The following is a 56,821-nucleotide window of genomic DNA, read 5'->3' on the forward strand; positions in this document are numbered from 1 at the left end:
CGCGGCTTGCGCAGGGCGATAGTCGCGCTCGCACGTCGCCTGGCGGTCGTCATGCACCGCATGTGGCTGGACAACAGCGAGTTCCACTGGACGCGGGAAACCATGGCGTCAGCCGTGTGACAAAAGGCCGGGAAGAAGAGGTAGAGAGTTCCGCCCAGCGCGGAAGCACGTCCTTCGCGGGACGAAGGATGAGGTGAGTTCGCGATCATGGGCGCACCGGTCATGTCATGCTGGCCAGGACGCGAATCAGATTGTTCCGCCTTATTCTCTGAATCCCATCAAGGGAGGGCCAATGGGCCGATCCCGGAGAGAAGCACGAACCCGCGAATGATGTCAGAAGCTGGTAAGGCAGAAAATGACAAAAGCGCTTGACCCCAAGCCGCCGAATAGAGAAGCCATGATCCGAGCTCCTATCAGCTTGGGTTGTGGTCAGGCTGCTGAGGGTAGTTGCACACCAACAGCAGCCGCTTTCAAGCGAAAAATCGTATCAGCGGTACAATATTGAAAAAGCGGCTATGGATCAACAAGAATCGTATCACGGTTACGAAATGAATGCAGTTCAGTGCAAAATGGCACGTGTCGCGTTGGGCTGGGGAACTCGAGAGTTAGCCCTAAACGCAAACGTATCTCCCGATACCATCGCGCGGTTGGAAAGAGGCGAACAGCTAAAGAATTCAACCCTCGCCGAAATTCGTGCAGTCTTCGAAGCGGCCGGGATCGAATTCATTCCAGAGAACGGTGGCGGCGCTGGTGTTCGCTTGTCACAGCGTTCCGCTGGCGCATGACAATCGGCTTTTTTGAGCCGCCGCACATGTGCGGCTAGCGGCCCAAATGGGCGCTTCAGCGCCAACAGGCGAACCAACACGTACGTCCGCAATGGGCCTGATCCCGGACCTTCGCACCGAGCTCTCACATGTCCGCTCGCGTGCTGGGTACCCTAGCAGCGGACGGTCTGCTCGGCCCCATTTCTGCCCCCTCGGACCGCGTGGGTAGTGGGAGAAATACGGCCCGATTCCATTCATCCGCTCCCGGCTGTCGCAAAAGTTATATAGCGCAAACGATGACATAGGGGTTCTCAGTTTCATCCTGTCGGGCGCAGCATTGCCGCAGTTCGCTTGCCGACAACTATTCCTGCTGGAATTGACAGGGCCAATCTTCAGGCCTCGTCAAGCCAGAAGGCAACTCGGTCCGGGCGTCTCCGCAAGCCATGTTGAGCTGCCACTGGGACAGACCCACCGAATTGGAAAGGTCGACGCCCTCGATACGGGTCAGAAAGAAAAAGGCGCGGTCAAAGTCTATCGGCGCGGTGAACGTCGCTCCTCGGAAGTCCGCCCGTGCGAGATTGGCAAACGAGAAGCGGCTGCCGCTGATATCGGCGTCATGGAACTGCGCACGCCCCAATTCTGCCTTTGTGAAATCAACATTGGTCAGATTGGCGTCCTGGAAATTCGAGCGCTGCATTTCCGCGCTCGCAAACACAGCGCCCTGCGCGTCCATACGGCTGAAGTCGGTCCTGTAGGCCTCGATTCTGTCGAACCGGGCGCCTTTGGCGGTCGAGTCGGCCAGGGAAGCACGCACAAGCGTTGCCTTCTCAAGATTTGCCGAAAGGAGATTGCTGTTCCTGAGGTCGGTCGAAGTGAAATCAACACCGAACAGGTTCGCCCCGCTCAGGTCCTGTCCTTCTAGCATGAGAAGCTTCTTGTCACACTCGTGCCAATTGACGCCAGGCGTCGCGGCTGCGTGGCAATTGTGAGCAGCAGTGGCGTTCTGCCAAGCAAACACCGTGCAAACCGCTAGAACCAAGCCGGATGCGCCGTAAGCTCTGGTTCGCCTCAAAGTCATTGTTGCTGGACCTCTGCTACTCGCCGACACTCAACCTTACCACATCTGCTGACACTCGAGCCACGGTGACCACCGCCGTCACAGTTGGCGCATTTCTCATATTCAAGCTTTGATGTTAATCAACCGATCAACCCGCGCGTAGGGCGCGATTTGCGAGCGCCTCCCCATATCATCGGCGGTCCAGCAGAGATTCATTTGTCACAGGCCAGGCGCTTCATTCCGCAGGTATGCTTGACTAAGCCGAGGAGAGCGGTCGTTCAGGATGGCGCGGTCGCGTGCCAAGATTGGCCTCCGCTCTGGACGTTTGTCTCGCTAATGAGGAGCCTGCTCGGGTGCTGATCGCCTCCGCCGGCGTCCGCTGCCGACAAGCGTGAATCCGCTTGGTTCCGCACCGATCGGTACTTCCCGACGGCGAGGTTGACCCGGCACGGGGTGCTCGTCGCGTATCCTGATTCCGCTGTCGCATGAACCCCACGACTTCGCTTAGCGAGGCCGAAGTTGATCTCTGCCATCTACCAGGTCGAACCATCAACCCCGCATATCTGTGTCGTAAGCTGACGTGCCGCGAATACCCCGTTTTCGGTAGGCGGGCTTTATGGCGGGCGCCCAACCTATTCTTGTATTTTTATTGATGTAAACAATGACTTATGGCGGTGAGGGAGGATTCGAACTCCGCGCTTGGAAGAGCGTCCTTCTCGTCTTCACCGTGCAGGCCGGTTACTCTGGGCGGCAGAGTGCCCTTCCGCGCTTCGTTTCCGATATCAGCGCCGGCAACTGACCAAGGCATAGCGGGCTCGTAACGATAAGGACGGTTCTCGCTATTTGAGGACCGCAACGGGTTGGCGAGTCTAGTCTGAGCGATCAAGCCCGCGCTCTGGACGAGGTCCCATCCTCACAGAATGTTCGCCCACCGGGCCAAACGTGACGCAACGGAACGGATGGTTCACCCGTAAGGTCTTGGGGCGATTGCGAAAGGAGACCAGCATATGACCTGCGAACGAGACGTCGGCACGTTCGAAGAGCCCGTGACCGTTTTGCTGTCCTCGGGCAAAGTCAGTGTTTCGAGCACCCGCGAAGCCGCCGAAATGCTGCTTCACCGCTGGCCCATTGGAGAAACCGGGCGCCGCATCCAGGCTCGCATGGCGTGCATGAAGGTGCTCGGCGGCGGCAGCGCACCGGAGATAGCGCGCGTGGCATTTCTCAACGCCGCCAAGGAAGCGAAAATCCTGACTGCTTGACATCTCGTCAACGCGTGCCCCCACCACTGTCCATCGTGCATCACTCTTGCAGCGGCCGTTACATTTGTGCAAACATCGTGCGTCGATCATGCGGAGACGCCGAATGCTTGCGCGAGAAGGCTGGAGCCGCGGATCTGCACTCTACGTCGACCCGCGAGTTGACGCGCTCTGTGGCGAATTCCACGTAGAGATCGTCCCCAAGGGCCGCTATCCGAAAGAAGGCCAGACGCGCGCCGTCGGCTCCATCCGCCGGCTGATCGACAATCATGGCGCTGAGCATGCACGGTTGGTCCTGTGTGTCCTGGCTGAGGGCCGCGGCGAACCACGCGCTCACCGAAGAAAGCAGCCTGACGCCGTCTCTGACTTGCTGCTGGCCGGTCCGGACCTAGTGGAGCAGGGCATGGCCGCCGTGCTCGAGGTTTTCGACGCGATCCCGCTCGGCGCATACATGGCGATCGTCAATGAGCTGCGCGGCCGCGTTCATCAGGGGCATGCGCTAGCTGGGATCCTTACCGGCGCCTCCGGGAGAGCTCGCTAACGCAAGGAGACTATTCGGTCCCGGATGGCCAAGGCGGACGCCAACGAGGCTGAAAAGGGCCGGCAGGGCTTCACCAAGCGCCAGCGCAGCCGCGAGGAACTGATCGCACTCGGCAAGAGGATGCTCGCGGTCAAGGCGTCAGTGCCTCATGGCGAGTTCGGACTATGGCTGCGCGATCAACCTATCCCGTACGATTTGGCTTTGCAGGCGATGCGGCTGGCCCGCGGCTGCTGACTAGAAGCGATCGGCCGAACCAAAGAAGAGGCGCTCCCTTGTTTCGCGCCGTATCCCCATCTAGCCTGCACTATTGTCAGTTGAGGTGACGGGTATGAAACAGAATCAAAGCAACGCATTGGCCATCGGGCTTTTGATATCGAGCATATCTCTGGCAGGGTGCACTACAGTCTCAAATAGCGGTGCGGATGGTCGACGCCGCCGTCAGGCACCTATACGGATACTGTCGTTGTGACGGTCACCTTTTGAGATAGGGATGTCCTAGATTAGACTGAACCAGGCGCATAAGCGTCGGAGGCGTAGCCGTCGAAAACGAACTCGTGTTTGAGGTTCCGGTCCGCGGAACAGCAGTTATCCAGAAATGGAACTGACTTTGAACTGTTTCGCTTGCCCGGTTGACAATCGAGGGGTCCCGTTCGGCGATCACCAAGCCTTTAAACTGCACGAGCTGTAAGCCCGTCCGTAAAGCACCCTTACCTTTAGTCGTAATACACGACACGGTCCCGTCCTTCCGACTTGGCGCGGAAGAGCGCCAGATCGGCCGCCTTGATGAGGTCATTTGGCGTGTGGGTCTCATCAGGCACCATGGTTGCAACACCGACGCTGATTGTCACCCGCTCAGAACCGTGTGGAATGCTCAAGGCTCGCACGCTCTGCACGAGCCGCTCGGCCATAGCGCCCGACTGCGCCTGCAAAATATCGACCACCACCACGACGAACTCTTCGCCGCCGTAGCGCGCCGCGAGATCGGTCGAGCGGTTGCAACTGCTTTGGATTACACTGGCGACCTGCTTCAGCACCTCGTCGCCTGCCATGTGGCCATAGGTGTCGTTGTAGCGCTTGAAGTGATCGGCATCGATCATAAACAACGACAGCGGGCTCTTCGTGCGGACCGCGCGCTTCCATTCCGCCGCGAGATATTCATCGAAGTAGCGCCGGTTTCCCAGACCTGTGAGACCGTCAATCCGTGTGAGACGTTCCAGCTCGAGATTCGCACGCATTAATTGCCGCTGGCTTTCTCGCAGGGCCCTGTATGCCTCCTCTCGCTGAACGTGGTCAAGATAGGCCCGGGAGTGATAACGGACACGAGCGACCAACTCGATACGGTCCGGCAGTTTGACCAAATAGTCGTTCGCTCCGGCCTCGAATGCCTCGCCCTTGATGGCCGGATCTTCTTTACTTGACAGCACGATGACGGGGACAGAATGCGTCGAGGAATTCTTTCGGTATTGCCGTACCAAGTCCAGCCCATCAACGCCCGGCATGACAAGATCCTGCAGGATGACCGTTGGCTTCACTTCGTCGGCAACTGTAGTCGCTTTGAGCGGATCGGTGCAGAAGTGGAAATCTATGTCCGGCTGGTTTGCGAGCGCGCGCCGGACCGCTTCACAGATCATTATCTGGTCGTCCACCAGCAGAACCATTGACGAGTAATTGTCTGCCAGGGGTGAGACGAGATTGGATTTGCCCGTCATAGAATAACCTTTCAGCAAGATCGGCCGCACGCCTCGATTAGGCGCGGGGCGATTGAGTCAAGCGGTAGGATCTCGACAGCGGCACCGATGGCAGCGGCGGCTTTGGGCATCCCATAGACCGCACTCGACGCGCTGTCTTGAGCGATTGTCAAATGCCCTTTGTCGCGTAGCAGCTTGAGCCCTTGGGCACCATCTCTACCCATGCCCGTGAGCAAGACACCGATCACGACACCCGGCCACCACTGCGCGGCGCTCTCAAGGAATACATCTACGGAGGGACGGTAGACGTTGTCGTGCGGCTTCGGGGTATAGCCGAGCTTGTGGGCTGACTTGAAGACGAGATGATCAGCCGTGGCCGCAATTAGAACGGTGCCGGCCTCGGGCTCATCTCCTTCGCGTGCCGGACGGATTGGAAGTGCCGCATGCTGGCCGAGCCAGTTTGCAAAACCGGGTACGAACTGCGCATCGAGATGCTGTACGAGAACTATTGCGGCCGTGAAATTGCTCGGAAATGCGCCGAGGATCGCGGCAACAGCTGCGGGCCCGCCCGCAGACGCGCCGATGGCAATAAGGTGCTGTGCCGATGACACAGACGGGGGCAATGTCCGTGTGCCCCAATTTGAAGACGGCGCGTCACGTACGAGTTTGCTGATCGTCGTTATCTTCTTGATGAGAAGCTGTGCGGACCGTCCGGACCCCGGGCCGTCAGAGCCGATCGAGGGGATGTCGACCGCGTCAAGCGCGCCATACCCCATTGCTTCATAGACACCAGGAATGTTGGCCTCAATGCTCGCCGTGACCAGCAGAATCAGGCATGGCGTCTTCGCCATGATCCTGCGCGTAGCCTCGACGCCATCCATTTCCGGCATCACCAGGTCCATGAGGATCAGGTCCGGGAGGTCTCGTTGGCAGGCCTCTACTGCCTCACGCCCGTTAACGGCGATCCAGGCCACCTGATGTTCCGGGGTTGATACAACCAATCGCCGCAGAAGCTCGACCGCAAGAGGCATATCGTTGACGATAGCGATCCTCATTGATGGATACACACGCTGCGCCTCATTCTGTCGCCTGGCCGATCAGGTCGACGACTGCATGGAGCAGTGTCTCGTCGTGGAAACTCCCTTTAGTCAGGTAGTAGTCCGCGCCGGCGTCCAGACCTCGCCTGCGATCGTCTTCGCGATCTTTGTACGACACGATCATGATCGGGGTGTTCCCGAGCCGGCTGTCCTTCTTCATCAAGGTCACCAGTTCGATGCCGTCCATGCGCGGCATATCAACATCGGTGATAACAAGATCGAATGGTTCAGACCGTATGGCGTTCCATCCATCCATACCATCAATCGCCACCTCGACCTCATAGCCGTTATTGTCCAGCAGCTTGCGTTCGAGCTCACGTACCGTCAAAGAATCGTCGACCACCAGAACGCGCTTGCGCCGCCTAAGATCGGGGCTGGTAGTACCACGCCGCAAGGTGCGTAGGCCGCCGGATGACGCGAGCTTGTCTACTGATCGGATCAGATCGTCGACATCAACGATAAGCACGGGCGAACCATCTTCCATCAACGCCGCCGCGCTGATGTCCTTGACCTTGGCAAAGCGAGGATCTAGCGGCCGGACCACCAACTCGCGCTCGCCCAGGAAGCGGTCGACAATCAACCCGTGGGTTTCACCGTGATCACCATTAATCAGAACGACTGAAAGTTCATCGGCGTCTGCTTGCGGCTCAGCGCGGTCAAGAACCTCGTGCGCGGTGACTAGTCCGATCTGTCGATCCTCGAAGCGGAAATGCGGCCGGCCTTCGAGCAGTTCGATGCGCGTGCGCGGCAACTTTATCGTGCTGGCGATGCCTGCGAGCGGGAAGGCGTATGGCTCTCCGTCAATGTCGACGAGCAGCGTGCGGAGCACCGACAAGGTCAACGGCAGCTGTAGTTGAAATCGGGTTCCGAAGCCGAACTCTGAGGAGACGGTTGCGAGGCCTCGGACCTGCTTGGTCATCGCCTGTACGGCATCGAGCCCCACGCCGCGTCCGGAGATGTTGCTAACCGTCGCTTTCATCGAAAAGCCTGGCAGAAACAGAAATTCGAGCAATTCCGCTTCGGCAAGTCTGCCGACGGTCTCCTCTGTCGTCAGGCCGCGCGCCACGACCGTCTCGCGCAGCTTGTTCAGATCGATTCCCCTTCCGTCGTCCGCGACGATTATCTGCAGCAGGCCCGCATTGTGCCGTGCTTCGAGCCTGATGACACCTTCTTCAGATTTGCCGGCTGCTATACGTTCGTCGGTCGTTTCGAGCCCATGGTCGACAGCATTGCGGAGGAGATGGCCGAGTGGTGCCTCGAGTTGGTCCAGGATGTCGCGATCGATGCCAGTTGAGCCCCCGACGATGTCTAACCGCACGTTCTTCCCCAAGGTTCGGCCAAGGTCGCGCACCGTCCTTGAGTAGTGCCGGACGCCATCCTCGAAGGGGCGCATACGACTCGCCAGCGTTTCGTCATAGAGTCGGTTCGCAAGGTCAGTGGCTCTGCGGTCAATCGAGTCCAATTCGTCAAGGCGCTCTGCGAGGAACGTCTGGCTCAGCCGAAGTTTTTGCAGCGCCTCTGCCAGTGCTTGCACCGCCCGATCGTCCTTAGGAATCTCGGCCAGTGCGTCGCCTAGCACGTCGAAGGCAATGGCCAGATCCGACTGAATCCGTTTCAGTCGAAGTAGGCCGCCCGTAAACGGCCTGAGGCGACGAGCCTCCATCAGGGACTCACCGGCAAGCCCTAGTAAGCGGTTTAGACTATCGGCCGTTACCCGCACCATACGGTCGGAACCGACGCCGCCATAAGGTTGAAGAAGTGGTTCCGATCGAGCGAGGACGCTCGTCTCCTTCGCCGAAGAGGCCCACGGCGCCTCCTGCGGGGCAGCATTTGAGCCGGCGAGCTCCGTCTCTGATGCTGTCGATGGGGAGGATGCCTGCTCAAGCGCCAGCAGAAAACCGGCTATTTCCAGTTTGGCGCTCTCATCGGCCGAGGCAGGCTCACTCGCTATGGATCCGAGGAGATCGACGCCTTTCAAAAGTGTATCGATGTGCTCGCGACTCAGGCTGAGACGCCCCCGCTGTGCGGCGACCAGGCACTCTTCCATCGCGTGCGCAACTTCCACCGCCGGCGTCAGATCGACGATCCGGGCCGCCCCCTTCAGCGAATGGGCAGCCCGCATGCAAGCGTCGAGACTCTGGGCGGACACGGGATCGCGTTCGAGCGCTAGCAGACCGGACGTCAGGGCCTGCGACTGCGTCTCCAATTCGGCCCGAAAGAGGTCGAGCATCGAAAATTGGCTGTAGTCCGCGCCGCTCATGCGATAGCTCGATCGAGCATGGCCAGCAGCAGCGCCTCGTCCAGACAACCGACCGCGCCCCTTCGCCACGAGACCATGGCTGCCGTCATGGTCGAGGACGCCTTGCCAACGGTAGCAGGCACGGCAAGCTTGTCGCTCTGTTTGAATCGATAAATGCCGTGCATTTCGTCCACAGCAAAAGCAACGCGCTTGTCGCTGTTGCCGACGACGATAAGACGCGGAAATGCCTTGGTCCGCGTGTCCTGTACCCGCGTTTTGCGGTCGTCTACTCCGAGCAGTTTGGCCAACGAAACGCAAACCAGCAATTCGCCTCGAACATTGACGATGCCGAGAACCGCACTGTTCCTGCGGTGTGGCAGCGAATGAATGCTACGCAGCTCGGCCACTTCTTGGAAGCAGCCAACCGGAAGCGCCAGCCATTCCTCGCCGAGACGAAAGACAACGACCGTCTGAAATGCACTGCCCTCGGCATTCCCGACTGGTTCATCGGTCCTTGCCTGGGCAAAATGTCGGGCCCACTCGTCCCGATAGCCGGGCGGCAGCGGACGGTTCAGGAGGTTCCGTGCGATTTCCTTATAGGTCGGGCAGTTCCGGCAGTGGAGATGCTGCTCCAGTTCAGGGCACGATCTGTCACCACGAATGCCTATTTGCCGCCAGCAGTCGCCGATGGCGATGTCCGGCACCGATGATGCGCTACCGGGCTCAGCTGACGTCAAGTGCCGCTCCTTTTCCCAATCCGACCGAGCCGCCCGGTGAGTGCCTCGGCACCGGCGATGTCACCCTGCTTGCGAAGCAGCAGCGCAAGATGCGCGAGGGCTTCTTGATGGCGGGGTTCGAGATAGAGGGCCTTGCGATAGTTCTGGATCGCCTCGGAACGCGCATCTTCTGCATCCTGAGCTAGCCCGAGCAGATAGAAGATTTCCGGCGAGGGACCGTATTCCCCGAGATGCGTCAGCGCGAGTTCCTTTGCTTCCGCAACTCGTCCGGCATTGGCGGTGCGTTCTACAGAAGCGAGGCTTTGGGCCGCCCGCTCAGACGGGTGGACGGAGCGCTCCACTTTCGCTGCATTGCTGGAGGCCGGCCGGATCGGGCTCAGCACTTTGCTGACGTCAGAGATAGGAGCAGGGGTGGCAGGACCGAAGCGCGACTTGGAGGGGGCAACCGTCCGGGGCGCCTTAGCCGGCTCCACGTTCGTGAACGCAAATGCCATGGGTAATCGCGCTGAAGCAAAGCCGTGCAGAATCGGAAGGCCTGATTCCGCTGGACCGACGAGCAGCAGGCCATCTGGCGCGAGGAGGGTCTTCAGACAAACCAGCGCGCGATCTTGCAGGTTTCGGTTGAAATAGATCAGCAGGTTGCGGCAAAAAATAATGTCGTACGGTGCCGGCCCATACGAGGCCGCAGGATCAAACAGGTTGCCAAGCCTGAACCGGACTTGCTTCAGGACCCGCACCTCAGGCCGTAGTCCGCCTTCGGCCGCTTCGAGATAGCGCCCTCTGAATTCGAGAAAATCGCCGCGAAATGAGTTGCGCCCGTAGACCGCGCGCTCCGCGGCCGCGAGATTGCCCGTGCTCACGTCGACAGCGTCAATCTTGAAATCCTGTGCTCCGAAACCAGCATCGAACATGGCCATCGCCATCGAATAGGGCTCTTCGCCTGTCGAACATGGTAGGCTCAAGAGCATTATGGGTTGACCCGGCCGCATGCGCGCCCGTGCATGACGCGTCATTGCAGTGAAAGCTTCACGATCTCGGAAGAACCATGTCTCCGGTACGACAACCGCGTTGATCAGTTCCTGGAGCTCGGATGGGGAGCCAGCCAGCAACTGCCAATAATCTTGAAGCCCGCTGATCCGGCAGGCTGACATCCGCTCCCGGAGCGCGTGACGGATCACCGACAGACCGACAGTGCCGCTGTCCAGTCCAATCTTTTCCCTCAATAGCTGTTCGACCGCACCAAACATCATGAACTCATCGCGACCTGACGGAACAACGTTTTGCGAATGTCGTCCGATAGCAGCGCTTCGGCCCTGACCCACTGGACAAGTCCTCTATCGTCGGACGCCACGGGGCCCAAGTAGGGCGGAGTTCCCGCCTCCATCCCGGACGGCGCGAAGTCAGAAGGATCCCGCTCGAGCATATCGGTCGCTCGTTCAGCAACAAGCGCAAGCAGGTGGTTCTCACCATCCTTGGTTGGATAGCGTATCAGAACGATTCGTGTGCTCAGCACCAGCGCCGAGGGGCGGCCAAGCGCAAGCAGGCTGAGATCGATCATGGGAACGGGTAAGCCCCGGCAGTTGATTAGGCCTACTACGCCGTTCGGCGCGCCCGGCAGCGTTCTCACGCCAATGTAAGGCAGGACCTCTTCAACCTGCTCCATGTCCAGCACATACCGGTCGCCACCTATACAGAACCCGAGGAATAGCATAGTCGTCCTAGCTCGCAGGCACCTCTCGTAGCGCCCGCAGTTTGAAACGGGAAATGCTGCTGCGTAACCCGCCCGAAACCTGATTGAGTTCGTCGATCGCGAGCGTGGATTGCTGGAGGGATTCAACCGTTTGCTGAGCGGCTTCGCTCAATTGTATCAGCGTCTCACTGATCTGCGCTGCGCCCGTTGCCTGGGCCTGCATTCCTTCATTGGCGACTTCGAAGCGTGGTACCAGGCCCTGGACCTGCTGAATAATCTCGTAGAGTTGGCCGCCGACCTGCTGCACATCTTGCATGCCACGTCGGACCTCCTCGGAGAATTTGTCCATGCCCATGACGCCGGCTGCGACGGCGGATTGAATTTCCTTGACCATCTGCTCGATGTCGTATGTCGAGACGGCGGTTTGGTCGGCAAGCCGCCGGATCTCCGTTGCCACGACCGCAAAGCCTCGCCCATATTGCCCCGCCTTTTCAGCCTCGATTGCGGCGTTTAGCGAAAGAAGGTTGGTCTGGTCGGCAACCTTGGTGATCGTGGTCACCACCTGATTGATATTGCCGGCCTTATCGCTCAGGATCGCAAGTTTGGAATTAATCGCGGTGGCGGCTTCCATGACGTGCTGCATGGTTGCCTCCATGCGTGCCAGCCCTGCTTGTCCGCCGGTGGCGAGCGTGGCGGTTTGCTCGGCGACCGCAGAAACTTCGCTCATCGTTCGTACGAGCTCATTGGAGGTTGCCGAGATTTCCTTCGCGGTCGCTCGGATTTCGGTCGTAGTGGCCGCGATCTCATTTGCGGTTGCCTGCTGTTCCTTTGAGGTGGCGGCCACCTCGGTTATCGATGTGTTGACTTGAATGCTGGATTTCTGAACCTGGCCTATCAGCGTGGTGAGATCATCGGCCATGGTGTTGAAGCCCTCAGCCAGCGTGTCAAACTCGTCCTTGCGCTTCAAATCGAGGCGCCCGCTGAAGTCGCCCAGGCGCATTACACGGACGAGATCGAGCAATCGGCCAAGCGGGACACTAACGGCACGGAATAGAAGATAGCCGCACAAAAGGGCCAAACCGAGTGCTACGAGGAACCCGGCAATCAGGCCCAACTTCGCTGTGCGGACGATCGAACCTATCTTTTGGGTCGAGCTGTTTGCCTCTCCTCTATGGTCCTCGACCATGGCTTGCAGAGCCGATTGCAATTTCCGAAAGATCGGCTCCACATTGTTCTTGATGGCCGGGCGCTCGTTGGGGATCTCTCCCTTCGCCAACGCGGCACGACTGGCATCCAGTACGGCGGCTTCGGCTTGGCGGAATTGATCGGCGAGGTCCTTGACGACAGCGTAGTTCTGCTTGTCCAAATCGGACTCAATGGTCTCTTCATACTCGTCCATCGACCGTTGCAGGGCGTCGCGGTTCGCCTTGATGGTAGCCTCGAAAGCCCGCTTGTCGGCAGGATTGTCCTGAAGAGCATATTCCTGGAGAAGACTATGGGCATCCATCTGTCCCATCATGATCTGGGTGCTGTGATAGAGGTCCGGAAGAGTTTCCTTTTCCACGCTGGTCGCTTCTTGCTCCGTCTGGAGAAACCAAACGTATGTAATGATGGCCATAACCGACATGACAACCAGAACGGCCGCGAAACTGGCGAGTATGCGGCGGCGTATCGTCAAGCTGTTCATCGGGCTCAGTTCCGCCAGGGCGCTAATTCATTTGTTGGCACGACTAGCCCAGCACCGCGTTGCGACTATGCCGAACAGGCGAGATTCATTCGAATCGCGGAATCTAATGTTGGAAACGTTTCTTTTCCGTTCACGTCGCGCCCACAAGCCGCCTGCGAACGGCATGTACGCGTCCAAACCAATGGCCGATCGCATCGGCCGCAACTGGAAAGTATCTCCAACATCGAGCGTGGCAACCAACTCCCTCCATTGAAACGCTCGTGAGTCGCGCGTGTTCTCAGCGACGGATTGCTTCGAAGGCCTGGAAAGGGGGCGCGCTGTTTCGCGCGAGAGCGCACATAGCTCGAGGTGGAACTCCTGGAAGCGCCGTGCAATTGGCGCCTAGGCTTGTCAAAGTGGAGCGCGTGCAGGTGAGGCCTGCTTGCCGTGCACGCTTTGCGCTGGCGCAAATCTGATTTCATTTGTCGCGGCTATGGCCGTTAGCCCATCCACGAGGGCGAAACACTCGCAAAGTCAATCATCGAGACTGGAAACGCTAACCCGATACGCGACTGGCGCCGCCGGTTGAAGAGAGGGCCAGCGACCAGCAGCGTGCGCGCCGAGTGCGGCCGCGGGAACTTGTGCCGGCCGCGCCAAGGAGCGGATATATCAAATGGAGCGCAATTCTTAGCCATTCCTTCATCCATCTTTCGTTAAATACCCCATGGAAATGGGGCGCCCCATATCGAGGCGGTTGGTTCGGTGTTTGCGACGAGGCGTCGGGACGAGCGGCAACGTTGCTACTATTTTTGCCCTATCTTTGCCGATTGTCGTCGGCGCAGCGGGTCTCGGTATCGAGACCTCCTACTGGTATTTTAGCAGCCTGAAATTACAGGCGGTGGCGGATGCGGCAGCCTATGCTGGCGCTTTGGAAAAGGTTTCGGGATCTGACAAGCCAACGATAGTCGCCGCCGCGACACTGTCAGCGACGACGAACGGCTGGGACCCGTCAACAGGCACAATCGAAATCTTCACTCCCCCGTCCTCTGGCCCGAATGTCGCCCAAAAGGCCGTCGAGGTCATCGTTCATCAGACCCTCAATCGGTTTTTCACATCGATATTCACGCAAAACGCGATCGGCGCACGGGCAAGAGCGGTGGCTTTTATCACTGACGCCTCAAAGGCCTGCGCTTTGTCGCTCAATCGTTCCGCCCCGAGAGCGGCGCTGTTTTCCGGCAGTTCGACCATAAAAATGACGGGCTGCTCCGTCATGTCCAATTCCATTGCCGCCGATGCGATCAAGCTTCAGGGATCGGCAAACCTTCAGGCCGACTGCCTGATATCGGCTGGCGGTGTTTCGTTGAACAACCCCGTGACGACTGTTTGCGCCAGCCCGATAACCCAGGCCTTACCCGCTGGTGATCCCTTTGCCGACCTGCTGGCGCCACCAGCCACAACCTCCTGTCAAAACTCGAAATTGTCGACCCTGAACCCCGGGACATACTGCAGCGGGCTGAGCTTGAGCGGCAATGTTGCGCTCGCGCCCGGCGTGTACGTCATTCAAGGCGGTGATTTCAAGGCGAACGCGAACGCCAATATTTCCGGCGACGGAGTCATCATTTATCTGGCCGGCAGCTCCGGCGTCAGCATGAACGGCAACGCCACCGTCAAGCTTAGCGCACCGACGTCGGGCACGTATTCCGGTGTGCTGTTTTACGGCAACAGGGCTAACCTGGCAGGATCGAACACGTTCAACGGCACGGCGGACTCGCTTTTGACCGGCGCTTTGTATTTTCCAACACAGGATGTCAATTTTCTGGGCAATTTCTCTGGCAAAGGTGGTTGCACGCAGGTCGTCGCCAGTACCTTGCAGTGGTCCGGCAACACGAGCATCAGCCAGGATTGCACGAGCCTCGGAATGCGCGACATTCCGGCGACGCAATCCGTTCGGCTTGTGGAGTAATCTTCGTGGAACGGCGATCCGTCCGGATGTTCCGGAGCGATTCGGGTGTTGCTGCGGTAGAGTTTGCGCTGATTGTGCCGATCCTTTGCCTGGTACTTCTTGGCGTTATTAACGGCTGGTCTTTCGTATCAAGCGCGTTGTCGATGCGTGCAGGCGTCAAAACGGCGGCGAACCTCGTGATGCAAGGCGCGGCCGACGACGCGGCTACCCAAGCCGTCGCCCTTTCGAGCTGGGAAAATCATCCCGATGACGCGCAGGTGACGCTGAGCCGGAAATATATGTGCGGGATCACCGTGGTCGATCCATCTGTCCTGTGCGACAGTTTGAAAGCTCCCGCGGTTTTCGTCGAAATACAGGCGACAGCCACCTGGTTCCCGCCCTTCAGTTTTGGCGATTTTTCCCTCTCGCGCGGGATCAGCCACAAACAGGTGATTCGTGTCCGCTAAAGCGGGAGCCTTCATACGTGGGGTATCAGGCGGAGCCGCATTGGAGTTCGCGCTGATCGCGCCTATTCTGATAACGCTTTTGATCGGCATCTTCGCATTCGGCTGGGCTCTGAATGCCATGTCGAGTGTTCGCTATACTCTGGAAACGTCCTCACGAGCGCTGCAAATGAAGAACTCGCTGACCGAAGCCGAGATAAAAGCGATAGCCACGGCAAAATTGCTGAGTTTGGGATTAAGCGATGTCGACATAACAATAGCAATCGACGCCCCCAGCGGCGGCTTTCGAATGGCCCATCTGACCGCCAAATATGCGTTCGTGATTGAATTCCCGTATTTCGACCGGTATCCGATTAATTATGCGACAACCGTCACGGTTCCGTTGATTGGAACATAAGGCTCATTCTAGTCGGACGCCGCAGCTAGTTCTCCATCAAAAAACCTGCAGCGAAGCTCTTCCTTGCCGCAAGGTGCTTCACGCGGGCTTTGATCCCCGGCTTGACCCATTGTGGGGTCGCCGGCGGCCTTGGCAAGCCCTTTGGTAGGAGGCCGGCATGCTCCTGAAACGTACTTCCACAACCGATCCCGCATGTCACGCCGCCTCTGACGATAACGCTATGTTCATCAGCCAAGCTCAATTATCTGGCAGACCAAAAACTACACGAAGCGACAGACGCCGGGAATTAGGCGAAATGGCTGAAGACGAACAGAGGCGCCAACGCAGGCAGCGCGTCTTCAAGGGCGCAACAATCCTGACCGGCATGACCCATTCCGAGGTCACGTGCACGGTGCGCAACATGCATGCCGGCGGCGCCGAACTGAAGGCCTCGATCGACGCTCGCGTCCCCGACGAATTCCTGCTCTATGTGCCGACCGACGGCATCGCCTACAAGGCGGTGGTTCGTTGGCGTCGCGAAGACCGCATCGGCGTCATGTTCACCGGCACCGAGCCAAAGCCGCACTGGCACTACGGCTAAATCCCCTGAACCACACCTCGTAGCCGTATGCTGGGCGGTGATTGACCCCCGTCCTTTGGACGCCTTGTTCCTCCTCCAGAATTTCTTCGACTTAGGTGGCCGACAACCATTCTGGCGCCGACTGACTGCTCGCTTCCATTATCGGTTTGCCGACCATCGTTGGAGATTTCAGAATAGCTACTGCTCTCGCCCTCTCCACCGTCCTGATGGTTTAACGTCCTGATGGTTTAAACAGTGCTCGTGCATTTCGAGACGGTCCGAGTCGTCGCGAGGATGCGGCGCTGGTGGGGTCGCTCTGCTCGTGTGGAACTGCTCGCATTCATCACGCCTGCGTTTGTCGCGTACCTGCTCGGTATTGGGCAGGGGAATAAAGGGCGCTGTTCCCCCACAAGCAGAAAACCGGCCTTCCCCTTGCTTCGGCCTGGGGCCTGCAGCACCGACACGGCACCCGGTAGCGGGTGCCGCCTTCATCTTTTCATGCCGTCGCGAATCGTCACGTGATCGGTCCGAAAGGTGATGGTTTTGGTCCGTCGAGACGACAGCGACATTCGCCTGACTGGGAACGACAGGGTCAGAGTGCCTGTCATATCAGGGAACCTCGTGCAATTTGTCGACCAGCCCACAAAATTCCAAAAAAACGGACCGTTCGCTTTGAGGTTGAGTTGCGCCTTAGTGCTTCCCTTGTGATCTTCCTCAGCGTCCGCTGTTTTGACAGGGAGCGCATTGGTCATTCGGCCCATCGCGCTTTTCTGCGGCCCGCCGTTTCGCCCGACATCATGGAACGATATCGCCCCCCATGTATTAGAAATCCATGGACACTATGGAACCCCACGGCCACGGGATGGCGGTCGATATTTTGACATCGGAAGTTGCCAATGCCAGGCAGCGCATCCACCGGACCGAGCTCGCACTTCAACGCACTGAAGAAATGCTGGCCGAAAATCTCGCGCTGTGCAGCAGGATACGAACTGCGGTCGAGGCCGCAGACCGCTTGGTGAAGATCGATCCCCCCAGCTTTGAAGGACGTCGTGCGGGTTGAACTGGGCCGGCGGTTCATTCGTCGCGACCTTCAGGCCACCGGCACCACTCGCGCTCAAGCACGGCGGCAACCAGGTCGACAGACGGCGAGCGCGGCTCATGGTGCGCGGCCTGGTGCTCGCGAGGAATCTGTCATCGGGCATGCGCTCCACTGCCTCGAAATGCCATCGCGCGCGCGGCGTTAGCGCCAACAGAAGGAAAACGCGGGGCCTGAGGCCCCACACCCCCACTCCGTTCCGCTTCGCGGACGGATATGCTTGCTCCCTCGGTCGTGCGGCACTATCCGGTGTTGAGCCATATTGCTTTTGAGAGCGAAGGATGCGGCTGATCGCCGTCGCATAGCGGCTGATCTCGGCGTCGATCTGGGTTGGGGTAAAGCCTCGGCGTTCGAGCTTCTTCCGCTCCTGTGCAACATGCAGCGACCAGTAGCGCTGTCCGGCTTGGTAGGTGCGAGCGTTCAGCGCGGTTGGTATGCTGCGAAGACGTAACCTTGCACCTCGACTAAGGCGATCGGTCCCTTGGGAACAGTGCCGTCGGTATGGAAAGATCGCATCGGCACTGTCCTTCCAGCCCTGATTGAAGAGGCCCGTATCCGCTGCCCTGCTGTAGGTAACGAACCCCTCCCCGTTGCGGGCTCCGACTTCTTCCATCGAAGCCGTGGCAGCACCCAGTGATTCCCAAATGCGATCGACAAAGTCCTCATCTCCGGTCCTGTCGGCCGAACGGCAACTCGCGAAGCACGGCCATCTCGCCCTTGCGCGTTTCGTGCATGATCTTGCCTGGGTCCGCGTCTCCGAAGACGGAAGTCTCGGTCGATTGGTAGCGGGCGAGAAACGCCAGCACGCCACGGGCAAGCTCGGGATTGAGCCAGAGCATCTGCAAGGCGGAAATGACTCCGTCGCGACCAAAGGCGGTTGAGAACCACGGAATGCCGGCATACGGGTATGGTCCCGTCTCGAGGTCGGTTGTCAGGAGCGCGATGTCGGCACGTGTGCGGGCCAGCCAGTCATTGAACACGCGTCCGGAACTGAAACGGTGGCGCCTTGCCGGCGCTTTGAGCGAATCGCACATCGCGCTCGCGCAGCGGCGGCACGAAACCGGTCACTGGACGGAATCTCTTCGCCGTGACCGACCATCCAGATGGAGGATCCTGCGGTCACGGCTCGGCACGACAATGCGGAACTCGGCGTAACTGGAATGCACCTGATCCGGCTCCGCAATGACCGACTGGCGCGCCACATTATCAAGCCCTTCGTACCGAAATGTGACGCTTGCCTCACCAATCAGCGCGTCATGGGGCACGACCGCGATGGCTACGCGTGGTGCCGCGCACCGCGAACATGTCTCGGAAATCGGCATCGAAGTCGACACGGACCGGCAACGCAATCTCGCGCGCGAAGTAGTTGGTGAAGGTAATGCGCTCGAGCAACGGGGGGCTTCGCGCGAGCCAGTTATCCGATCTGCCGCTCAGAAATTTTTACCAAATATTCCGACCTCCTGATGGAACCCATTCGTTGCGGGCGAGTTGCGGCTCATTGGGACGGACTTCCCGAACATGACAACCAGCAACAAAGCAGACCATCAGTCTGTCTCCGAAGCGTTTCGGAAACTGATCCGTTCCGAAGGCTATCGTCATAACGTACAAACGTTCTTAAATCTGGGGGTCGAACCAGAACTGCCGCCAACCCTACAGTCATTACTTGCGGCTATTGATCGGGCCAAACAGGCCCCGACGGAAGAAGGTCCCTAGCCGGCTGGGTGAGCGTCAAAGCGGAAGAGTACAGAGGCTCGCTGCGTGCTTGTTCTCTAATCCCCTCTTGGAAATTTCCTACAAACATTCCCTTGATTTTTCCCGACAGAGGGTCATGAATGTTCCGCGTGGGTTCTCGCTGAGGTGGGAGGCCTGGTATGAACGTTTGGACGAACTGCCGACCCATCAAAGTGACTGCCAATGAGCTTGTTGAAGAGCTGATTTTACGAGCCCGGCGCGGCCAAATCATCATCTCCGTCAAAGAGACTATCGCAGCGGTGCGCCGAGACGGCCCGCATCTGGCGGAAAGTGACTGCGAGCTGGTGGAGCTTATTGTCGATCTTGCCCCAACCTTTGGCATGTTCGTCGCGTTCGACCTTCGCGAATAGCCTGATGGCAGGTTCTTCCCTCCGGTATACGTCGGGACGATTCGACCCAAGGTTGTGGACGAAAGGCGGATCGAAGCGCTTTATGGTCGGAGGGGGTCTGCGCGCGAGCCAATTATCCGATCACCGATCAGAAACTCGAGCTAAAAATTGCTGACTGTTGCGGCCTAGCACCGTGCCAATTCGTACGATTCGTACATGGCGTTGATGTCGGTCAGGAAGTGAGTAGATTCCCCTTCGGCGTGTCCCTGGGGAGGGCCGGATGAGCGTCGCGCAAAGGGTCGGTCCGCTTCTAGAGCAAGCAATCACTGTACTCCTCAACAGGGCGGACCGTCGCGACACGGTCTCGATCAAAGCGGCACTACGCGAAGCTCGGGAGGCTGCGCCTTATTTGGTGGCCTCCGACGAAGAACTGACCGAGGCGATCCTCGAGGCAGCAACTGCCATGGGCCTCTGCGTGCCTTTCGACGGTCGCGAATAGCTGTCAGCCAGCTTCGCTTGTCGTGACCTGGCAATGGCGACCGTGTGCTGCCATTCATTCTCGACATTCCCGCCTTGGCGTGACAGCCCTCACATTAACGCTCTCGCCGAGGACGAATAAGCATCGGATGCCGCAGATTTCCGAATGGTCCTTTGAGGCGATCGCCGCAATGGCTAGACCGACAACAAGCGAAATGACTAGGGCGACACCCACCGGAAGATGATGCATACCGGCTTCGTACCGACCGCTCGGATAAACGTCGATGGACGTTTGGAAACACCCGTCACGGACTCAGACCATCCCTAACAAATGGTTAGCCGTCCTCATCGCTGAGCCGGTTTATAGACAGGAAACCCGCTAGCCGCCCTAAGGCCCCTTCATGGCTCGCCACTGGTTCAACCCTCCGGTCCCCGTCAAGACCGAGCGTCCCGGGATCATTCGCAACGTCAACAACGCCGAGACAGCCGGCGAGGAGCTGATGAAGTGGACCAAGCGTGGCCCTTGCTGGGATCTCGCGGTGCGCGTTTGCATGGCCGTGATTTTCGACGAGATGGAACCTGAGGAGGCCCGCAAGGCATTCCTGGCTGCTGCAAAAGAGGAGGGGACATTACTCCCCCCAATGACAAGTAGCTAACTTGAGTTGCGGTAAAGGTTCTCTGACCAACACCGCCTTCGCGAAAGGAGCCCGCCGCCCGTGAGAAAGGCGACGGACCCCCCCACAGCGGCTGCACATCCACGAAGAATCCCGCTGCAAGCTCTAAACCCGCGAGGGCCTACATCGTTCCTTAGCTGCGGCTAAAGCGGGGTTGGTCAGCGGGCTCTTGGCGCTCTAAGTTCCCCCTTATGGGTCCTCTCTGGTTCTCTCCCCCGGTCTACGTGAAGACGAAACGTCCGGGCATTCGCAATGGGGTCAGCCACGTCGAGGGAGCCGCCGAGGAACTCATGGGGTGGGACACAAAGGGCCCGAAGTGGACCAAGGCGGTCCAATCCTGCGTCGATGCGTTCCAGGGCAGCGCCTCCCCCCAAGAGGTGCGTGAAGCCTTTGAGGCGGCTGCCAAGGAGGCCAACGTGTATCTCTCCCCTGAGTAGGAGGTATCATGGCGCCCATCTGGTTCGTCCCTCCGGTGTTCGTGAAGACTGAAACCGGTGTCAGGCATGGCTGCAACAATGCGAAGGAAGCCCTTGAGCAGCTCAAGATGTGGACCCGGCGAGGGCCTCGCTGGCATAAGGCGGTGACCCTCTGCCTCCAAGCTCGAGGCTTTTCCCTTCACCCGCTACGGACCGCGGCCGAGGCGGCGAGAAAAGAGCGGCTTCGGCAACTCAACGAGACAATGCGCTCAGACAACGGGCCGGACGGCTGGATGTCACGATGAAAGGAGAGCCCTCCACCGTGAGGCAGTGGGCGAAAACCTTGCATTTCATCACGTTTGCACCTCCCTCGACTTGAGCCATCACAAATGCTCTGATCCTCCTTCCTTGGGAGGGGGCAACCATGTTTCGACTCGTCGCCGCTGCGGCGATTGCCGGCATTCTGATGCTGACGGCGCCGATCGTCATGCGCCCGGATCCGCAATACCCTGGTCGACAATCCCGGTCGAGGGCTGCTGCAAGACGTGCTCCGCCGGCAAGGCGTGCGGCGATAGCTGCATCTCGAGGGAGAAGTTCATGAAGCGGCTTGCGCCATGAAATTGATGGCGCCGTCATTATCGAAGCGGCGATGGCGAAATTGGCATGGTGAATGTTTGCAGGCGCTTGAACCCTTGGGAGCATAGCTGTTGGAGGTCATCGATATTGTCTTTTGGTTTCAGGGTGAGATTGCGCCGGCGTTTGTCTGTCTCCAGGCCGGATACAATCAAGCGGTCTTGCGACCGTCCGGACGAACGCAGCGTCAGCGCTGCTCCGCAGCAGCGCGCTGTAGACGGCGGTCGCCAGCCAGCTTGAGGCGCAGTTGCCGCAACCACTCGCCATCCTCTCCGAGCGGATCGCAGGACAGCTACGCGATTCTGAGCACTGCCAAATCGGCCTAATTTTCCGCTGCCGAATGGACGATGAGACGCGTAAGCGAGTTTCCGGACCGGAAGCTATGCGTTGGGTTGCCCAAACGATGCAGAGGCGCTGCTGTGTTGGCGCGACACGCTCGACCGCAGGTGCGGACGGCATAAGAATTTTGGAGAGGCCCGTGGTGACTGGGGATTGCGCCGGTATTGGCGACGCGCGAAGACTGGGTCGATATCTGGGCGAAGGCAGCCCCTGCGACGCAACAACTTCATACCGGAGAATGGAGGCCGCGCTGGGAGGTTGTTGGTTAGGCTACCAACTCAAAGTGATTGTCCGGGAGAGTTCGGCGATGTCGCCATAGATCATCGAACCTGTGACGAGAAAACATTCATCACCGAGGACTTCGAAGGGTGAGCTTGACGCGGTACAAACCGGCAGGTTCTTCGAATTGGCGTACGTGCCGAGCGTCGCGGTTTCGACCTTACGGTCCTTGGCTTCGGCACAGCCGTCACTGATCGCGAGGATTGCGATAGCAATGAGAGTCGTCTTGCTCATATTTTGCCCCTGGAGCCAGCTCTTGTCGGGTAAGTCGCGCGATGCATCAAAATAGCACCGGCCCACGATCGGCTTCATCCATCGATTGGAGGAAGCAGGCTCATCCATAATTAGCAATATCTTGAGTAAGGCACCGAGCGCACCAGACTCATGGAACGGCGCGCGGAATTTCCATTCGTGACGAGGTGGCGATCCCGGCCGCCTTCGCAAACGGGTCATTCAGCACTGCGTAAACGTCTCGATTCCGAGCTATAGCTTTCCGCATTCGATCATCGATCATACCAAGGTGAAGAAGGGGCAGCAGATCGAGCTTACCGGAGAGATCACGCGCGTAGACGAGGAAGGCGGCAGGGTGACCGTCGATCTGGGACCACTGGTGACGATCGACATCGACAAGGTCAGGCTGGTCGAGAAGTACAGGACGCCAAAGCGCAAGAAGCCGCTGCGCGACATGGTGGATTAGCTCGCGGACCGCCACTTATCCACGCGACATCGGTACCACTCAAACGAATGGCAATTTTCCGTCTGAATGCGTTTAGGGTCCATGCTCGGAGACCACGCATGGGTATCGCGCGGGAGACAGTGACTCCCCGTTTCAAGGCGTCGAGATGCTACGAGCACCGAAAAGTCAGTTCCTTAGACCTAAAGATCGGGCGATCTGCCAGCGGGTTGTCGACCAGGTAACCGCCGACGCCAAATGGTACAGCACCCCGATAGACGGTCAGATTCTGGCCTCGACCACGCTGAATCTCTTTCAATCAGGGGTCGTAAACGAAACGAATTTGCTGGCACATGTTCGCGCGCGGCGCCACGACTTCACTAAACTGACAGGCTAGTTCTTCACCCTCGCGACATAGGCGCGAAATGTGGTTCTTCGTAGTCCGCCGGCCTATTGTTAAGCAGATTGAGCGCCCGCTTTATGTCCCGATGCAGATGGTCGATCGCTTCCCAATGCTCGCCAAATGGCTTGAGCGACAACTGCGCGTCGCGGAGTTCTACCGTCAGAAGCCACGCCTATCGTTCAATTTTGGCGAGGTGATATTCGGAAACGGCTTCGTGTCGGCGAGGGTGCGGCATCCCGCAAAATAGGAATATATTCCGAATGCCGTCAAGGCAAATAGACTTCGTCCTGCCCTCAGCGCCTGCTAGCCGCGGGCATTTTGGGGGAAGCATGAATCAAGTTATGTGCGTTTGTAGCCATCAGCGTTTTGTCGGGCTGCGCTACTCGCCCAGCCGACATCAAGCCCACGCTGGTTTCGTCCGCGTATACGCGGGCAAGTCCTGCAGCCAGTTGGAAGCCGAACTTTACCGAACGAGTTCCGACCTCGCGCCGATAATGGCCATACAAGACAGAACCGCCCGCCATGATGTGGACGGCGTGTTTTGGCTTGGCTTGCCGGTTGGCAGCATGATGGACAACACAGACATCAAGGTACGTGAAGCCAAGATCGGCGAGCTGAAGGGCAACATGGACGCGATCAACGCAGCCCGACGAAAGGGCGGCTGTGTTGCCGGCACTCTGTAAGCCGTTCCAACGTTGAAATTGTCGGCTTGCTTCCCGCCCTCGCGACTGCGGAGTGGTCGTTTAATCGATTGACTCGCGTAATGCACCGGCAGTTAGTCTCCTCGCCAGGGCAAAAAGAGGGGCTATGAAACTGGGAGCAAACGATGACTGTCCAAAAAGAAGACTATCGAACCAACAGAGCCGACTACGCCATAGCTGCGATGCATAGCCGAGCGACCGCTGAGGGCGATCGTGACGATTTGGTGGCGAGGAAAAAGTCCCTGTGGGTAACAGATCGGCGATCTGCAAAATTGGCTGCAAACCCCTCCGAAAGCTCGCCAGAACCCAAGGCAAAACCGCGCGGTAAGTGAATCGGACGCCAGCCACTTTCTTACCGCCGCGTACTTCGTTCGCATGGTTCGATTATATTAGATTTATCTAAAATACTAACCGGCCAGTCGAGCATTCCCGAACGCTCGCTGGTCAGGCCCAGCGGCCCCCCTAACCCAAGCTGCTGGGCCGCCACTCAGAGCAAAGCGCGATGTATGAGCATACCTAGCATAACGGTGATCGTCTCCACCTTGCCGGCCTTGCTTAGCACCACCTGAAAATCAGCTTCGAATCCCCGAATGTGCGGGGTCCCAGTGGCCATCACTAGACATTTCGAGATTTGCGGTTCGAGCCTCCCTTCATCGGCATGAGCGGTGACGGAGTACATCATCTTGCCAAATACACAGCCGACATCCTCGTCCCCTCGTTCGGTCGAAAGCTAGGTGGAACAATCAGGGTGCGCAACTTGTCATCACTGATATTGCCGCTTCACCCCAGCTTTGAGCGTGCGCCCTTCCGCCTGTGCGTGGTTCACCGTTTTTTACATTATTAGCGCACGTTTATAAACGGACATGTTGGTGTAGCTTGTACGTGCCCAAAGCCTCGGCGCAACGACCCAGCGCCGAGGCTTTTTTGCGGTATCCTTGCTCAGCATGTGCCAGATGATCATTGCAAGCTTGCGCGCAGTGGCGACGGCCGCGATGTGCTTCCCGCGGCGCGAGGCGATCCGCTTGTGGGAGGCGCGAAGAGGTCCTGGCGATCGCACAGCCGCCCATGCCGCCTCGACCAGCATCCCCCGCGCATGGCCGCGGCCCTGCTTCGTGATGCGCCCGTCATAGGCTGGCCCCTCACCGGACTGCCGCACGCTCGGATTGAGGCCAAGATAGTCAACGAGCTTCTGTGGATCGCTGAAGCGCCGTATGTCGCCGATTGCCGCGGCAACGCTCGCAGCCACGGTGACGTCGAGGCCGGGCAACGTCATCAGGCGGCGGATTGTCGGATCCTGAAGGGCATGTACGGCTATATCCGCCTCGACCACCGTCAACGCCTCGTTGATCTGGTTAATCAAGCCGAGGTGGCGCTCGATGGCGGCGCGCTCATCCGCAGGCAATATTTGCCTCGTCAGCCATTTGCGCCCGCTGATCCCGACGAGGTTCCTATGCGGACACGGCGGGATCAGGTGGGCGTGGAGGATTGACTGGATCAGGTTCTTCAGCCGCGAACGCTGGCGAACCAGCTGTGTCCGCCTGGTGACCTGTCTTCGGAGGGCAAGGGTCCCCGGATCCGGAACCCAGACCTCCGGCACAAAGCCCGAGGCGTAGAGCTTCGCAAGGACAGTGCGTCGATCGTGTCAGTCTTCACCTTCGCGTGCGCGATCATGTGCACCTGCTTGGGATTGGCGATCACGATCCGATGGACGTAGGGCGACAGCACTTCAGCGACGGCAGCAGCATTGTCTGTCGCCTCGATCACCACATGATCATCGTGGGTGAGTTCCTTCCTGGCGAACTCCTCGAGCTTATTGCGCAGCATTTGAACGCGGCCGAGCTTGACGATCTCGCCATCAAGCAACGACACGACCTCGGCGGTTACGCGGTGTATGTCCATGCCGATAATACGCACGGTTCCCTCCATCGTTGGTCACGAACAGGGAGCGAGCGGGCAACACGACAAATACGGATCCGCACTCGCAGCGCATCCGGGCGAGTCGTAGGGGCGGCCAGATAATGTGCTCGAACTCGCAGTTCATCTGCATACGCCGGCCTGCCCGCACTTGCGTGCTCCCGGTGCCCCGTGGCCCGGATGCGCCAAGCTTAACGAACCTGACGTACCGAACAAACGATGGCACCAAGAACATCATGCCGGATACGGCTTCATCGAGAGCTTCAACGGCAAGGAAGGCGCGTCAACACTCTACGCTACGATTGCTGGCCGCCCGTCGTCACGGCGCATATGCGACGTTCCGTTAGCCGCCGATCGCGTTCCTATCCACGACAATCGCGTGGTGGTACATTCGGTTGATTTGGCGAATGTTTTTTGTCGTCAACTCACCGGGAAACCGGGGAGGTGGTCATGAGAATTATTACCGCTCTAGCATGCGTCGCCCTCCTTGCAGGTTGCACAACGGCAGGCCCCCCAGGACCCCAAGGGCCTGTCGGTCCACAAGGTCTTCCCGGCAAGCAGGGACCTAGAGGTGCAATGGGGGCTGAGGGTCCGGCGGGGAAGGACGGCGTCGGCGGTTGGGAAATCACCCAGTATGCAAGCGCGAGTGATACAAGCCCAGACAAATCCGCACAGGCTTGGTGTCCCAAGCCAAAAGTCGTCATAGGTGGCGGTGCCAGCGCGTCAAATTCAAATGCTCTAATTTCTAGGAGCTTGCCGGTTACTTCCCCAGCTCCAGGGTGGGTAGCACAAGCGCATGTAGCCGCTACGGCCCCAACAGCTTGGACGCTGACAGCATACGCCATTTGCGCGCTTGTCAAATAGTCGGCGCTTGGCCGGGCCGGTGAACTTTGCGTTGTCGCGTCTTGGAGACACAAACGGCGTTCTAGTCTTCATCCCAAAAATCCTGCAGCGAGGCGTGCCGAAGGTCTTCCTCGCCCCGGAGGTGCTTCACGCGGACCTTGATGCCCGCTTGCGAAGGCCATAGTTGAGACGGTTGAAAGGCTGAGCCGGTGCCCCCCGCGTTGACCAGTTGCCGACCGGCTAGTGCAGCTTCTGGACTCTCGCCCGGAATGGCGGCATTCTCTCTTCCGGGAGAGCGGGCGTGGGCAAAGGCCACCGTTATCAAGGCGCCAATCAGGCTGACCGCTGGCGAAGGCGCGCCGGTAGAAGAATGCCGTCACGGCGGCTGCCGCGACCCCTCTTGGGGCTGATCTTCCTCGGCGCCGGCACGCTTGCCGCCGCAGTCACCCAATTCGCGATCCAGAGCACCGCCGGCCAACAGAGCACGATAACAAACTGGACAGAACCATTGCCTGGCCACATGGAAGGCCGCGCCTCGGTGATCGATGGCGACACAGTAGAGATTGCAGGCCAAAGGATTCGTTTCAATGGCATCGACGCGCCCGAGAGCCGTCAGCACTGCGACGACGCCAAGGGCTTTGACTACCCATGCGGGCGCCGCGCTGCCCAAGCCTTGGACAAGTTCCTGGCAGCTTCGCGACCGCTGCATTGCAGTTTTGTCGATCGTGATCGGTACGGGCGTCTTGTCGGGAACTGCGATCGGGCGGACGGTCGTAGCGTTCAGCGCTGGCTTGTCGAGCAGGGCTTGGCACTGGACTGGCCCCTCTACAGCCACGGCGCCTATGCGGGGCAGCAGGCGAAGGCAGAGGCGGCAAAGCTCGGTCTGTGGGCCGGAACTTTTCAGGCGCCTTGGGTGTGGCGTCTAGCGCATGCCGACAACCGGCCGCTTTCTAACCAGCCGCTTGGCTTAATCAACCGCCATCAGGTCGCACAAAGCGGCTATTCATGCGAGCCGCGGCGCACCTGTTCCCAAATCAGCTCGTGCGATGAAGCAAGTTGGTACCCAGCCAAACTGCTCTTGGGGCCGCAAGCTAGACCGCGACAAAGACGGCATCGCCTGCGAAAGCCAGTGTTGAACCTGCAGGTGCTGCCGCTTCACGGTCGCACGCACGTCGGTGTTGGCGCCGCGGCGCGTTGGGGTGGGTTTGGTCATGTGGAGGGTTTCTAATGAAAGGGCCGCCTCGACGGGTGGCTTTTGAACGGTGACGGACTGCCGTTCCAAGCGGACCAGCTATTGTCGACTAAATGAAAGCGGGAAGATCCAACGATGCCTCCAAAATACGTGCAGCCCTCCGTTCATGAGACAGCTTTCAGCGGCATTCCAAATCGGCAGGGAGTTCGGCAGAGCCGAGGCCGAAGTTATGTTGCCCCGCCCATCGATTATGATCGCCACCCATCGACAACGAGCGATGCAGAACACGGCGAGCCGACCTGACGTTATCATTCGCTGGCATCAAGTCCGGCCTGATTTTCCAGAACTCGTTGCAACTGATGCGGCGAACTTTGACGCTGCCGTCTCAACAATGACCGTGCGAGATGTGGTCATATGGCGTCTTCGGGAAGGGCGCTCGCTGCGCGGTTCCGGCAAGGCCGGTCTTCATCATCGCCAACGCGGCGAAGGTCTTCTATCACGCTATATAGGAACGGAGTGCGTCAAAATTGACACGGGCTCGGCACGAGCTGCTCAAGTGCGGACGATGATGGGAGCCACGGCCGGCTGGCTGCTTTTTGCCGCGCGCGAGATGGGAGGAGGCGGCTGGAGTGATGTTTGGGCTCCGGCGACCTGATTCCGTTCTTTCGGATACGGAACGGAAACTTTGCCACATTTTTGGTTTCGACGCACGCTACGTCAGGAAGCAGCTAGGGCAATGAAGAGCGATTGTCCTTGCCTGTTTATGCGCAACAGAATGGGCTTGTGCTGCTGCCGGGATCGTGCCCACTCCTCCTGGATATCTGACGGCTGTGCCACATCCCGGTTGTTGGCCGAGACAATCACGTCGCCAGGTCGAAGGCCGTTCTCGGCGGCGGGGCTATTCGGCGCCACTTCCTGGATAAACACGCCGGTGGTACCCGGCTGCAGACCGAGTTGCTGGCGCGCTTCGTCCGGAATGGTGCTGAGCGACAGCCCGAGGCGTTGGTCCGCCGCTTCCGGACTCGGAACGGCACCGGTCTGTACCTCCTCGTCCTTGCGTTGACCGAGGGTCAGTTCCACCTCCTGCTGGGAGCCGCCGCGGTTCCTTGTCAGCGTGGCTTTCGACCCCGGCTTTTCGTTAGCTGCCGCCAACGTCAAGTCATGGACGCCCTGAATGTCCTTGCCGTTGAACCGGGTGATCACATCCCCCGATTGCAAGCCGGCCTTCTCTGCCGGACTGCCGGGCTCGACCGAGGCGACCAGCGCTCCCTTGGTGCTCGATATGTCAAGCGCCTGGGCAAGCGACGGCGTCACCTCCTGGAGACGCACTCCGATGAACCCGCGCTCGATCCGGCCGGTGCGGATCAGCTGATCGGCGACGCTCCGTGCGGTTCGGGACGGCACGGCGAAACCGATGCCTATGCTGCCGCCAAACGGAGAGACGATGGCCGTATTGACCCCGATCACTTCGCCGCGCGCGTTAAACAGGGGGCCGCCGGAATTGCCTCTATTGATCGAGGCGTCTGTCTGGAGAAAATCGTCGTAAGGGCCGGCTTGGATGTCGCGCGAGCGGGCGGAAAGAACGCCGACGGTCACGGTTCCCCCGAGCCCGAAGGGACTGCCAATCGCGATCGTCCAGGCCCCCGGCTGCATTGCGTCAGAGTCACCCCAGGCGGTGGTCGTCATGTTGGGGCGTGGATCGACCTTCAGCACCGCGATGTCGGTTGCTGGATGGCGGCCCACAAGTCGCGCGGGCGAAGTCTCCTTATCGGAGAATACGACGTGGATTTCGGTGGAGTCGGCCACGACATGATTGTTGGTGACGATGTAGCCCTCCGGACTGACCACGAAGCCGGAGCCGAGAGCTTCTCGCACCTGCGGCTGGGCAGGCCCGCGGCTGTCGAAGGGGTTGAGAAAATCGTCGAGCATCGTTTGGTCCTGGATGATCTGCCTCGTCGTGATCGCGACCACGGCCGGCAGCTTCTGACGCAGGATTGCGCTGAAGTCGTTCGGGATTTCCTGTGCTGAAACCGGAGCAAAGCCGCCAGCCGAGAGCATCAAGATTCCTGCGACGAGGCCCATGCTCAGTCGCTTCCTGGCAATGTAAGACATGATTGATTCTCCTGCCCGACCGCCCTGGCGCTGCCGCGCGACTTTTCCCAGACGCAACAACTGACATTCACGCCGATTGTTTCACCGGTTCGAAAAAATGTTGATCGTGGGCTGAACTGCGAGGATTTGGCCTTGTCGGGCCATTGAAATTTGCTCGAAACTCTCCAAAATTTCGGCTGGTGAAAATCGCGAGAGCCACCAAAGATGACATCAACAAAGGAGACTATTCAAAGCGGAGGACCATCGATGGAAGGAGCCATTTCGACGAGTTTTCCCCCAATCGGGCCCGAGGGTCCTGATGTTTTTCTTGACCGGTTGCTCCATCCAGCACGGCATTTCGAGCGACCTCAGGACGTGCTGACTGACGCGACGCTGGACGTCCAGGAGAAGCGTGCAATCCTTTCGTCCTGGGCATCGGATGCCTGTGCGGTGGAATCGGTGCCGGCGCTACGCATGCCGCCGGGAGCAACCGAACCGGTCAGCTCCATGTTGGGGACAAGACGATCCGCGCGACCGCGGGCACCTACCTGTTCATTCCACCGGGCGTTCCGCACAACATCACCAATGTCAGCGAAGAGCCGGCGCGGGTGCTGATGACCGTCTCTCCGCCTGGACACGAGCACTATTTTGAAGAGCTTGCCAGGCTCGCTGCACACGGCTCTCCGGATCCGAAAGCGCTTGCAGACTTGCGGAACCGTTACGACACTGACCAGCTCTCTACCCTGACGACAAGAGCCTAAGCTCGATTCTGCAATATCGGGTCATGGCGCAGCACCGCTCATGGCGTCGGCACCAGCGATGTCCTCTGTGGATGGCTCCCGCGATGCAAGAGGTAATTCGACATTATGGCGCGTTGGTCGGGTGCAGTCTTCTGTGCGGCCTGTTGATGCAGCCATTCGAGACTGCTGGCCCTGATGGGGTCGGCGAACTGGGTCCCAATCTGCTTTGCAGGCTATGATGCCTCCGACATCGCATGGGTTGTCCCTGTTCCCGGCCTGACCGGTCTCGCCATCACATCGCGTCGCTCTCACAACCTCATGGAGCCGATCGATCGGCTCGATCTGATTTCTGCTTCAGTGTCTCGTCTTCTGCGCAACTTACGCTGCAAGGTTCGGAGCATGACGCGCCTGATAGGTTTCGCCGCGCGCCATGATAGCCCACACCACGCGGGCCATCTTGTTTGCCATCGCTACGCTCGCCACGCGCGCTGGCTTCCTGGCGAGCAACGCGAGGAGGCGCGGATCCGCAGCCTCGGGCTTATGCCTTGCCCGTCGGATCAGGGAGGTCGCGCCGATCACAAGGAGCTTTCTCAGGTACCGGTCGCCCATCTTGGTGATGTGCCCGAGACGGTCCTTTCCGCCGCTCGAGTTTTGCGAAGGTGTCAGCCCGAGCCAGGCGGCAAACTCTCGACCCGAGCGGAACTGACCCGGATCAGCAACCGAGGCCGCCAACGCTGTGGCACCGATCGGGCCAATGCCAGGTATGGTCGATAGACGCCGTGCCACTTCATTCGTTCTTTGTTGGGCAAGGATCGACCGGTCAATGGTCTGGAGCCGGGCATGGGTGTTGAGCACCTGCTCGCACAGGATACACAGAATCTGCAGTGCCATTGCCGGTACGTCCAATGGGGATTTCTTCGCGGCTATCTGGCGCGCCAGCTTAAGCGCCCGCTCCAAACCTTGGGGAATGTCGATGCCGAACTCAGCCAACAGGCCGCGGATCATGTTCACGAGTTGCGTGCGCTGCTTGACCAGAAGATTGCGTGTGCGGTGAAGCGACAGGGCCGCCTGTTGCTCGGCCGACTTCATCGCCACGAAGCGCATGGTCGGGCGTGTTACCGCTTCGCAAATCGCTTCCGCGTCCACCGCATCATTCTTGCCGCGCTTCACATAGGGCTTCACGTAGGACGGTGGCATCAGGCGGACTTCATGGCCGAGCTCCGTCAGTTCTCGAGCCCAGTGATGTGCCGTCCCGCAGGCCTCCATGCCGATCAGGCAGGGTGGCAACTTGGTGAAGAACGGCAGAACTTGCGATCGGCGCAGGGCCTTGCGCACGACAACGCCCCCAGACGCGTCGACGGCATGAACCTGAAAAATGCGCTTGGCCAGATCAAGGCCCACGGTGGTAATCTGCATGGCGGATGGCTCCTTTGCTCGGGTTGCCTGACAGCAAACCCACTGTGGCACTCAGATGCCGGGAGCGGGAGCCATCCACATGGGGTAATCGCGGGAGCGACGCGCCCTGGAACCGATCATAGCCTTGGAGGGTGGCTGTTCCCCGATAAGATGAAATACGGGCTCACGACTGGACGCCGGGCCCAGCATCAACGGAGAACAGCCATGGAAGAACATATCGGTCTCGACGTGTCGATGAAAGAGACGGCAGTGTCGATCCGCCGTGAAGGCGAACGGATCTGGCGCGGGAAGTGCGCATCTGATCCCAGGATCATTGCCGAGCTTGTCCGCAAGCGGGCGCCGGCCGCAAAGCGCGTCGTGTTCGAAACCGGCCCGCTGTCAGTTTGGTTCTATCATGCGCTGCGCGCCGAGGGATTGCCAGCCATCTGCATCGATGCGCGCCATGCCAAAGCCGCTCTCGATATGGCGGCGAACAAGACGGATGCGAATGACGCCGATGGTTTGGCGCGTCTTGCTGAAGCAGGATTCTTTCGCGAGGTGCGCGTGAAAGGCTTCGACAGTATGTTGACCCGCACGCTCGTGGCAGCACGCACTCGGCTGGTCCGGATCACCGTCGAGCTTTCCAACCAGATCCGAGGGATCATGAAAACGTTCGGCTTGCTCGTTCCCGCCGGTAAGGGAACTACATTCGAAAAGAATGTCCGGAGCCTTCTTATCGATCAGAGCGAGCTTGCTCCTGTCGTCCTACCGATGTTGGAAGCCTGGCGCAGCATTCGCATCCGTGCCGCCGAGCTTGGGCGCCAGCTTGTCGCAGATGCACGTCAAAGCCAAGCATGCCGCATACTCATGTCGATCCCCGGCATCGGCGCCATTACCGCAACCTCTTTCGCCACTGCCATTGAAGATCCGGGCAACTTCAAGAAGTCCCGCTCTGTTGCCGCTTGGATCGGCCTGACAACTCGCCGCTACCAATCGGGAGAAGTCGATTATGATGGCCATGTATCCCGACGCGGCGATCGACATTTGCGGGGACTTCTCTATGAGGCTGCGGCGGTCATCCTGACACGCAGCTCGATCGACAGCAGCCTGCGCACGTGGGGCCTCAAGCTCCGGGAGAGGGTTGGCTTCAAACGAGCTGCCGTGGCTGTGGCGCGCAAACTGGCGGTGATAATGCATTCGATGCTCAAGACCGGTGAGTTCTTTGATCGAAATGCAGGCGCCACAGCATGAAATCTTGCGAATAGCGTTCAGGATCTGAGCGCCTGAGACGTCCCTGCCGGGACGTGAGCCGAGCCATTCCGCTGATGGGGTTGCACCGCTGTCTCAGCAAAGTGCGTCGTCCACATTGAAGGCTCGTCCGCGGAGCTCCATCATGCGGCGACTGATGTCGACCGCGAAGACAACCATGCACCCGGCAGCGTCGTCTCGACGCAATTACATGCTTGACGTCCCAGCGGCGATTAGACAACCTCATCTGCTTTCAGGGGGCGTGCAGGGCCGCAATAAACGACCGAGGTTGGGCGCATTGCCGCCGCTAGACGTTATGACCGTGGTCTGAGCGGCGGCCCGTCCTTAGTCTTTGCAGCTGTAAGCAAACGGGGGTTGCTCGGGAATGCCGAGCCGAGCCCCAGCAAAGGAAGGACGAGCCATGGCAGAAGATAAGGATTTTTACGTCTGTGTCGACGTTTCGAAAGCCAAGCACGCGATTGCGATTGCGGAGGGTGGCCGGGAGGGGGAGGTCCGCTATTTCGGCGAGATCGAGGCGACACCGGCGGCGGTGGAACGCTTCGTGCGTAAGCTGGAGCGCAAATATCCGCGCCTGCATTTCTGCTACGAGGCCGGCCCAACCGGCTACGGGCTTTGTCGCCAGCTCGTTGAGCTCGGCCACCGCTGCGATGTCGTTGCGCCGTCGCTGATCCCGAAGCGCCCGGGCGAACGCGTCAAGACGAACCGACGCGATGCGGTCACCCTGGCACGGCTGCTGAGGGCGGGGGAGCTGACCGGGATCTGGGTTCCCGACGCAGTGCATGAAGCGGTGCGCGATCTAGTGCGCGTTCGGAGCTCGGCGAGCGAGGATCTGCGCAAGAAGCGCCAGCAGCTTCTGTCGTTCCTGCTGCGCCATGGCCGGGTCTTTAGCGGACGCAAGAATTGGGGCCCGGCGCATGCCCGCTGGCTGGCGGCGCAGAAGTTCGACCATCCGGCCCAGCAGATCGTGTTCCAGGATCAGGTCGATGTGATCACCGATGCGCAGAACCGGCTGGAGCGGCTCGATGCCCAACTCGCCGAGCTGGTGCCGAGCTGGTCGATGGCGCCGGTGGTGGCGGCCTATCAGGCGCTGCGTGGTGTCTCCTTCATCGTTGCCGTCACCTTTGTCAGCGAAGTCGGCGATGTGCGCCGTTTCGACAATCCGCGGCAGCTGATGGCCTTTCTCGGCCTGGTGCCGTCGGAGCGGTCAACCGGCGAGACGGTGAAGCGTGGCGGCCTGACGCTTGCCGGCAACCGCCGCGCACGCCGCGTCCTGGTGGAGGGCGCCTGGAGCTACCGCTATCCGGCCCGGGTGACGGAAACCATTCGCATCCGCCTCGAGGGCCTGCCCAAGGCGGTTCGCGAGATTGCCTGGAAGGCGCAGACCCGACTGTGCGCCCGCTACCGGCGCCTGACGGCCTCTGGCAAGAAGAGACCGATCGTCGTGGCGGCGATCGCCCGCGAGATGGCGGCTTTCCTGTGGGCCATCGGCCACCAGGTTGAGCCGGTGCGCTGAAGATGCGGTGCGCTTCCCCCGTGAAGATTGAGCTTCCAGCAAACGCTCGTCTCCCACGGGCGCCGCCGGATTGAAGCTAATTGAACGGCTTCAATCCGGCGGAACAACCGGGACAGCACGGAGACGGGATGTGGCCACGGTGGGGAATTCCCGCGCTAGCTATGTGGCTGGGCAACGGCCCAACGCCCGACTCTAGACAAGGATAGCCCAAGACGGATTACGGAAGTGCGGTAGCCAACCCGCGGATAAGAGCATGATCGACCGTCGTCTCAAGGGCTCATCCCGTCCCCGTGCTGTCCATCAACGGCAAACATCCTGTGGCAAAGACATGGGGCGGAAAAGTTCATCTACCACGCTTGACCACGGTCATAAGAGCTAACAAACGCTACGGAATGAAGAAGGGCAAGTAGTCTGGTGGAAGGAGTAGGGCCTCCGTCCACTTGCTATGCATCGGAATGTGCATATATTGTGCATATGAGAGGTCGGAGATTTGTCATGGCCCACGCACAGCTCGCACATTCCACGGTGATTTCCGGCTTTGTCGATAGCCTGCAGGAGCCGCGCACGCCTTATATCTCGCCGAAGCGCCTGTCGCAGGCGCTGGGCGTGAAGGTGGCCAACTTGGCCCAACTGACCGGTGTCCACCGCAACACGCTCCGCAATCCCTCATCGGAGCGCCTGCAGGGCCGGATGCGCGAGATGGTGAAAGTGATCTCGGCGGCGACGGAACTCACCGGCGACGTCAACAAGGCGATCTTTTGGTACCGCAATGAACCGATCGCCGACTATGGCCATCGTACCGCAGCCGAGCTCGTCGCGGGCGGCCAGGTCGAGGCGGTTCTGGCCTTTATCCGGGATCTCGAGAATGGTGCGCGCGGGTGAGGATCACCCGCATCGGTCCAGACGAAATCTTCCATCGCTATCTGAATCCCAAATGGGCTTTCCTGCCCACCAGCGGTGCAGGCGCAGCGATGGACGGCGGTCGTTTCAACCGGCCAGGCATCGAAGCACTTTATCTGTCGCGTGCGACCCAGACGGCGCTTGATGAATACAAGCAGGGAGCCAGCATCACCCCGCCCGCCACCCTTGCCGCTTACAAGATCACGCTCGCCGAGGTAGCCGACCTTTCGCAGGGTTTCGACCCGGACATCTGGGACGGCCCGTGGAAGGAGTGGGATTGTGCCTGGCGCAAGGTCGCTCGCATCGACAAGAAGATCCCACCATCGTGGAAGCTCGCGGATCTGGTCATCACCGCCGGACTTCGCGGCATCCTGTTTCCGTCGCTGCGTCACGCCGGCGGCACCAATCTGGTGATCTTTCCGGCCAATCTTGTCGACAGCGACCATGTCGCGGTTCACGATCCCGATCAACGGTTGCCGCACGACCAGTCGTCCTGGTGCTGAGTTATCGACCGTCTCTGGGATCGCAACGCGACGACGTCCCCCGTCACGGCGCTTGGTCCCCAACGACATCGTCCTCGCCGTCGCCCTCCCCGCTCGCCAGCCCGGCTGGAATATTGCCGGCCAGCAGCTTCTCCTTCGACAGCAGCCCTGCGTCCTCAAGCGCCTCGAAATCGGGCAGCTGGCGCAGCGTGTCGAGCCCGAACTGCGACAGGAAATTTTTGGTCGTCACATAGGTATAGGGCGCGCCCGGCTGCGGGCTGCGCGGCCCCGAGGCGATCAGATCTTGCGCGCGCAGCACGCCGATCAGGTCGCGCGACACTTCCTTGCCGAAGAAGCCTGACAGCTCGCCACGGGTGATCGGCTGGAAATAGGCAATGCACATCAAAACCAGCGCCTCCGCCTGCGACAGTTCTTTTGCCCCCTCGCCCGCTGCCGTGCCGAAGGCGGCGCGGATAGCGTCCCCAAAAAAATTTTTGGTCCGGTGCTGCCAGCCGCCGGCGACCGCGACCAGATCGTAGGGGCGGCCGGCGAGCTCGGCGCGGATGTCGTCGATGATCAGCTCGAGATTGCAGTTCTTCCCCACCACCCGCGCGAGGACAGTACGTGTCACCGGTTCGCTGGCGGAAAAAATCACCGCTTCGACCCGGCCCATCCACTCGCGCCAGCGAAGCTCGGCCGGCAGATGTTCCAGCTCGGTATCCAGCAAAGCCGGCTGAACGTTTGGCTTCCGGCGGGCAGACGCTTCGCTCATCCCTACAACCCAAACAGCCGAAAAGTGGTGCGGCCGGAAAGCTCGCGCACCGTATCGAGCTGTTGCAGCCGCTCGAACAGGCGCCGTGCGGCAAAGCGCGACAGGGTTTTCGTCGTCAGCGAGCCTGAGACCGCGTCTTCACTGAGCAGCAGAAAGATCACGTCGCCGGCGCCCTTGGCGCGCAGTTTTGGCGCGACGGCGAGGAGCTTCTCGGCGCGGCGCGAGAGCTCGCCGGCCAACCGACAGGCATCGGCCGCCGCTTGAACCAGCGCAACGCAGACCGCCCGCTCAAAATTTTTCTCGCCCGGTCGGATTCGCTTGCCGCCGGCCTCGCCGCGAAAAGCCGGACCGAAGGTTTGCGCCATGATGAGCGGCAGTGGCCGCTGCCAGCGCAGGCTGTGCGCCAGCACCAGATCGGCGAGCCACCAGGCCAAAAGTTCGGCATCGGGGCGCATGGCGACGACGTGAGCCGCGATCGCCGCGGCCGCGAATGGTGCCGGCCGCCCCGAGCGCGCTAGGTCGTCGATGTGTTCACAAAGCGCGGCCAGTGCCTCAACATCCCAATGGAAGCCAAGCTGGTCGACGGTCTTCCCGAGCCGGTCGGGCGTAGCGGCGGGCGGCTGCCCGGCCAACTGCCGCCAGGCGCCATAGACGGCGCCGGCGGGACCGGGATCAGCACCTGGGGGACGCAAATGCCAGGCATCGCGCAAGGCGGCTGCGTCCTCGGCGCGGCCGGCAAGCCGCATGCTGGCGGCGGCGCAGTGAAGCGCCAGCCGCTGCCGCCAGGCGCCCGCCCAGGCAGGCTGCGCGCGGGCGAGCGTGTCGAGGGCACCCAGGGCGGCGCCGGCCCGGAAGGCGGCGTCGCCGTCGCTCGGCGCGTCGGCGCTTGTGGCCGCCCCGGCCGGAACGGTGGGCGGCGCGGCGGGGCTGGCGGTCGCGGGATCGAGGCGAATCATGATTTGGAGGGTAAAGTGACGGTGCGCTATTTGCTATGAGTTTTGCGCCAAAACGCACAGCCTGTCGCGCGAATAAAACGAACGATAATCTTGCATTATCGTTCGTCTTTTACGAGGCGAAGGAAACATGGTAGAATAGGCCAGAATGGTAGACTTTTGGAGTCTTTCGTGTCCCTGAACATCAAAAATCCGGCCACCGTGGCTCTCGCCGACGAACTCGCGCGCCGCCAGGGCATCAGCAAGACGGCAGCCATTCACCAGGCCCTGAGCGAGCGGCTGCATCGCTTGGGCTTTGGAGAGACCGCTCAGGAGCGTCTGCTGGCAGAATTGCGCGCCATCCGAGAAAGAGTGGCACGATTGCCCGAACTGGATAATCGCAGCGACGAGGAGATCATCGGGTATGACGAGCATGGAATCCCGAACTGATGGTGATCGATACCTCAGCCGTTGTAGCGATCCTTCGGAGCGAGCCTGAGGCAGCAAGGCTGGAACGAGCGCTGGTCTTGGACCCAATCCGTCTGGTCCCGGCAACCTGCGTGCTCGAGGCACGCATGGTGCTGGTCAGCAGGCGCGGCGAACACGAGTTGGCCGAGATCGATCTTTGGCTGCGCAAAATCGAGGCCGACATCATTCCTGTCGACTCCGAATTGGTTGATCTGGCGACCCAGGGTTGGCTTACCTACGGCAAAGGCCACCACCCGGCGGCGCTGAATTTTGCCGATTGCCTCTCCTATGCTTTGGCAAAGCGTGCAGATGAACCGCTGCTTTTCATAGGCAACGACTTCTCCCAAACGGATATGGAAGCGGCATGAGCATGGCTGACAACGCTCAAAGATCATCGGCTGCTTCCGGCGATGACGACATGCCCGACATCGTCGATGTCGTAATGGAGATGGGCAGGACACCGGACGAGCAGCCGGACGAGCGTTCGTCGTTCGGGAACCCAAACCGTTGGCTTTTCGCCGGCGATGCCGACTACGCCTCGCCCCCTCCAGCCATCGCGGATCCCAGCCTTCCTGCGCATCTCGAGGCGCTCGCCGGCCGCGCCCGCGATTACGTCGAGGCAGCGAGTTCGGCCAACACGCGGCGCGCCTACGCCGCCGACTGGAAGCATTTTTGCGCCTGGGCGCGCCGCCAGAACATCGAGGTGTTGCCGCCCGATCCTCAGACCGTCGGCCTTTACATCACTGCGCAAGCCTCGGGATCTGGTCGGGACAAAAAATCGGTGGCGACGATCGAGCGCCGCCTTTCTTCGCTGTCTTGGAATTATACTCAGCGTGGCCAACCACTGGACAGGAAAGACCGCCACATCGCCACCGTGCTCGCCGGTATCCGCAACACCCACGCCTCCCCTCCCCTGCAGAAGGAAGCCATTCTGCCCGAGGATTTGATCGCCATGCTGGAAACGCTCGATCGAGGCACGCTGCGTGGCCTGCGCGATCGCGCCATGTTGCTTTTGGGCTTCGCCGGCGGCTTGCGCCGCTCCGAAATCGTCGGCCTCGACGTTGCGCGCGATCAAACCGAGGACGGCCGCGGCTGGGTCGAGATTTTCGACAAAGGTATTTTGGTGACGTTGCGCGGCAAGACGGGCTGGCGCGAGGTCGAGATCGGTCGTGGCTCCTCCGATGCGACCTGCCCCATGGTCGCCCTGCAGACCTGGTTGAAACTCGCACGGATTGGGCACGGACCGCTATTTCGACGCGTCACCGGCCAAGGCAAGGCTGTCGGAGCCCAGCGATTGAACGACCAGGAGGTGGCGCGGCTGGTCAAGCGCGCCGCGCTCGCTGCCGGCGTGCGCGGCGACTTGTCGGAAGGCGAACGCGGCCAAAAGTTTTCCGGCCATTCGCTGCGCGCTGGCCTCGCCTCGTCGGCCGAGGTCGACGAGCGCTATGTGCAGAAGCAACTCGGCCACACAAGCGCTGAGATGACCCGCAGATATCAGCGGCGGCGCGACCGGTTTCGAATCAACCTCACCAAGGCGTCGGGATTATAGAGGACGAAGTCCCCTCCCCTGCCAATCTGGCATACCTCTCCCAAATCGGACGTTGCGTTGCCAATAGGCTCAATGCTGACCAATTTCGTCAGTCCTTTCTTGCAAATCAGGAATTGCACTCCATAATTGCGAGGATGATCAAGCGCCGCATCGAAACGCAACTCGCCGAACTGATAGACACTATCCCAGCCGTGGCACTGATTGGGCCGCGCCAGGTCGGCAAGACTACACTCGCGCTCGAAATAGCCGAGACACGGCCGTCGATCTATCTCGATCTCGAGTCCGATGCGGACAGAGCCAAGCTCGCGGAGCCGGAGCTCTACCTTGCCGAGCACGAGGGCGAGTTGGTGATCCTCGATGAGGTCCATCGGCTTCCAAACCTATTCCAGAATCTTCGTGGCTTGATTGACCGCGGTCGCCGCAGCGGCAAGAAGACAGGGCGCTTTCTGCTGCTGGGGTCCGCTTCCATCGATCTCCTCAGGCAGACTGGCGAGACACTCGCTGGCCGCATTGCTTATCTTGAGATGCATCCGATTGACGGACTGGAGGTGCCGGCCGAACAGTTGAACCCCTTGTGGGTGCGCGGCGGCTTTCCCGACAGCCTTCTGGCGGCGAGCGACCGCGCCAGTCAGCGGTGGCGGCAGGACTTCATCCGCACCTACCTCGAGCGCGATATCCCGCTGCTCGGGCCTCGCATTCCGGCCGAAACGCTGCGCCGCTTCTGGACCATGCTGGCACATCATCAATCCGGCCTCCTCAACGCTGCCGACTTTGCCCGGGCCCTCGGAGTCGATGGCAAGACGATTGCCTCGTACCTCGACCTGCTAGTCGATCTGCTGCTGGTGCGAAGGCTCGAGCCGTGGCATGCAAATGTCGGAAAACGTCTGGTCAAGTCGCCGCGGGTTTACGTGCGCGACAGCGGCATTGCGCATACGCTGCTTGGACTGACAACCCTTGAGGACGTTCTCGCTCATCCCGTGGCCGGCGCCAGCTGGGAAGGTTTTGTTATTGAGACGTTGATTGCGGTCGCACCGCCCGGCACAGAAGCCAACTTCTATCGCACATCCGCTGGCGCCGAGATCGACCTCCTCTTGACCCCTCCAGGCAGCCGCCCATGGGGGATCGAGATCAAGCGCAGCCTGACGCCAAAAGTGGAGAAGGGCTTTCATCTGGCGTGCGAGGACGTAGATCCTATCCGTCGCCTCGTTGTCTATCCGGGAGCAGAGCGCTTTCCGCTGAAACATGACGTCGAGGCAGTTCCACTTCATATCCTTGCGAAAACGCTGGTCCAACTTGGCTGATAGCCTCTTCGCCCGACTCTCTGTCCCTACTACCCGCCCCCCATCCGGCACACAGCGCCTTTACGGCATTTCACTCCGTCGCTGACCCGCTGAGGTCTTCTCAAAGCGTTAGTCGCGGCCTGGCCCTGCGCCTCGATCCTCGCCCGAAACACTGCGATGAGCATTAGTCCGCCCAGACATTACTCGTTTCAGGCCCGTTCCGCGGATTTCTGAGAGAGCCGCTTTTGCTGTTGATCTGATTGCCCGGTGTGAGATGGCCGCGCCGGTTACTGCAGTCTTGTCGTGTCCCATGACCTCGATCGTGCAGGACAAAGCAATCGGCGAGGTCGAATTACTACTGCTCATCGTGGCTGGCGAGTTCGGACCGACTACTACGCGCATGTCATTGAAACGGGTCTTCATTCACACCGCCCGGCCTTGCTGACGTCTATTGCTAGGCGATGCCCAGCACGTGGCCCGGCCGAACTGGAAGCTCCTGCCCGGTGCAAAGGGCAACTTCAAAAGGGAGGTTTCTTGTCCGCTGACAAAATCGGCAAATTGCGTAGCGTATTCAATTCTTTGAATCAGATTATATTCGTTATGCCGCGCAGAATGCGAGCAGAGGGCATTAACCTCTTGTTAACTTAAAACTTCTTGCCGGTTCGAACGAATCGGACATAATGACGGTTGCTTGGCCACATTCCGCCAAAAATCGTTTTTAGAGAGTCTTGATCGAATGAACGTGAGTTCGCCCGTTCCCGCGAAAACCCCATTGCTGTTCGAGAAACGCATTCTCGAACAAGGGGATCAGATATCAAAGAAGCTGCACCTTCTCTCGATGCAGCGTTTTCCTCCCCACGCCAAGAAGAATTTGCGTTCTTTTTCGTTGGCGGAAGTGGCGACGTATCTCGGTGTTTCTCAGAGCCATCTAAAAAAACTACATCTAGAGGGCAAAGGCCCAGTACCTGAAACCTCGTCTTCTGGCAGACGATCCTACACGGCCGGGCAGATGATCGAGCTACGCCAATACCTTGACCAACACGGGCGCTCCGACGCCCGCATGTATGTTCCCCATCGTCGGTCGGGCGAGAAACTTCAAATCCTAGCTGTGGTTAATTTCAAGGGAGGTAGCGGCAAAACAACGACAGCAGCTCATCTCGCCCAGTATCTCGCTCTGACGGGACACCGTGTATTGGCTGTCGATCTTGATCCCCAGGCGTCGCTGTCTTCACTGCACGGGTTCCAGCCAGAACTCGACCAGACGAAATCGCTTTACGATGCGATCCGCTACGACGACGAGAAGGTTTCTCTCTCGGAAATCATCAGGCCAACAAATTTCCCGGGACTGGATATCGTCCCAGCAAACCTTGAGCTGCAAGAATTCGAATACGACACGCCTTTGGCGATGACGGACAGGACGTCTAACGTGGGAAAGGCGTTCTTCACGCGCATCTCGACGGCATTGGGTGAGGTCGACGCCCTATATGATGTCGTCGTTATCGATTGCCCACCGCAACTGGGCTATTTGACAATTACAGCGTTGACCGCGGCAACGTCAGTCTTGATAACGATCCATCCGCAGATGCTCGATGTCATGTCAATGGGCCAATTCCTGTTGATGCTCGGGAATATTCTGGAGCCAATCCGGGCAGCGGGTGCCGAGGTGAACCTGGAGTGGTATCGCTATCTTATAACGCGATACGAGCCGACGGATCAGCCGCAAGCGCAGATGGTAGCGTTCCTCCACACGCTTTTTGGTGAGTTCATCCTCAAGAACCAGATGCTGAAATCCACGGCGATTTCTGATGCGGGGATCACCAAGCAGAGCCTCTACGAAGTCGAAAAAAACGCGATGACTCGTTCCACATACGAGCGGGCAATGGATGCACTCGATGTCGTAAACGGAGAAATCGCCACGTTGATACATAAAGCATGGGGGCGCTGACTTGTCCGCTGACAAAAACGGACTTTTGCGCTGTGCTTTCAACAGACTAAGTTGTATCCGGAGGTAGACTAAGATGGCACGTAAGAATCTTCTTTCCGGCCTCGCTGAGACGGAGGCAGACGACCAGCTGACATCTAGTTCAACTGCGGCCTATCCGATTCGCGGTGCTTCGAAATCCATGATCCGCTCCGTTAATGAATTGGCAAAGCAGGCGGATGCCTACCTTGAGGGTGAGCATGTAGTCGAACTCGACCCGGACGCTATTGACGGCTCGTTCGTTTCCGATCGCATGGATGACGACAGGGAACAATATCAGGAACTGCTGGAAGCGATTCAGCAGAGGGGACAGGATTCCCCCATCCTTGTGCGCCCCCACCCGAGCATCGAAGGCCGCTTCATGATCGTCTTTGGGCATCGGCGCGTCCGGGTGGCCCGAGATCTCCGACGGAAGGTTAGGGCGGTCGTCAAGGAGATTGACGACAAGGCTCATGTCATTGCTCAGGGCCAGGAGAATTCTGCCAGAGCAAATCTAAGTTTTATCGAGAAGGCGACGTTCGCAAAGCGTCTCGAGGAGCTGAATTACGACAGAGATGTCATCTCGTCGGCATTGGCTGCGAACGCCGCCGCCGTCTCAAAAATGGTGTCGGTTGCTACACGGATCCCGCCATCAGTCATAGGTAAAATTGGATCAGCTCCATCTATAGGTCGCGAGCGGTGGGTTGAGCTATCCCTGCTCGTCGGCAAGAAATCGGACATAGTCGATGAAATCCTCTCCGAACCCGAATTCAGTGGGCTAGAGAGTAACCGACGCTTTGAGCAGTTGTTCATGGCCCTGAACGCAAAGGAAAAGCGCGTCCGCAAGGCCAGTGTGAAACCCGGGGTCCAATCGTGGGCTCCGCATGACAAGTCGGTTAGCGTCAGCGTTCAAAGAGCGGGGAAGGCCGTCACGATCGCCGTAAAGGAGACGGATGGCAGCCGCTTTGGAACTTGGATTTCCGACAATCTGCAGGGACTCTACGAGGCCTTTAGAAAGTCGGAGAAAGCAGCAACAGGAGACTGAAACCGCAAAAGAAAAAGGCCCCCGAACGTCGCCGTCGCGGAAGCCCTTCTCGTAGATCGCACTTCGAGAATCTCATTTCCGCGAATCACTGTCAAGAGACATAGCGTCGGTTTTCGGCGAGCGGATTTCTTTTGCCTAATCGAGGGTGAAAGAAAATGGAGACGAATATTGCGACGACGCCCTTTGGGCGGCGGCCGATGACGCTTGGCATGATTTCAAGCCAAGTCACCGCAAGGGCCGTGCCGAAGGACGCGATCGTCCACAAATGGCATGTCTTCCAAGATATCAAGGACGCCAGGATCGCTCTGGGCGCCACCGATCGCGCTTTGGCTATTCTCGACGCGCTGTTGTCGTTCCATCCGGACACAGCGCTTTATGGCGACAGCGAACTGGTTGTATGGCCATCCAACGAGCAGCTGATCCGCCGCGCCAATGGTATGCCCCCAACGACCTTACGGCGACACCTGGCCGTTCTGGTCGAGTGTGGATTGATCATCCGTCGGGACAGCCCAAACGGCAAGCGCTTCGCCCGGAAAGGGCAGGCGGGCGAGATCGAGCAAGCCTATGGCTTTGACATCTCGCCGATCGTGGCGCGCGCTGAGGAGTTCAAGGATCTTGCGGATGCGGTGAGATCTGAGAAGAAGGCATTTCGTCTCGTTAAGGAGCGGCTTACCATATGCCGACGTGATATCGTCAAGATGATCGACACCGGCATTGAGGAAGGCGTGCCGGCGAACTGGGGCAGGGTTCAGCAGGCCTACCAGGCGATTGTTGGTCAGATACCACGCACTGCACCTAGGCAGACTCTCGAGGTGATTGCCGAAGAACTTGAAGGCCTTTGGGCTGAAGTGCGTGAAGCATTGGAATCATTTGTAAAAACACAGAAAGTGGACGCCAATGAGTCCCAAAATGGGCGCCACATACAGAATTCAAAACCAGACTCTAAATTTGAATCTGAAAGCGGCTCAGGAAATAAAGATGAAGCGGGCGGCAACGTTGCGGACACCGACAACGTACGGAGCCTGCCGAAACGCGAACTGCCGCTAGGGATCGTGCTGGATGCCTGCCCGAACATGCTTTGGCTGGTGAAGGGCGGCGGCGGAATCCGCAACTGGCGTGAATTTCTGGCCGCGGCCGAGGTTGCCCGACCGTCCATGGGCGTCAGCCCGAGCGCCTGGGAGGAAGCGCGAACGGCAATGGGTGAGCAGCAGGCGGCGGTTGCCATTGCCGCGATCTACCAGCGGCAGGACCAGATCAACAGCGCCGGCGGCTATTTGCGCAGCCTGACAGATCGAGCAAAGGTCGGAAAGTTCTCGGTCTGGCCGATGGTGATGGCCTTGTTGCGGGCCAAGCTTGACGCGTCGAAGACGACCGGAACCGGAGCTGAAGCCGCTGCCGTCGATTTGGAGGCGGCAGGCAAGGTTGTACGCACCGAATCCCGGCTGGAAATCAGCGATGCGTTGCGCCGCAGCCTCGACAAGCCAGGGCGCGGATCATGATCAGCCGGGGGGTTTCGATCCGTGGACGGTGGCTGCAGACTTGTGGGGGCGAGCGTCTTATGAGAGCATCGAAGGCATGAAAAACCAACACGACCAGGAACCGACGCCCGATGAAACCGCCGGAATGGTGTGGTGGAACTCACTCGCCGAAACCGATCGAGCGGCTTGGCTGACGCGGGCCGGCAGCGCTGTTCCAGCCGATGCCTGGGCCGCGTACAAGCGGCTCGGGAATGTCGAGCGTCAGCCAAGGACCGTAAACTGAGGACTGTTCTGCAGCGGGATGACGGTCAGCTCGCGGGTAGTTCGGCGACGAGTCCAAGCCGGCGGGCTCGATCGAGTAGGTTCTTGACTGAGGAGGCAGACCATTTTGCGCTTCCTCGTGGGGTTCGCTCATGCAGGCGCTCGAGCTGGCCAGCGATGTCGCGGAGCGACAGGTCTGGGTTAGACTGCGAAATCCCGGCCACAAGAGTCATCAGGCGATCTTCCGGAGGCAGAGGAGACGCCCGCTTTAGCAGTGTGGATTCGGCCAGGTGCTCGGTGACGAGCCACCTCACTGCCCGCCGCAGTCGTTCAGGCGTCCAGTCGAGGCCACGCTGCTTCAGGACTCGAGCGATGTCGTCCCAGTTATGGTCTGGTCGCATCCGGCGGACCGTCGGAAGCCACTGGTTCATAGTTGATTGTAGCCGTCGGCCATAGGATGCCTTTTGCAGCGCGGCCATCTTCGCCAGGGCTTCGGGCCTGCGCTCCCGGATGCCAGGATTACCTGGCAGGCGCCCCTTCGATCGCGCAGCGATGATGCCGGCCTTGGTCCGTTCCGAGATCAGCGCACGCTCGAGCTGGGCAACGGCACCGAGTACCTGTAGCGAAAACATGCCCTGTGGCGTCGACGTGTCGATTGGATCTCGAAGAGATCGGAAATGCGCGCCCTTCTCAGTCAGATCCTCGATCACCTGAAGAAGATGGCTGACCGAGCGCGCAAGGCGATCGAGACGCACGACGACCAGGACATCGCCGGCGCCGATGTCGCTCATCAACCGCTGTAGAGCAGGGCGAGCTCTCGACGCACCGGATCCATGTTCCTGAACGACGACGTCGCAGCCGGCCGATCGAAGCTCAATTTCCTGCGCTTCCGTCGCTTGTTCGTCCGTCGATACGCGCGCGTAGCCGATTTTCCGGCCCTTTGGTCGTCCGGAGCGTCGATCTTGCGCTTCGCGGGCCATGTGCGGCGTCTCTCAGCATGGGAAAGGGGCGTTTGTACAAACACCGAAGATATCAACAAACGATCGTTTGTAAACGTCTCTAGTGCCTTTTTGCGTAGCTCCTACGGCTTCGATGAGCCGGCAAATCAACGTTTTTTAGCCTCTTGAGCGTCCTAGGGCGTGGTGCTGTACAGTCCCGATATGAGGTCATTATCGATAGTGAAAAGCGCGCTAGAGAAAATCCCCGGCAAGTCAACCTAAATGGCCAATAGCTTGACTAGCGCGAATCAGCCATCATGAAAACAATGGCTTACGACATCAGCGATTTGTCCCTGCAAACCCTCATAGGGCCGGTTTCCCGCGCGACCGAGGTTTTGGTCCGCCTCGACGAGCGGGTCGCTCGCTCACCGGTCCGCAACGGCTTTGTCGAGCGCCAGCATTTTGCCGATGCGGCTTCCGCCCTTTGGCTCGAGGGTGAACTCGTGCACCTCGAGGACCTTGTCCTGCACGACGCCCACATGGACATCCGCACCCCGACCCACGAACTCACCCGGGCGCATGCGGTGCTGCGAACCCGCCGGCGCATTTTTGCGCAAAAACCGGACTGGGCGCTCAGCCGCGACGGTTTGTTGTCGCTGTCTGGCCGCATTGGCGCTGTGCCGGCGGCGCAGGGCGAAAAAAACCGGGAAGAGGAGGGGGCTGGAATTGCCTCTATTGAAGCCGACGGTCGGGATGATGCTGAGGACGATCTCCTGGCCGAAGAATTTGCCGAGATCGATGCTGTCCTGGCGCGCTCGTCGAAGATTCTCAGTGGCGCAGACGTGCCTGGTCGAAAGGAGGAAAAGTCACGACGTGACCGGCCGGAGCCGCAAAACGGCCTGATCTACGATCTCGACTGGAATGAAGAAGAACGGCTGGCCGAATGGCAGGCCGTGCTCGCCGACACGCGGGAGTGGCCATTGGTGATGCGCGCCGCGATCCTGCTCGAGGCTTGGCAAAACATCGAGGTGCTGCAGCATGGTGTTTGGCTCGGGCCGCTGCTGGTTGCCGCGCTGTTGCGCCAGGAGGGTCTTGCCGCCCACCATCTCGCCAGCCTGCATCTCGGCGCCAAAAACATTCCGCGCGAGCGGCGACGGGCGCGCAATCGCTCGGACCGGTTGTTGGCTTTTGTCGACGCCATTCACGACGCAGCGCTGGCCGGCTTGAAGGAGCACGACCGGCTGGCGATGGCGAAAAGCCAGATGGAGCGGCGGCTCAAACAACGGCGCGCCAGCTCGAAACTGCCCGACCTGGTCGAGCTCGCGATGTCGCGGCCACTCGTCTCGGCTGGCATAATCCAGGAGCGGCTAAAGTGACAAAACAGGGGGCGCTCAATCTGGTCGGCGAGCTTGGCCTGCGCGAGATGACGGGGAGGGGAAGGTTTCGCGCCTGGGGAATTGTGTAGTCCGCAGCCATTCTCCACTGACTTTACGAAATTATCGAACTTGACGAACTTGCGCTCTGTAACCATATTGGTGACAGCAGGAGGTTCTCATCATGGCCGCTCCAAAACGCAGCAATCATAGCGGGACCCCGTCGCATGCGGGGGTCGCCGCCCTGAGCTTCACGACAAAGCTTCCCGCACAGGCAGACTTCAAGAAGGTATTGCTCGAACGCTATCAGGAAGCGATCGCACGCAGCCGCAAGATCGGCCACCGCGTATCGTTCCGGGTAGAGGTCGATCCGGCGGCCGATGCGCAGACGATCACGCCGGTCGAGGAGCAACCGATCGATACCTTTCCCGTCGAGGACACGGGCAAGCCCGATGCCGAGCTTGAGGCGGCGCTTGCCACAGCGCGCGCGCGTGGCCGCAAGCGTGTTGCCGAAATTGTCGCCGGCGAAGACATGCTGAGCGCGGATGCCTTTGCCAAGCTGATCGGCACGTCGCGGGTGACGGTCAACGCCAAGCGGCAGAGCGGGCAGGTGCTCGGGATCGATGGTGCCAAGCGCGGCTTCCGCTTTCCCGTATGGCAGCTCGACAAGCATGGCCGGCCGTTTGGGACATTGCCGGCGCTCCATGCGATGTTTGGCAACAGTGCCTGGGCCGTTTACCGGTTTTTGGTGTCACCTCATGGCGCGCTCGATGGGCGGACGGGTCTTCGTGCCCTTCAGCAAGGCGATGACGCTTCGGTGTTGGCCGCGGCTGAAGGCATGGCCAGGGGCGATTTCGACTGAATGCCCGGCGTTCCACCTCCACCCGATTTCGAGCACGCAAAGCTCGAAATCGAGACCTTACCGCCGGGCCAGACATTCGGTCGGATCTACTGGAGCACCTATCCCGATCCGCTGGGGTGCGGAAAATCGCCGAGCCGCTTCAGCGATCCTCGGCGTCGTGTTGCTGCCAACCGTTTCTGCGTTCTCTACCTCGGCGACTCCCTGAAGGTGTGCTTTCTAGAAACGGTGCTCCGCGACCGCCGCGAAGGGCTTGTCGACGATCTTCCGATAGAGGAGGTGGAACTGACCCAGCGGCGCTATGCGGAGATCACGACTACGGCGGACCTTCGCCTCGTCGACCTGAGGGGCGACAACGCGGTCAGGATGGGTGTGCCCACCGATGTCGTTCGGGCACAGCGCCAGAACCTGGCACGCCGGTGGTCACTGGCGTTTCACCAGCACCCATCTGAGCCTGACGGGGTCATTTACCCCTCGCGCCTCAATGAGGCGACCAATCTCGCCATCTACGACCGGGCGATACTGAAGCTTACGCCGAAGCGCGTTTTGACACTTCTCGGCGCGCAGGGGCTGGCTCAGGTTCTGGAGGATTTCAGGATAGGGTTGGTGTGAAGATGCAGCTCGTATCCGTATCGCTTGGCGAAGATGGCTGTAGCGTCAGAAGCGTCCACTAAGCCGGAGCAACGGAACGACCGGTGTGGGGCCGAAGCAGTCAGGCGGCTTAAGGCTACCGATTCGCGAAGACCAGACGTTCGCTGGCGCGAGAAGCGTCGTAGCCGTTCCGCTCGAAGAGGCTACTTGCCCGAAGGCACTGACACATCCATTTCTGGCACGTAGCTGGAAATGAAGTTCGAGCATCGCCACATCAGCATACGGATCGGCAGTCTGATGGCACTATTGTCATTGATAACAATCTTTGCGACCGACGAAGCGTCTCGCGACTGCCGTTGATGTTTGAGGAGTGTGAATGACGGTACGCTTTGCATTCGACAACAGCTATGCTCGGCTGCCGAGCTCGTTTTATGCGCGTGTTTCCCCGACCCCGGTCTCCGCACCGCACCTCCTCAAGCTTAACCAGGAGCTGGCCGTCCAGCTCGGGCTCAACCCGGTAGAACTCGCCACGCAGGCGGGTGTTGAGATTCTTGCCGGCAAACGGATTCCCGAAGGTGCCGAGCCGATCGCTACCGCCTATGCCGGACACCAGTTCGGCCAGTTCGTGCCGCAGCTCGGCGACGGAAGGGCAATCCTGCTAGGCGAGATCGTCGATCAGGAAGGAGTGCGCCGGGATATCCAGCTAAAGGGCTCCGGCCGAACACCGTTTTCCCGCGGCGGCGACGGGCGGGCGGCGCTTGGCCCCGTTCTGCGCGAGTACATTGTCAGTGAGGCCATGGCGGCTCTTGGCATTCCGACCACTCGGGCGCTTGCTGCGGTCATGACGGGTGATGAGGTGATACGAGAAACCTACCTGCCAGGCGCAGTGCTGACACGGGTCGCATCCAGCCACATGCGGATCGGAACCTTCGAATTCTTCGCGGCGCGCGGGGACGTGGATGCGGTGAGGGCTCTCGCTGATCACGCGATCACCCGGCACTACCCGGATGCCGCGGGTGCTGCTCGCCCCTACCTGGCATTGCTGGAAAGTGTGATTGCGCGCCAAGCGAACCTCGTAGCGCAGTGGCTGCTCGTCGGCTTCATTCACGGGGTTATGAACACCGACAACATGTCTATCGCCGGCGAGACGATTGACTATGGCCCCTGCGCTTTTCTGGACATCTACAATCCTAAGACCGTATTCAGCTCGATCGACCAGTTAGGTCGCTACGCTTATGCCAATCAGCCTGCGATCGCCCAGTGGAACCTGACGCGGCTGGCGGAGTCTCTGCTGCCCCTCCTGGCTGAGGATCAGGACAAATCCGTGGAGCTGGCCCAAGCGGCGCTTTCTGCCTTCGCAGCACGGTTCAGCGACGCTTATAATAGTGGCTTGCGTAGCAAGTTGGGACTTTTGTCAGAGCGGGAAGGCGATCTTGCGCTGACGCAGGATCTTCTCGATCGGATGGTCGCTGGCAAGGCGGACTTCACCCTGACTTTCCGACGCCTGAGCGAGGCCGCTATGGGACCCGAAGGCGACGTCGCGGTGCGCAGCCTCTTCGAAGACCCTGCCCCATATGACGACTGGGCCGAGGGCTGGCGCAAACGGCTCGGGCAAGAGCCGCAGGAAGGTTCAGCGCGCCGGGCTTCCATGCAGCGCGTCAATCCGGCCGTTATCCCGCGCAACCACCGCGTTGAGGCGGTCATCGAGGCCGCCGTGAAGAAACAGGAGTTCGGACCGTTCGAGGACCTTCTGACCGTGCTCGGCAAGCCATACGAAGTCCAGCCAGGCTTCGCGAGCTATGCCGAGCCACCACCGCGCGATGGCCGCGTCTATAAGACCTTTTGTGGGACCTGAACCTGAGGTTCGTTGCGAAGAGATGCGTTGGATGACGAAAAAAGCGCTCGATCGCGCGAGCGACGTTCCTGTCGCTTGGCAACTTAATTGGGTTCTTCCTCACTTTGTGTGATTCATCCGCGGTTAGCGAGGATATCGCTATGGGCGGACATGCAGAGGAAATCGAAATGGTCGCCCGGCCCCGGGGTCAGAATTTGGGTGTCGCGCTTGCCGATGATGACAGATGGGTTGTTTCCGCTGCCGCACCAGCAATCGGCATTTGTCCCGATTGCGGACGGCGAAGCCGAAGTCGGCACGGCTGGTCCAACCGCAGCCTCCAAGATCTCCCGGTCCAGGGCAAGCCCGTGACCGTGAAGCTCCTGCTGAGCCGCTGGCGATGCGCAAATCGCAAATGTGAGCGACGAAATTTACCGACCGGCTGCCGATGATCGCTGCTCCTTATGCGCGCCGGACGAGAAGGGTCGGGGAGATCGTTGGCCTGCTTGGCCACAGCACTGGCGGCCGTCCTGGCGAACGCTTGATGCAACGGCTCGGCATGCCGGTCAGCGACGATACCATCCTGCGGCAGTTGAAGCGGGATGCCACGCTCGCTCACCGCAACTCCGAGGTCCGGTGGTCGGCATCGATGATTGGAGTTGGCGGCGGGCGACAAGCTACGGGACCATCGTGGTTGATCTCGAGCGCCGCTCGGTTGTCGACATTCTCGATGATCGGAGTGTCGATAGTGCGGCCAAGTGGCTGCGGAGCCATCCTTCGGTCGAAGTCGTCAGCCGGGACCGCTGCGGCCTCTATGCGCAGGCTATTCGCGAGGGCGCACCGCAGGCACGACAGGTCGCCGATCGGTTTCACCTGGTCCAGAATCTTCGCTCGGCCATCGAAGAACAGATGAGCCTTTCTGGACGTGCCACCGGCAGGGCCATCCTGTCGGAGGATGCAATCGTGGACGCTGCGACACATCGCCGGCGCGCCCGTCTCGCGCATAGGCAATTTCGTCAGGAGATATTCGAAACGCTCCACGCTTTGCGCGACGAGGGACTGTCGTATAGCGAGATCGCCCGCCGGACCGGCTATGAACGTCGCAGCATAGCGAATTGGCTCAAGTTCAAGGCTCCGCCAGACAGGCGGCGCGCAGCATTGAACCCCACATCACCTTGGTATTTCGAAGCCTTCCTCGCCCAATGCAGGATGGGAATCGCTGCGGACGGCATCTGTTTCATGACGTCAAACAGCGGGGCTACACTGGCAGTTTCGCCAATCTGGAGCGGCTTCTCGGAGCCTGGCGGCGGGCCGAAAGAGAGCAGGCCGGTGACATTCAGTCTCCCGCGCTGAACTTGGAGCCGGTTCGAGATCCGGATACCGGTCCTGCGATCTCGCCAGTTGTCGCCGCGGCGCTGTGCATCAAGCCGCGAGGCCTGCTGACAGACCGGCAGGTAAGGAAGGTCGATGCCCTGAAGCAGGGATCTGACGCTTTCGCCGAGATGCGACGCCTGGCGATGCGCTTCAACGGCATCCTTCGCGGCAAGAGATCGGCACCACTGGATGCGTGGATCGACGACGCAATCGACTCCGAACTCATTCCGATCATGCGGTTCGCCCGCGTCCTGCGCAGAGACATCGATGCCGTCAACAACGCCATTGAGCTGCCTTGGAGCAACGGACAGGCCGAAGGCCAGATCAACCGCCTCAAAACCCTCAAGCGCGCAATGTACGGTAGGGCAGGCCCTGAACTGCTGAGGGCACGCATGCTCCCTCCGCGCCACACAAAGTGAGGAAGAACCGAATTAAATGGAAAACGACACAAGCGATCCGTCGCGTCCGCCACGGGCCGGAACTCCCTCGTCTCCGGATCCCGGATGTAGATGTGGCTGATATCGCGAGGATCGTATCGCACCTCGATCCGGCCCAAATGGTTTCGCTTCGGGACCAAGCCGCCCAGCCATGGCGAGTAGTAGTCGAGCGCGAACATGCTGACGCCCTGCGGCGAGGCGTCTTTCTGCCCCGGGCAGGAATGCAAGCAGGACCCGCACAGGATCGTCATCGAAGCGCGGGAGATCACGGCTATGCCGTTCCCATTCCGTTGCCGAGACCCTCAACGTCTTCGCGTTCTCTTGAAGATTGTGGTCGAGCACGGCGAGCGCCACGCACCGCTCCAGGTGCGTCGCAAGAACGGCATTGAGCTTTCCTAGCAACGTTTCGACCACCCCGCCCTGGTGGACGCGGCCGCGATTCCGGTAGCGGATGCGAATGCCATAATCTTCGCACCCGCGTTGGAATGCGTGCCCTTTGAACTCTTTCGCGGAATCGGTGACGAGCAACCGTGGTCGCCCGAACATCGGCCAACGATGCTCTATGTCACGCGCGGCCAGCCAGGCATCCTTCGGACACATTGCTTGTGCGAGGCATAGCGCGACGGACAGCGCCGACGGTTTTTCTAGGGTGAGACAGAAGCCGATTATGCAGCGCGATGCCACGTCTGTGACGATCGTCAGGAATGCGCTGCCGACGAAGATCCCTCACCTTCGACGACCTCCACGAAATTGATGTCGGTGGGCGTATGATCGATCTGACAGACCTCGAGCAGTCGCGATGCGTGGATGTATCCTGGTCGCGGTTTGAGGCGCTGCAGATGCTTCGGATTCGCCGACCGCTTCCTGGCGATATCCTCAGGGCTGAACAGCGAGAGAATGCGGCGGGCCACGGTGAGGTAGGATGGCGCAATCAGACCGGCCTCCTCGCAGCGAGCGCGGATCTCGGCCACTACCGGAGCGAGCGGCGGGGCCTCCAGCACCAGCCATTGCTCTCGCAGTGTCGTGGCGATGATTCCCTCGACGTCCTGGTGAAGTCGCTGCTTCCTCGTGCCGTCCGTGCGAGGCAGCAGCGACGTCACCCTGCGATCGACGCGATAGCGCGCCAGGAGATTGTAGACCTGCCGGGTCGACAGGCGCAGCTCGGCGGCAGCCCGATCTATTGCGGCTCGACGTGGTCCCGAACCCTCGAGGACCCTGTCCAACTCTCGAGCCATGCGGCGCGCGGCCAGTCATTCCTCATCAGACGGCGACAAAGACGCAGAGACCGGGAATCGGGTGTGCAATCGGTGCGGCAAATCGAGCGATCAGTGAAATCGTTAGCGGAAAATTGCACCCGCCATAGCACCCAAACCTAACCGGCATATGACGTTCGGGCGTTTGAAATCGGGAAGTAAAAGCGACAGCCACTGAGTTTTGGCGCGGCTCGACGAGCGCCTGGCCCGTTCGCCGGTCCGCGACGGTTTTGTTGAGCGCCAGCATTTTGCTGACGCGGCCGCGGCGCTCTGGCTCGAGGGCGAGCTCGTCCACCTCGAGGACCTTGTCCTGCACGACGCCCACATGGATATCCGTACGCCAACCCACGAGCTCACCCGGGCGCATGCGGTGCTGCGAACCCGCCGGCGAATTTTTGCCCAGAAGCCGGACTGGGCGCCCAGCCGCGAAGGGCTGCGCCAGCTCACCGGCCGCGGTAGCGTCACGGCGCCGGCGAAAGACAGCCAGGAAGGGGATAGGGCGCCGGCGGGAATGGAAGACGACATCGATGGCGGCGACGCGGAAGAGGACGACCTCCTGAGGGAGGAGTTTGCGGAGATTGAGGCCGTGCTCGCGCGTTCATCGAAGATTCTTGCCGGCGCCGACGTGGCGCCAACGACAACGCCAAGGCCGGAAGAGCGGCCGGATTTGATCTACGACCTCGACTGGGACGAGGGTGCCCGTTTGATCGAATGGCAGGCCGTGGTGGCCGACGTCCGGGACCTCCCGCCGGTTTTGCGCGCCTCGGTGGTTCTCGACGCCTGGTACGAAATCGAGGTGTTGCAGCGTGGCGGCTGGATCGGGCCGCTGCTCGTCGCAGCCCTGCTGCGGCAGGAAGGACTCGCCGCGAGCCATCTCGCCTGCCTGCATCTAGGCGCCAAAAGCATTCCTCGGGAGCGGAGGCGAGCAAGGACTCGGAGCGACCGATTGCTGGCGTTTGTCGACGCGATCCAGGAAGCAGCGTTGGCTGGATTGAAGGAGCACGATCGGCTGGTGCTGGCGAAAAACCAGATGGAGCGGCGGCTGCGCAAACGGCGCGCCAGCTCGAAACTGGCCGACCTGGTCGAGCTTGTGCTGTCTCGCCCGATCGTCTCGACTGGCATGATCCAGGACGGGCTAAAAGTCTCGAAGCAGGGTGCGCTCAACCTCGTCGGCGAGCTTAGCCTGCGCGAGATGACGGGGAGGGGGAGGTTTCGGGCATGGGGGATCGTCTAGGTTGGGGCGCGTGGAGCGTCAGGTTCCAGCCGTAGTTTTAGACCGAATAGGCGTTCGGCATAGACATATCTCTGGCGCGGCCTATCGCTCCACTCTAACGAGTTCTCGAGTCAATGCATGCAGCAGCCCCGCAAGCGCGAGCATCTGGGCATCTTCGCTCTCTGTAGAATATGGTGGGACAAGACTGCCGTGCATGACGGAATTTCGCAGGGTCTCCCATGCGTCGAGCTGTTCGGCAGTTATTACCTGTCGGTCCTTGAAGGCGACAAGTGCGCGCTTGGCGGTCATCTGTACCTGACGTTTCACAGCGCCGACCGCGGCGGATTTGAGGCCCTGGTCACCCTTCCAGGCGTCAATATGAACTGAAAGCGCCTTGATGGCCTCCATGTCGACGCCTGGCCGAGTTGCATCAGGTGGGATCAGCTTGCGCGTAATGGCTTCGACACTGCTCGCAGTCGTCAGCGCCCAAACCCAGCGGGACCCGCTCGCCGCCTGGATCACCTCTTCATACAGCCGGGTGAGCTTATTCCTATCGAAGTTGGGATCACCGCCGCTATCTCGGCTAAGAGCGACGTATGAGAGAATTTGCGCGTACAAGTTCCAGAACCCGATCTGGTCGGTCAGGGCATTTTCCCCTGACCAGAGCGTCAACCATCCCGTCACGTCCGAGAAATCTGGCGCTGGCCTCAGGCTGATATGCGAGAACCCGTCAGGGAGATTCCGGGCGACCAGACGCGGGTATATCAATTGGCCGAACATGATCCGCAATGGCTCAGCGATCCAGTTCTCGGTAAAGGTCAGCGGCAGTTGGGCGGACGCCGGAACGTTAACGGACAGCAGTCCGACCGCAGAATCGTAATGAAACGCAATATCTGATCCCAATGTGTGCAGCACGTATTCAGGGATATGTTTCATGCCTTCATGCGGCATGCGCACGAAGCGCGACAGGCAAAGCGCCGCCGCGCTCCCTCGCGGGAT

The 56,821-nt window shown here is 60.0% G+C and carries 50 protein-coding genes and 8 pseudogenes (1 of these 58 cut by a window edge); 39 read left to right on the forward strand and 19 right to left on the reverse strand.

The annotated features are described in order from the left end of the window. Both NKI58_RS13795 and NKI58_RS13800 read left to right on the forward strand, forming a co-directional pair. A pseudogene (locus NKI58_RS13795) lies at positions 1-120 on the forward strand (IS110 family RNA-guided transposase); the annotation flags it as partial. A gap of 428 nt (positions 121-548) precedes the next feature. Further along, positions 549-785, forward strand: coding sequence for a helix-turn-helix domain-containing protein (locus NKI58_RS13800; protein ID WP_084641905.1), 237 nt, complete (start codon positions 549-551; stop codon positions 783-785). Between the two features lie 340 nt (positions 786-1,125). Here the strand turns inward: NKI58_RS13800 and NKI58_RS13805 are convergent, their stop codons facing one another. Then, complete coding sequence (locus NKI58_RS13805) at positions 1,126-1,842, reverse strand: pentapeptide repeat-containing protein (protein ID WP_031213396.1); 717 nt, start codon at positions 1,840-1,842, stop codon at positions 1,126-1,128. Between the two features lie 1,025 nt (positions 1,843-2,867). Between NKI58_RS13805 and NKI58_RS13810 the strand changes: the two genes are divergently transcribed. The 3 genes from NKI58_RS13810 to NKI58_RS13820 all read left to right on the forward strand — a co-directional run bounded on the left by NKI58_RS13810 (position 2,868) and on the right by NKI58_RS13820 (position 3,852). Next, positions 2,868-3,080 carry a DUF982 domain-containing protein gene (locus NKI58_RS13810; protein WP_352718377.1) on the forward strand — a complete coding sequence of 71 codons (213 nt, stop codon included), beginning with the start codon at positions 2,868-2,870 and terminating at the stop codon, positions 3,078-3,080. A 103-nt stretch (positions 3,081-3,183) separates the two neighbouring features. Then, positions 3,184-3,618 carry a hypothetical protein gene (locus NKI58_RS13815; protein WP_023680826.1) on the forward strand — a complete coding sequence of 145 codons (435 nt, stop codon included), beginning with the start codon at positions 3,184-3,186 and terminating at the stop codon, positions 3,616-3,618. 24 nt (positions 3,619-3,642) lie between these two features. After that, entirely contained in the window at positions 3,643-3,852 is a 210-nt protein-coding gene (locus NKI58_RS13820) for a hypothetical protein (RefSeq protein ID WP_023680827.1), read from the forward strand. A 479-nt stretch (positions 3,853-4,331) separates the two neighbouring features. Here the strand turns inward: NKI58_RS13820 and NKI58_RS13825 are convergent, their stop codons facing one another. The 7 genes from NKI58_RS13825 to NKI58_RS13855 are packed head-to-tail and all read right to left on the reverse strand — an operon-like array spanning position 4,332 to position 12,756. Next, entirely contained in the window at positions 4,332-5,327 is a 996-nt protein-coding gene (locus NKI58_RS13825) for a response regulator (RefSeq protein ID WP_031213402.1), read from the reverse strand. A gap of 11 nt (positions 5,328-5,338) precedes the next feature. Next, complete coding sequence (locus tag NKI58_RS13830; RefSeq protein WP_023680829.1) at positions 5,339-6,361, reverse strand: chemotaxis response regulator protein-glutamate methylesterase; 1,023 nt, start codon at positions 6,359-6,361, stop codon at positions 5,339-5,341. Positions 6,362-6,383: 22 nt separating this feature from the next. Continuing rightward, positions 6,384-8,663, reverse strand: coding sequence for a hybrid sensor histidine kinase/response regulator (locus NKI58_RS13835; protein WP_023722961.1), 2,280 nt, complete (start codon positions 8,661-8,663; stop codon positions 6,384-6,386). Beyond that, positions 8,660-9,379 (reverse strand): chemotaxis protein CheW, encoded by a 720-nt coding sequence (locus NKI58_RS13840; protein WP_051406275.1) that lies wholly within the window; start codon positions 9,377-9,379, stop codon positions 8,660-8,662. The genes NKI58_RS13835 and NKI58_RS13840 overlap by 4 nt, the downstream gene beginning before the upstream one ends. Next, on the reverse strand, positions 9,376-10,626 hold the full coding sequence (locus tag NKI58_RS13845; protein ID WP_031213412.1) for a CheR family methyltransferase: 1,251 nt from the start codon (positions 10,624-10,626) through the stop codon (positions 9,376-9,378). Before NKI58_RS13845 ends, NKI58_RS13840 begins: the two co-directional genes overlap by 4 nt. Next, entirely contained in the window at positions 10,626-11,090 is a 465-nt protein-coding gene (locus NKI58_RS13850) for a chemotaxis protein CheW (RefSeq protein ID WP_023680840.1), read from the reverse strand. Before NKI58_RS13850 ends, NKI58_RS13845 begins: the two co-directional genes overlap by 1 nt. 7 nt (positions 11,091-11,097) lie before the next feature. Further along, on the reverse strand, positions 11,098-12,756 hold the full coding sequence (locus tag NKI58_RS13855) for a methyl-accepting chemotaxis protein (RefSeq protein WP_023680839.1): 1,659 nt from the start codon (positions 12,754-12,756) through the stop codon (positions 11,098-11,100). A 709-nt stretch (positions 12,757-13,465) separates the two neighbouring features. Between NKI58_RS13855 and NKI58_RS13860 the strand changes: the two genes are divergently transcribed. From NKI58_RS13860 to NKI58_RS13880, 5 genes are all read left to right on the forward strand, one after another. After that, positions 13,466-14,698, forward strand: coding sequence for a pilus assembly protein TadG-related protein (locus NKI58_RS13860; protein WP_352853414.1), 1,233 nt, complete (start codon positions 13,466-13,468; stop codon positions 14,696-14,698). Positions 14,699-14,703: 5 nt separating this feature from the next. Further along, positions 14,704-15,144: a TadE/TadG family type IV pilus assembly protein gene (locus tag NKI58_RS13865; RefSeq protein WP_031195389.1), complete on the forward strand. Its 441-nt coding sequence runs from the start codon at positions 14,704-14,706 to the stop codon at positions 15,142-15,144. Positions 15,145-15,184: 40 nt separating this feature from the next. Then, complete coding sequence (locus NKI58_RS13870) at positions 15,185-15,538, forward strand: TadE/TadG family type IV pilus assembly protein (RefSeq protein ID WP_352642990.1); 354 nt, start codon at positions 15,185-15,187, stop codon at positions 15,536-15,538. A 295-nt stretch (positions 15,539-15,833) separates the two neighbouring features. Then, complete coding sequence (locus tag NKI58_RS13875) at positions 15,834-16,118, forward strand: PilZ domain-containing protein (protein WP_023680838.1); 285 nt, start codon at positions 15,834-15,836, stop codon at positions 16,116-16,118. An 841-nt stretch (positions 16,119-16,959) separates the two neighbouring features. Continuing rightward, positions 16,960-17,157 (forward strand): hypothetical protein, encoded by a 198-nt coding sequence (locus NKI58_RS13880; RefSeq protein WP_031213410.1) that lies wholly within the window; start codon positions 16,960-16,962, stop codon positions 17,155-17,157. Between the two features lie 343 nt (positions 17,158-17,500). Here the strand turns inward: NKI58_RS13880 and NKI58_RS13885 are convergent. Together NKI58_RS13885 and NKI58_RS13890 are read right to left on the reverse strand one after the other, a co-directional pair. Beyond that, a pseudogene (locus NKI58_RS13885) lies at positions 17,501-17,806 on the reverse strand (hypothetical protein); the annotation flags it as partial. Between the two features lie 49 nt (positions 17,807-17,855). Further along, entirely contained in the window at positions 17,856-18,227 is a 372-nt protein-coding gene (locus NKI58_RS13890) for a glucosidase family protein (RefSeq protein ID WP_023680939.1), read from the reverse strand. Between the two features lie 148 nt (positions 18,228-18,375). Here NKI58_RS13890 and NKI58_RS35545 point away from each other — a divergent pair, with 148 nt between their 5' ends. From NKI58_RS35545 to NKI58_RS13915, 5 genes are all read left to right on the forward strand, one after another. Then, positions 18,376-18,657 carry a hypothetical protein gene (locus tag NKI58_RS35545; RefSeq protein WP_502898812.1) on the forward strand — a complete coding sequence of 94 codons (282 nt, stop codon included), beginning with the start codon at positions 18,376-18,378 and terminating at the stop codon, positions 18,655-18,657. A 407-nt stretch (positions 18,658-19,064) separates the two neighbouring features. Further along, on the forward strand, positions 19,065-19,295 hold the full coding sequence (locus tag NKI58_RS13900; protein WP_023680941.1) for a hypothetical protein: 231 nt from the start codon (positions 19,065-19,067) through the stop codon (positions 19,293-19,295). A 259-nt stretch (positions 19,296-19,554) separates the two neighbouring features. Continuing rightward, the gene (locus NKI58_RS13905; RefSeq protein WP_023680942.1) at positions 19,555-19,773 is read left to right on the forward strand and encodes a hypothetical protein; all 219 of its coding nucleotides are present in this window, start codon (positions 19,555-19,557) and stop codon (positions 19,771-19,773) included. 379 nt (positions 19,774-20,152) lie between these two features. Continuing rightward, entirely contained in the window at positions 20,153-20,407 is a 255-nt protein-coding gene (locus NKI58_RS13910; RefSeq protein WP_023680943.1) for a DUF982 domain-containing protein, read from the forward strand. 209 nt (positions 20,408-20,616) lie between these two features. Then, a complete protein-coding gene (locus tag NKI58_RS13915; RefSeq protein WP_023679279.1) occupies positions 20,617-20,862 on the forward strand; it encodes a DUF982 domain-containing protein in 246 nt (81 codons plus the stop codon). 1,221 nt (positions 20,863-22,083) lie between these two features. On the opposite strand, the gene NKI58_RS13920 is transcribed toward NKI58_RS13915, so the two are convergent. Further along, positions 22,084-22,545: a hypothetical protein gene (locus NKI58_RS13920; RefSeq protein WP_348625959.1), complete on the reverse strand. Its 462-nt coding sequence runs from the start codon at positions 22,543-22,545 to the stop codon at positions 22,084-22,086. A gap of 67 nt (positions 22,546-22,612) precedes the next feature. Between NKI58_RS13920 and NKI58_RS13925 the strand changes: the two genes are divergently transcribed. The 3 genes from NKI58_RS13925 (at position 22,613) to NKI58_RS13935 (ending at position 23,851) form a co-directional block, all read left to right on the forward strand. Then, entirely contained in the window at positions 22,613-22,789 is a 177-nt protein-coding gene (locus NKI58_RS13925; RefSeq protein WP_023680685.1) for a hypothetical protein, read from the forward strand. A 401-nt stretch (positions 22,790-23,190) separates the two neighbouring features. Then, positions 23,191-23,415, forward strand: a complete 225-nt coding sequence (locus tag NKI58_RS13930; RefSeq protein ID WP_023680684.1) for a hypothetical protein — start codon at positions 23,191-23,193, stop codon at positions 23,413-23,415. Between the two features lie 82 nt (positions 23,416-23,497). Beyond that, the gene (locus NKI58_RS13935) at positions 23,498-23,851 is read left to right on the forward strand and encodes a hypothetical protein (RefSeq protein ID WP_156937505.1); all 354 of its coding nucleotides are present in this window, start codon (positions 23,498-23,500) and stop codon (positions 23,849-23,851) included. A gap of 952 nt (positions 23,852-24,803) precedes the next feature. Here NKI58_RS13935 and NKI58_RS13940 read toward each other — a convergent pair. Next, a pseudogene (locus NKI58_RS13940) lies at positions 24,804-25,783 on the reverse strand (IS110 family RNA-guided transposase); the annotation flags it as partial. Between the two features lie 1,243 nt (positions 25,784-27,026). Between NKI58_RS13940 and NKI58_RS35550 the strand changes: the two are divergent. After that, positions 27,027-27,854 (forward strand): thermonuclease family protein, encoded by an 828-nt coding sequence (locus tag NKI58_RS35550; protein ID WP_280952146.1) that lies wholly within the window; start codon positions 27,027-27,029, stop codon positions 27,852-27,854. A gap of 130 nt (positions 27,855-27,984) precedes the next feature. Continuing rightward, positions 27,985-28,473, forward strand: a complete 489-nt coding sequence (locus NKI58_RS13955; protein ID WP_156937504.1) for a hypothetical protein — start codon at positions 27,985-27,987, stop codon at positions 28,471-28,473. Positions 28,474-28,535: 62 nt separating this feature from the next. Here NKI58_RS13955 and NKI58_RS13960 read toward each other — a convergent pair whose 3' ends face one another. Next, a complete protein-coding gene (locus NKI58_RS13960; protein ID WP_352718365.1) occupies positions 28,536-29,930 on the reverse strand; it encodes a Do family serine endopeptidase in 1,395 nt (464 codons plus the stop codon). 246 nt (positions 29,931-30,176) lie between these two features. On the opposite strand from NKI58_RS13960, the pseudogene NKI58_RS13965 reads away from it, so the two are divergent. Both NKI58_RS13965 and NKI58_RS13970 read left to right on the forward strand, forming a co-directional pair. Beyond that, a pseudogene (locus NKI58_RS13965) lies at positions 30,177-30,413 on the forward strand (hypothetical protein); the annotation flags it as partial. A gap of 2 nt (positions 30,414-30,415) precedes the next feature. Then, positions 30,416-30,670 (forward strand): annotated as a pseudogene (locus NKI58_RS13970) (cupin domain-containing protein); the annotation flags it as partial. Between the two features lie 357 nt (positions 30,671-31,027). On the opposite strand, the gene NKI58_RS13975 reads toward NKI58_RS13970, so the two are convergent. After that, the gene (locus tag NKI58_RS13975; RefSeq protein ID WP_352718363.1) at positions 31,028-32,065 is read right to left on the reverse strand and encodes an IS110 family RNA-guided transposase; all 1,038 of its coding nucleotides are present in this window, start codon (positions 32,063-32,065) and stop codon (positions 31,028-31,030) included. Positions 32,066-32,269: 204 nt separating this feature from the next. On the opposite strand from NKI58_RS13975, the gene NKI58_RS13980 reads away from it, so the two are divergent. The 4 genes from NKI58_RS13980 to NKI58_RS13995 all read left to right on the forward strand — a co-directional run bounded on the left by NKI58_RS13980 (position 32,270) and on the right by NKI58_RS13995 (position 36,229). Then, the gene (locus NKI58_RS13980) at positions 32,270-33,295 is read left to right on the forward strand and encodes an IS110 family RNA-guided transposase (protein ID WP_352718361.1); all 1,026 of its coding nucleotides are present in this window, start codon (positions 32,270-32,272) and stop codon (positions 33,293-33,295) included. A gap of 418 nt (positions 33,296-33,713) precedes the next feature. Further along, complete coding sequence (locus tag NKI58_RS13985; protein ID WP_023680934.1) at positions 33,714-34,826, forward strand: IS110 family RNA-guided transposase; 1,113 nt, start codon at positions 33,714-33,716, stop codon at positions 34,824-34,826. 495 nt (positions 34,827-35,321) lie between these two features. After that, entirely contained in the window at positions 35,322-35,708 is a 387-nt protein-coding gene (locus tag NKI58_RS13990) for a hypothetical protein (RefSeq protein WP_023680933.1), read from the forward strand. After that, positions 35,705-36,229, forward strand: coding sequence for an RES family NAD+ phosphorylase (locus NKI58_RS13995; protein WP_023680932.1), 525 nt, complete (start codon positions 35,705-35,707; stop codon positions 36,227-36,229). The genes NKI58_RS13990 and NKI58_RS13995 overlap by 4 nt, the downstream gene beginning before the upstream one ends. A 43-nt stretch (positions 36,230-36,272) precedes the next feature. Here the strand turns inward: NKI58_RS13995 and scpB are convergent, their stop codons facing one another. After that, on the reverse strand, positions 36,273-36,980 hold the full coding sequence (gene scpB, locus NKI58_RS14000; protein WP_352853333.1) for an SMC-Scp complex subunit ScpB: 708 nt from the start codon (positions 36,978-36,980) through the stop codon (positions 36,273-36,275). Positions 36,981-36,982: 2 nt separating this feature from the next. Continuing rightward, positions 36,983-37,936, reverse strand: a complete 954-nt coding sequence (locus NKI58_RS14005) for a DUF1403 family protein (protein ID WP_352853335.1) — start codon at positions 37,934-37,936, stop codon at positions 36,983-36,985. 168 nt (positions 37,937-38,104) lie between these two features. Here NKI58_RS14005 and NKI58_RS14010 point away from each other — a divergent pair, with 168 nt between their 5' ends. The 7 genes from NKI58_RS14010 to repC all read left to right on the forward strand — a co-directional run bounded on the left by NKI58_RS14010 (position 38,105) and on the right by repC (position 45,713). Continuing rightward, on the forward strand, positions 38,105-38,362 hold the full coding sequence (locus tag NKI58_RS14010) for a type II toxin-antitoxin system VapB family antitoxin (RefSeq protein ID WP_352718352.1): 258 nt from the start codon (positions 38,105-38,107) through the stop codon (positions 38,360-38,362). Then, the gene (locus NKI58_RS14015; protein ID WP_352718349.1) at positions 38,362-38,748 is read left to right on the forward strand and encodes a type II toxin-antitoxin system VapC family toxin; all 387 of its coding nucleotides are present in this window, start codon (positions 38,362-38,364) and stop codon (positions 38,746-38,748) included. The genes NKI58_RS14010 and NKI58_RS14015 overlap by 1 nt, the downstream gene beginning before the upstream one ends. Continuing rightward, positions 38,745-39,929 (forward strand): site-specific integrase, encoded by a 1,185-nt coding sequence (locus NKI58_RS14020; protein ID WP_352718346.1) that lies wholly within the window; start codon positions 38,745-38,747, stop codon positions 39,927-39,929. The genes NKI58_RS14015 and NKI58_RS14020 overlap by 4 nt, the downstream gene beginning before the upstream one ends. 134 nt (positions 39,930-40,063) lie before the next feature. Further along, positions 40,064-41,230 carry an ATP-binding protein gene (locus NKI58_RS14025; protein ID WP_023680874.1) on the forward strand — a complete coding sequence of 389 codons (1,167 nt, stop codon included), beginning with the start codon at positions 40,064-40,066 and terminating at the stop codon, positions 41,228-41,230. 715 nt (positions 41,231-41,945) lie between these two features. Beyond that, positions 41,946-43,154: a plasmid partitioning protein RepA gene (repA, locus tag NKI58_RS14030; RefSeq protein WP_023680872.1), complete on the forward strand. Its 1,209-nt coding sequence runs from the start codon at positions 41,946-41,948 to the stop codon at positions 43,152-43,154. 73 nt (positions 43,155-43,227) lie between these two features. Further along, positions 43,228-44,214 (forward strand): plasmid partitioning protein RepB, encoded by a 987-nt coding sequence (gene repB, locus NKI58_RS14035; protein ID WP_023680871.1) that lies wholly within the window; start codon positions 43,228-43,230, stop codon positions 44,212-44,214. Positions 44,215-44,369: 155 nt separating this feature from the next. Then, the gene (gene repC, locus NKI58_RS14040; RefSeq protein WP_352718342.1) at positions 44,370-45,713 is read left to right on the forward strand and encodes a plasmid replication protein RepC; all 1,344 of its coding nucleotides are present in this window, start codon (positions 44,370-44,372) and stop codon (positions 45,711-45,713) included. Positions 45,714-46,000: 287 nt separating this feature from the next. Here repC and NKI58_RS14045 read toward each other — a convergent pair whose 3' ends face one another. After that, the gene (locus NKI58_RS14045; protein ID WP_031213393.1) at positions 46,001-46,933 is read right to left on the reverse strand and encodes a recombinase family protein; all 933 of its coding nucleotides are present in this window, start codon (positions 46,931-46,933) and stop codon (positions 46,001-46,003) included. Positions 46,934-47,217: 284 nt separating this feature from the next. Here NKI58_RS14045 and NKI58_RS14050 point away from each other — a divergent pair. From NKI58_RS14050 to NKI58_RS14070, 5 genes and pseudogenes are all read left to right on the forward strand, one after another. After that, a pseudogene (locus NKI58_RS14050) lies at positions 47,218-48,356 on the forward strand (RHE_PE00001 family protein). Between the two features lie 92 nt (positions 48,357-48,448). Further along, positions 48,449-49,126 (forward strand): XRE family transcriptional regulator, encoded by a 678-nt coding sequence (locus NKI58_RS14055; protein WP_352516091.1) that lies wholly within the window; start codon positions 48,449-48,451, stop codon positions 49,124-49,126. Then, positions 49,127-49,735, forward strand: a complete 609-nt coding sequence (locus NKI58_RS14060; RefSeq protein ID WP_352718337.1) for an RES family NAD+ phosphorylase — start codon at positions 49,127-49,129, stop codon at positions 49,733-49,735. Positions 49,736-50,090: 355 nt separating this feature from the next. Beyond that, the gene (locus NKI58_RS14065) at positions 50,091-51,569 is read left to right on the forward strand and encodes a protein adenylyltransferase SelO (protein WP_023680878.1); all 1,479 of its coding nucleotides are present in this window, start codon (positions 50,091-50,093) and stop codon (positions 51,567-51,569) included. Between the two features lie 150 nt (positions 51,570-51,719). Then, positions 51,720-53,338 (forward strand): annotated as a pseudogene (locus tag NKI58_RS14070) (ISL3 family transposase). 50 nt (positions 53,339-53,388) lie between these two features. On the opposite strand, the pseudogene NKI58_RS14075 reads toward NKI58_RS14070, so the two are convergent. Then, positions 53,389-54,660, reverse strand: a pseudogene (locus NKI58_RS14075) (transposase); the annotation flags it as partial. Between the two features lie 130 nt (positions 54,661-54,790). Here NKI58_RS14075 and NKI58_RS14080 point away from each other — a divergent pair. Beyond that, positions 54,791-55,843, forward strand: a complete 1,053-nt coding sequence (locus tag NKI58_RS14080) for an RHE_PE00001 family protein (RefSeq protein WP_352516089.1) — start codon at positions 54,791-54,793, stop codon at positions 55,841-55,843. 81 nt (positions 55,844-55,924) lie between these two features. Here NKI58_RS14080 and NKI58_RS14085 read toward each other — a convergent pair whose 3' ends face one another. Next, positions 55,925-56,821: the 3' portion of a hypothetical protein gene (locus NKI58_RS14085; protein WP_352516088.1), read on the reverse strand. Its footprint extends 414 nt past the window's final position; the window shows 897 of its 1,311 coding nt (coding positions 415-1,311); the start codon falls outside the window, past its right edge; its stop codon occupies positions 55,925-55,927.

This window comes from Mesorhizobium sp. M0522 (assembly GCF_040321085.1).
GTDB lineage: Bacteria > Pseudomonadota > Alphaproteobacteria > Rhizobiales > Rhizobiaceae > Mesorhizobium.

Bases quoted from the DNA above. Each gene is read 5' to 3' on its own strand.
- NKI58_RS13910 (WP_023680943.1), top strand. From the start codon at position 20,153: ATGGCTCGCCACTGGTTCAACCCTCCGGTCCCCGTCAAGACCGAGCGT.
- NKI58_RS13835 (WP_023722961.1), bottom strand. From the start codon at position 8,663: ATGAGCGGCGCGGACTACAGCCAATTTTCGATGCTCGACCTCTTTCGG.
- NKI58_RS13845 (WP_031213412.1), bottom strand. From the start codon at position 10,626: ATGTTTGGTGCGGTCGAACAGCTATTGAGGGAAAAGATTGGACTGGAC.
- NKI58_RS13880 (WP_031213410.1), top strand. From the start codon at position 16,960: ATGGCGGTCGATATTTTGACATCGGAAGTTGCCAATGCCAGGCAGCGC.
- NKI58_RS13900 (WP_023680941.1), top strand. From the start codon at position 19,065: ATGAACGTTTGGACGAACTGCCGACCCATCAAAGTGACTGCCAATGAG.
- NKI58_RS14045 (WP_031213393.1), bottom strand. From the start codon at position 46,933: ATGGCCCGCGAAGCGCAAGATCGACGCTCCGGACGACCAAAGGGCCGG.
- NKI58_RS13905 (WP_023680942.1), top strand. From the start codon at position 19,555: ATGAGCGTCGCGCAAAGGGTCGGTCCGCTTCTAGAGCAAGCAATCACT.
- NKI58_RS13985 (WP_023680934.1), top strand. From the start codon at position 33,714: ATGGCAGAAGATAAGGATTTTTACGTCTGTGTCGACGTTTCGAAAGCC.
- NKI58_RS13860 (WP_352853414.1), top strand. From the start codon at position 13,466: ATGGGGCGCCCCATATCGAGGCGGTTGGTTCGGTGTTTGCGACGAGGC.
- NKI58_RS14025 (WP_023680874.1), top strand. From the start codon at position 40,064: ATGATCAAGCGCCGCATCGAAACGCAACTCGCCGAACTGATAGACACT.
- NKI58_RS13855 (WP_023680839.1), bottom strand. From the start codon at position 12,756: ATGAACAGCTTGACGATACGCCGCCGCATACTCGCCAGTTTCGCGGCC.
- NKI58_RS13935 (WP_156937505.1), top strand. From the start codon at position 23,498: ATGAATCAAGTTATGTGCGTTTGTAGCCATCAGCGTTTTGTCGGGCTG.
- repA (WP_023680872.1), top strand. From the start codon at position 41,946: ATGAACGTGAGTTCGCCCGTTCCCGCGAAAACCCCATTGCTGTTCGAG.
- NKI58_RS13955 (WP_156937504.1), top strand. From the start codon at position 27,985: ATGAGACAGCTTTCAGCGGCATTCCAAATCGGCAGGGAGTTCGGCAGA.
- NKI58_RS13915 (WP_023679279.1), top strand. From the start codon at position 20,617: ATGGGTCCTCTCTGGTTCTCTCCCCCGGTCTACGTGAAGACGAAACGT.
- NKI58_RS35545 (WP_502898812.1), top strand. From the start codon at position 18,376: ATGACCGACTGGCGCGCCACATTATCAAGCCCTTCGTACCGAAATGTG.
- repB (WP_023680871.1), top strand. From the start codon at position 43,228: ATGGCACGTAAGAATCTTCTTTCCGGCCTCGCTGAGACGGAGGCAGAC.
- NKI58_RS13980 (WP_352718361.1), top strand. From the start codon at position 32,270: ATGGAAGAACATATCGGTCTCGACGTGTCGATGAAAGAGACGGCAGTG.
- NKI58_RS13930 (WP_023680684.1), top strand. From the start codon at position 23,191: ATGTGGTTCTTCGTAGTCCGCCGGCCTATTGTTAAGCAGATTGAGCGC.
- scpB (WP_352853333.1), bottom strand. From the start codon at position 36,980: ATGAGCGAAGCGTCTGCCCGCCGGAAGCCAAACGTTCAGCCGGCTTTG.
- NKI58_RS13815 (WP_023680826.1), top strand. From the start codon at position 3,184: ATGCTTGCGCGAGAAGGCTGGAGCCGCGGATCTGCACTCTACGTCGAC.
- NKI58_RS13850 (WP_023680840.1), bottom strand. From the start codon at position 11,090: ATGCTATTCCTCGGGTTCTGTATAGGTGGCGACCGGTATGTGCTGGAC.
- NKI58_RS13875 (WP_023680838.1), top strand. From the start codon at position 15,834: ATGGCTGAAGACGAACAGAGGCGCCAACGCAGGCAGCGCGTCTTCAAG.
- NKI58_RS14065 (WP_023680878.1), top strand. From the start codon at position 50,091: ATGACGGTACGCTTTGCATTCGACAACAGCTATGCTCGGCTGCCGAGC.
- NKI58_RS14020 (WP_352718346.1), top strand. From the start codon at position 38,745: ATGAGCATGGCTGACAACGCTCAAAGATCATCGGCTGCTTCCGGCGAT.
- NKI58_RS14005 (WP_352853335.1), bottom strand. From the start codon at position 37,936: ATGATTCGCCTCGATCCCGCGACCGCCAGCCCCGCCGCGCCGCCCACC.
- NKI58_RS13990 (WP_023680933.1), top strand. From the start codon at position 35,322: ATGGCCCACGCACAGCTCGCACATTCCACGGTGATTTCCGGCTTTGTC.
- NKI58_RS13820 (WP_023680827.1), top strand. From the start codon at position 3,643: ATGGCCAAGGCGGACGCCAACGAGGCTGAAAAGGGCCGGCAGGGCTTC.
- NKI58_RS14055 (WP_352516091.1), top strand. From the start codon at position 48,449: ATGGCCGCTCCAAAACGCAGCAATCATAGCGGGACCCCGTCGCATGCG.
- NKI58_RS13800 (WP_084641905.1), top strand. From the start codon at position 549: ATGAATGCAGTTCAGTGCAAAATGGCACGTGTCGCGTTGGGCTGGGGA.
- NKI58_RS13830 (WP_023680829.1), bottom strand. From the start codon at position 6,361: ATGAGGATCGCTATCGTCAACGATATGCCTCTTGCGGTCGAGCTTCTG.
- NKI58_RS14060 (WP_352718337.1), top strand. From the start codon at position 49,127: ATGCCCGGCGTTCCACCTCCACCCGATTTCGAGCACGCAAAGCTCGAA.
- NKI58_RS13975 (WP_352718363.1), bottom strand. From the start codon at position 32,065: ATGCAGATTACCACCGTGGGCCTTGATCTGGCCAAGCGCATTTTTCAG.
- NKI58_RS13890 (WP_023680939.1), bottom strand. From the start codon at position 18,227: ATGTGCGATTCGCTCAAAGCGCCGGCAAGGCGCCACCGTTTCAGTTCC.
- NKI58_RS14015 (WP_352718349.1), top strand. From the start codon at position 38,362: ATGGTGATCGATACCTCAGCCGTTGTAGCGATCCTTCGGAGCGAGCCT.
- NKI58_RS13805 (WP_031213396.1), bottom strand. From the start codon at position 1,842: ATGACTTTGAGGCGAACCAGAGCTTACGGCGCATCCGGCTTGGTTCTA.
- NKI58_RS13920 (WP_348625959.1), bottom strand. From the start codon at position 22,545: ATGACCCGTTTGCGAAGGCGGCCGGGATCGCCACCTCGTCACGAATGG.
- NKI58_RS13825 (WP_031213402.1), bottom strand. From the start codon at position 5,327: ATGACGGGCAAATCCAATCTCGTCTCACCCCTGGCAGACAATTACTCG.
- NKI58_RS13960 (WP_352718365.1), bottom strand. From the start codon at position 29,930: ATGTCTTACATTGCCAGGAAGCGACTGAGCATGGGCCTCGTCGCAGGA.
- repC (WP_352718342.1), top strand. From the start codon at position 44,370: ATGGAGACGAATATTGCGACGACGCCCTTTGGGCGGCGGCCGATGACG.